The sequence below is a fragment of the Rubritalea tangerina genome (assembly GCF_042683245.1).
Classification (GTDB): domain Bacteria; phylum Verrucomicrobiota; class Verrucomicrobiia; order Verrucomicrobiales; family Akkermansiaceae; genus Rubritalea; species Rubritalea tangerina.
On sequence record NZ_JBHUJB010000015.1, the window covers coordinates 14,690 to 72,360 of the forward strand.

Sequence of the window (57,671 nt, forward strand, 5' to 3'; positions counted from 1 at the left end):
AGGAGTCAGGAGTCAGGAGTCAGGAGTCAGGAGTCAGGAGTCAGGAGTCAGGAGTCAGGAGTCAGGAGTCAGGAGTCAGGAGTCAGGAGTCAGGAGTCAGGAGTCAGGAGTCAGGAGTCAGGAGTCAGGGGTCAGGGGGCAGGAGAAGTTTTCAGTTTTCAGAAATCAGAAATGAGTGGGGTGGGGTGGGGTTATTCGGCTTTGACTTTGGTGACTTTGTTGTTGGTAACGCTGAGGTTGAGGCGGCCGGGTCGAAAGTCTTCGGTGACGACTTGGGGAGCGCCATCGATTTCGACGACGCGTGCTGGGGTTTTGTGTTTTTTGGCGAGGGCGATTGCGTCTTCGGGGCTGAGGCCGATGAGGTCGTAGGCGCTCCATTTTTTGGGTGCGGCGGGCTGACCTTCAATGGCGACTTTGGTGACTTTGTTGTTGGTGACGCTGAGGTTGAGACGGCCGGGACGGATGTCTAGGGTGACGGGCTGCGGTTTGCCATCGGTTTCGACGACACGTGCGGGAGTTTTGTGCTTTTTGGCGAGGGCGATTGCGTCCTCTGGGCTGAGACCGATGAGGTCGTCGGCGCTCCATTTTTTAGGTGCGTTGGGCTGACCTTCAATGGCGACTTTGGTGACTTTGTTGTCGGTGACGCTGAGGTTGAGGCGGCCGGGGCGGATGTCTAGGGTGACGGGCTGCGGTTTGCCATCGATCTCGACGACACGTGCGGGAGTTTTGTGCTTTTTGGCGAGGGCGATTGCGTCTTCTGGGCTGAGGCCGATGAGGTCGTTGGCACTCCATTTTTTGGGTGCGGCGGGCTGGCCTTCAATGGCGACTTTGGTGACTTTGTTGTCGGTGACGCTGAGGTTGAGGCGGCCGGGGCGGATGTCTAGGGTGACGGGCTGCGGTTTGCCATCGATCTCGACGACGCGTGCTGGGGTTTTGTGTTTTTTGGCGAGGGCGATTGCGTCTTCGGGGCTGAGGCCGATGAGGTCGTTGGCGCTCCATTTTTTAGGTGCGGCGGGCTGACCTTCAATGGCGACTTTGGTGACTTTGTTGTTGGTGACGCTGAGGTTGAGGCGGCCGGGACGGATGTCTAGGGTGACGGGCTGCGGTTTGCCATCGATCTCGACGACACGTGCGGGAGTTTTGTGTTTTTTGGCGAGGGCGATTGCGTCTTCGGGGCTGAGGCCGATGAGGTCATCGGCGCTCCATTTTTTAGGTGCGGCCCATATTTCGGTGCTGTCTTTGGTGAGGGTTGGGATGCGGTCTGCGGTGATGGGGGTGTAGCCTTTGTTGTAGTTCCAGGACTGGCCGAGGACGTAGATTTCGCGTTTGAGCTCCGCGAGCTCATTGGGGATTTTTGCGGTTGCTGAGGCGGTGGCCATGACAGAGGGGAAGATGCCCTCGCGGCTGGTGGCCTCGCAGATGACGATGAGTGTCTTGTCTTTCTGGTGGATGCTCAGGACCTTGAGCGCCCAGGCGGGTGTGGGGGTGTCGATGGTGACATTGAGTGGTGCGGTTTTGTCGTCTGCCATGCTAAGGGTGCTGAGTGGGAGGAGGACGCCGAGAGTGAGAAGGAGTGGTTTCATAGGTTTTGTTAGGTAGGGGAACACTAGTCTAATATGTATTAGCATGTGTGATGGGTGATGGCAAAAAAAATGCCCGGCGGATTGCTGATTGAAGATTGAAGATTGAAGATTGAAGATTGAAGATTGAAGATTGAAGATTGGCTGATTGCGGATGGCTGATGGCTGATGGCTGATGGCTGATGGCTGATGGCTGATGGCTGATGGCTGATGGCTGATGGCTGATGGCTGATGGCTGATTGCTGATGGCTGATGGCGGAATGGGTGGAGTTAGAGGGTGTCGAAGGTGATTTCGCCCATGCTTTTGATTTTTTGTTTCGACTGTGGGCGTTCGAGGGTGACTTGGAGGGTGTAGGTGGTTCCTTGTTCGACTTTCGGGACGTCCAGCGTGACGGAGGCTTCCTTGTTAGGGCCGAGTGGGGCATTGGCGTCTTGGGTGACGAGTGGTGCGTCGTTGGCGAGGAGTGTGACCTTTGTGATGGTGGATGGGGTGGTGCCTTTTGTCTGCTTGAGGATCACCTGCCAGGAGCCTGGGGCATCGAGGGTTGCGCTAACATCGGTCTTGGTGGTGACGCTGAGTTTTTTGGCGTGGAGGCGGAATTTGCCGAGCACGTCGCGGGTGGCTTGGTCGACAAGGATGGAGGGATTCCCATTGCCAGCAATAGTGATGGCCTTGATGTTTTTGGCAGCTTCTGCGGTGAGGGATTCACCCTGATAGACTTTTCCATTTTTTGGGTCTGAGCCATCGATGGAGTACTTAGTTGTTAGGTTGTCGAAGGCTGGGGTGATAGTGACCCTGCCTTTGTGGAGGGTGAATCGTGGTGGGGCAACGCGGTAGTAGGTGCCATTGATATCGAAGTACTTGAGGTGCTTGCCGAGGCGGTCTCGGAAGTTTGACCAATCGCGTTTTGATTGTGGTGACCAGGCGACTTCAGCGGTGGAGCAGGCACGTGGCCAGAACTTGTAGGAGGCGTCTTGTGGATCGGGTACGAACTCGGACCAGACACAGGCGTGCACGCCGAGGATGAGCTTGCTTTGTTCTGGGGTAAGCTGGGACTCGAAGAGTGGGTTCCATTCGTAGGCGCGTTTGGAATCGATAGGGCCTGCCCAGCTATTGCCTTTGCGTTCCCCTTGGCCTGGGTAGATCATGTCGAAGTAATTGTGTGGGGAGACAGCCATGATGGTTGGGTGACCAGCTTGGGCGGCTTTGATGCCTGGGTTGATTCCGAGCCAAGCCATGACGACGGTGTCCTTTGAGAGTTGACCACCTTTCATGATTTCGTTCCAACCGACCATGGTGCGGCCGTATTTCTTGAGTAATTTTTCCATGCGCAGCATGAACATGTTTTGGAGCTGGAAGAACTCGGTCATGCCTTGTTTTTCCATGTAGGCGATATGTTCTGGCGAGTGTTCCCAGAGGGTGGTGTGGACTTCATCGCCACCGAGGTGGTAGTACTTGCTAGGGAAGAGAGAGGTGACTTCTTTGACGATCTGCTCGATCATCTCGTAGTTCTTTTCATTGACCACCGAGAGGGCATTTGAGCGATAGGCGGTGGGAATTTCGGCAAGCTCCGCAAGTGGACGCGACTTATTGCCACTTTCTTTGCTCTTGCGCTTGATGGTGGGGTCGATGGTGGGGAGGGTTTCTGGGTAAGCGGTGGTGATGGCGGTGACGTGGCCCGGCATATCGATCTCAGGGATGACTTCGATATGGCGTTCGGTGGCGTAGGCGACGATTTCTTTGATCTCCTCTTGGGTGTAGAAGCCGCCGTATTTTGGTCCTTTGTCGGATCCTTGTTTTGCGCGCCACTTCACGTTTGGCATGGGGGTGCCATTACCGCGCCAGGCACCAATTTCGGTGAGTTTCGGGTAGGCTTTGATTTCGATCCTCCAGCCTTCATCGTCGGTGAGGTGCCAGTGGAATTTATTCATTTTGCGGGCGGCCATGTTATCGAGCAAGGCGAGGACAAAGTCTTTGCCTTGGAAGTGGCGGGCTTCATCGAGCATGAGTCCACGCCAGGGGAAGCGCGGGGCGTCATTGATTTTGGCAGCGGGGATTTCCCAGGCATTGTTGCCAGTGGGATCGATCATCTGGAGGAGGGTCTGCGTGCCGTAGAAGAGACCGGTGGGGGTGCTGGCGGTGATGTTCGCGCCGGCCGTGGTGACTTCAAGGGTGTAGGCCTCGGGGCCGAGGGATGAGTCGGCTGCCAGCACGAGGTTGATAGCGGCTTGGTCCCTGGTGATGCTCGGTTTGAGGCCGGTGAGGGCGGTGATGCCATCGAGCAATTGTTGGGCTTCTTTGGCGGGGCCAGAGATCTTGGTGTTGGCGTTGAGAGCAAGTGCGCCATTGAGTTCGGTAACCTCGGCAGGCAGTGGGATGACGGAGTCAACGGGGGAAGCCATTGCGAGTGGGCTGAGGGTGGCGGCTATCGCCAAGCATAGGGATCGGGATGTTATAGCGTGCATAAATATCAGATTGGTACCCATAAGTGGGGAATCTGATGTGAAATGATCGGGAAATTAGGGAGAAAGGGGGAAGAGATTGAAGATTGAAGATTGAAGATTGAAGATTGCAGTTGGGGGTTATTGGTGGGATTGGCGGAAGTTGCCTGGGGTGGTGCCAGTTTCTTTGGCGAAGAGGTGGTAGAATTTTTGCATATGGGAGATGCCGAGTTGGCGGGCGATGTGTTCGACGGTGAAGTGGGTGTCGAGGAGGAGGGTTTTGGCACGCGCCATGAGGGTTTGGTTGATGTAGGCTTTGACCGAGAGTTTGAGGTTTTCCTGAAATTTTCGTTCGAGGGTGCGGCGTGAGACTCCGGATGCGCGGGCAATGTCCTCGATGCTGGGCATGGTGGTGACCGAGTTTTGGATGATGCGTGTGGCGCGGGTGACGGCGCTGTCGTCGACGGCTTCAATTTTTGTGGATTGGCGTTCGAAGACTTGGATGGCGGGGACGGGTTTGCGCTCAGGGGGGGAGGTATGGTTCATGAGGGCATCGAGGTGGGCGGCCATGTCCCAGCCCATTTGGGTAACATTGGGCGAGATGCTCGAGAGTGTGGGGGCGCAGAGCGAGCAGATGACCTCATCGTTATCGACACCGATGATGGCGATGTCCTTGGGGATGGAGAGGCCATTGGCATTGCAGAGGTTGAGGATTTCGGTGGCACGGCTGTCGTTGGCGACAAAGATGGCGCAGGGGAGTGGAAGGCTTTTGAGGAAGGTGAGTTGGTCTTGGCGGGTTTGCTCTAACTGGTCACCTGGGTGTTCTGGGTCGAGGTGGACCTGGCAAGTGAGTTGCTTTTTAGCGAGAGCTTCTTCAAAGCCTTGTTGGCGGAGGGGGGAGTAGGGGGCGTCAGAGATGCCGATGTAGGCAAAATTTCGGTAGCCTTTGGTGACGAAGTAGTCGGCGGCGACATTACCTACTGAAGCGCCATTGTCGGTGGGGGTGTAGAAGTGGACGCCATCGGCACAACTTTCTGGAGAGTAGTTGTTGATCACGACGGTGCGTTTGGGGTCGAGAGCGTTTGAGTAGCTGGGATTTTTGACGCGTGTGATGACGCCATCGCCGTCCCAATTTTTGAGCCATTCGGGTTCTGGTCGGTTCATACCGCCTTGTTCGAACTTGATGTCCCAGTCGTGGAGTCTGGCGAACTTGGCAATGCCTAAGAGGAGGTTGCGCCCGTATTGGGTGGAGCTTTCAATGAGGATGGCAACGCGTTTGCTAGGCATGGGAGTGATGGTGAGAGTTTAGTCTGGAGATTTCAAATTTTTATACCAGAACTTCCAGAGTAGGCCGCCGGTGACGAGGAGGGTGGCGAGGAGAGGGATGACGAAGTGCCACTGTTTAAAGATGAGGCAGGGCCAGAGGGTGAAGAGGCTGAAATGCCAGAGGCATGCGATGGGGAGGAGAGCGATGTCGCGTTTATTTTCAGCTTTCGCATGGGCGACGGTATGGGAGTCGGCGATTGCGCGGATGGGGCCCCAGAAGCCGAAGGGTCGGGTGTTCTGGTAGAAGGCGACTAGTTCGTCTCGGTTCGTTGGTTGGCTGCAGAGGGTGAAGGTGATGGTGCCGAGAGTGGCGATAATGAAGACGAAGCTGAAGGTGAAGATCTGGTCGGCACCTAACAATGGGATGGAAGTGGTGAGGTTGGCCTTGAGGTTTTGGATGACGGGAAGGAAGGTGGCGAGGGCTGCTAGGAAGCCAGAGATGCAGCCACCGGCGAAGCCCCAACCATTGAATCGCCACCAGAACCACTTGAGGATGTTAGGTGGCAAGGTGCCAACGAAGAGTCCCATAATGATCCAGTTCCAGACGCTATCGATGTTGGTGGCAAAGGTACCTAGCAGTCCACCTACAAAGAGGATGAGGAAGCTGACGATGTGAGCGATGCGGGTGAGTTTTTTTTCTGAGGCATCAGGGTTGATGAAGGGCTGGTAGATATCTTTGACGTAGTAGGCGGCACAGGAATTGACGGTGGTATCGACAGTGGACATGCCAGCGGAGATGAGGGCTGCGAGCATGAGTCCGCTGATGCCGACAGGAAGTACCTTGGTGAGGACGGTGGAGAAGGTTTTTTCTGGGTGGCCGATGTCCATGGCGTAGGGGAGGGCGAGGACGGCAATGCCGGCGAGTAGGAGCCAGCGGAGGGAGGTGAGTGAGATCCACTGTGCGGAGACGAGCGAGGCCTCGCGTTCATTTTTTGCGGCATAGTAGCGCTGGGCGGTCCAGGCATCGAAGGGAGTGGCGGCACCTTGGAGGATGTTGTTGAGGAACCAAAAGCCAACCAGAGGGAGAAGGAGTGGGAGTTGGTCCATGAGTGACTTGGCGGCCTGCACTCCTGAGTAGTCCCGTGGGGTGGATTCGGTAGCACCGTTAGGGTGTGGGTTAAACCAACCGTCGGGAGCGTGTTGGGCGAAGTACTCGGGGGTGCCTGTGTAGAGGGCTTGGGTGGCAACGTAGAGGATGAGAAAGAGGATGAGGAAGGCTTGGAAGAAGTCTGTGTAGATGACGCCGTGGAAGCCGGAGCTGACGGTGTAGAGGGCGATGAGGCCGAAGAAGCAAGCAGCTGCTAGGTTTTGTTGGCCTTCAAAGAAGGGGATAAACCCGGAGAGCACCTCGCCGGCACCACGCCAGAAGAAGGGCATGAAGCCGATGGCGATGGCGAGAGCACCGATGGCGGTAGCGACGCGAGCGGCGCTGCCTGGACGGCCACGGCCGAAGCGCAGGGTCATCCACTCGGCATTGGTAGCGCAGCCAGAGCGCCGCATCCACTTGGCAGCATAGACCATCTGGAAGGAGAGCAGGAGGGCAATGTGGCCATTCCACATAAACCAGATACCTTTCATCCCGAGGAGGTAGAGGATGCCTGAGACGAGGGCGGTGGCTCCGACATCGACGAAGGAAGCCATGCCAGAGATGCCTAACAACCACCAGGGCATGGAACGACCGCCGAGGAAGTATTCGTCAGTGGAGCCACTTGCTTTTTTAGATGCCCACATCCCGACGGCTGTCATGAGCAGCAGGTAGACAATGACGATAGTGAGGTCGATGAGAGGCATTGTTAGGGACAGCGGCGTGTGGAGAGTGGGACTATGCTTTAAGCTTCAAGCATTGCTTGTTTGGGGGAGTGATTAGCTCTTTGATTTGGACGACGCGTGCTTGTTTGCGGGAGATTTCGGCGGCGAAGGCCATGAGGTGGGATTGGAGTGAATTTGTGATCGAGCTTTTGAGATGGTTATGTGGGAGAGTCATTTCGTGGTAGAGGGCATCGATGATGCCGACGTCGCCGCCTTCGTGGTGGAAGCGATAGCCACCGGGTGGTTCATCGATGGGGATGCGGGTGATTTCGTTGGTATGGTGTTTTTTGATAACAATTTCTAGCGATGGGTTATCATCGTGGATGAAGTGAAGTTTGAGTGTTCCAGTGGTACCGTGGATTTCCCAGAAACGTCCAGTCTCGAAGGCGGTCATGGTAAGATTTACGATGACGCCATTTTCGAAGCGGAGGTTGACGGTTTGGTGGTCCATGACGTCGTTATCGCAATGGTAGACCGAGCGTCCCCAGGGGGATTGTTTGAGCCAATCGAGGATTTCTTGGTCTGTGGCGGTGTGGGCGCGTGGGAAGATCTGTGCGAGCCAGGGAAATTTTTTATCGTGGAGGTAGCGCAGGGCGCAATAGGGGGTAGTGATTTCACCAGATGTTAGGCTAGGGCACAGTGCGTTAGGCTGGGGGTCTGGTTGTTCTGGTGGGGTGAAGTGAAGGAGTTCTCCGAAGCTAGAGACGGAGGTGACTGGGGAGTCGACCATCCAAGAGATGAGGTCGAGGTCATGGCAGGTTTTGGCCATGATGATGGGGTTTGACTGGGCTTCTTTTGCCCAATGGCCACGGACGAAGGAATGGGCGAAGTGCCAGGGCTCGACGCCTTCGGTGGCATTCATCGAGATCAGATCGCCAATGGTGCCGGAGCTAAGGAGGTCTTTGACTTGGTTGAAGAGTGGGTTGAAGCGGTAGATGTGGCAGACCATGACTTTGCGACCGAGCTCGCGTGCGCGTTGCTCGAGTTCGAGTACTTCGTTGAGGTCTGGGGCTATCGGTTTTTCGAGGACGATATCGTAGCCCAGCTCTAGAGCTTTTTTACAGGGGGCGAAGTGGTACCTGTCTTGAGTGCCGATGATGACGAGGTCAGCAATTTTTCCTGCGGTGAAGAAGCTTTTTGCATCATCGAAGCTGCGGAATTCGGGTGTGTTAGAGAGTTGCTCAAGGCGCTCTCGGTATTCGGGGACTGGGTCTGCGGCGGCAAGGATTTGGAATTGTTCGGGGCGCTCGGAGATGAGCTGCATGTAGATCCAAGTGCGTTCTCCGCAGCCGATGCCTGCGATTTTGAGTGGTGTCATGGTTGTGGAAAAATGGGTGTGTGGTAGCTGAGTGTGCGTGTGTGGTGGGGGGAGTTTTCAGTTTTCAGTTTTCAGTTTTCAGAAATCAGAAATCAGAAATCAGAAATCAGAAATTAGAAATTAGAAATTAGAAATTAGTGGGGGGACGGGGTAGCCTCTTGGAGCCACTGGGCGCGGGAGGGCGTTGTTTCAGCGGGTGCGTAGGTGCTCAGTGCGAGACTGAGGAGAGAAATCCAATAGTTGATTTTCATAGTTGGGAAAGTGGGTCGGGCGATTGGTAAATCCATCCGCGATGTTTTTCGGTCGCGATATTATTGGCCGTCGGCGAGGAGTTTGATTTCTTCGTGTGGGAGCACTTCTGTGTAGATGCGGAAGTCATCGAGGGCGCCGGAGAAGTGGCTACGTGGGTCCTTCATGCCACGGCTCCAGTTGGCGCCGAGGATGAAGTGGGTGAAGTTATAGGGTTGCTGGATGAAGTCATCGAGTTCCTTGGTGGCAGCGACTTGGCCATCGATGTAGAGGGTGTAGGTATTGTCTTGGTTGACGATGGCCACATGGTTCCATGTGTTAGGCTTGAGTGAACGCTCTGCTTGGAATTTCCAGAGGCCAAAGTCTTTGGCATTTTCGTTGCTCATGTGGAAGTAGGGGCGGCCTTTTTCTGAGACCATGCGGAACTGATAGGCTGCCTTTCCATTTTCTTCTTTCGCGAAGATGACTTGCTGGCCATTTAGCTTGTTAGGTTTGATCCAAAAGGCGATACTGAAGTTGGTTTGTACGCCGGCGTTCTTGCAGTCGACATAGCTCTTGCCATCGAAGAAGAGGGCATTTCCGAGTTTACCTTTTGTTTGGGTAGCTCCGTGGATGGTGCCTTCGTGGGTTTGGGTTCCTTTGACGCTATCGACGAGTTTGTTAGCGACGACTTTGTCCATTGTCCAATGGCGGGTGAGTCCATAGGAATTGATATAGACTGGGTGGGTTGTACCGTCAGGGATGGCATTTTTTGCCTTTGCGGTGTCGGTGATATTGCGCAGGAAGAGCTCAATTTTTGCGCCCCATGGGATGCGTGAGTCGAGGCTCAGATTGACAATGTGAGGTGACTTAGGGGAGAGGGTGGCAGCAGTGACATCGAAGCCGCTGATGGCGTAGTTTTTGATGGTAGCTGCGGTGGCGGGGTCGACGGCTTCATCGAAGACGACTTCGAGGGCTGTGCGGCCGGGCAGGGTGTTTACTTCCTTGACGGTGGGTGGGGTGGTGTCCTCGGATGTTTTGATTTTAGTGCTTACTGGATCCCCATGAGTGAGGCCCGAGTTGTTGAGAGCAGTGATGCTGTAGGTATAGTTGGTAAGCTCGGTGGCTGTGGTATCTGTGTGGTTTGTTTGGGTGGTGGTGGCGAGTGGTTTGCCATTGCGTGTGATGAGGTACTGTTTGATACCTGTTTCTGGATCTTGTGCGGGGCTCCAGTTGAGTGTTACTTTACGTCCTTGGCTGGTGGCGGTGAAATGTGTGGGAGCGGTGGGGGCTGTGAGATCTGGTTTTTTGAGACCGAAACGGGTGACGCTGATTTCTTTGATTCTAGGTGTGCCGACTGACTCGAGGATGGTGAGGCGTACTTTCTCGATGACGGTAGGTTCTAACTTATTAATGAGTTGGTAGCCGAGCGAGACACCATTTTCGCGGACGGGGAACCACTGAGAGCCATCGAAGGCTTCGAGTTTAAACTTCCGGATACGCTCTCCGAAGCGGAGGTCTTCCTTAATGATGATGTGGTCGACTTCCGCGGGTTTTTCGAAGGTGAGGGTGACTTCTTTGCCTTGCTGGTCGTTGATTTGATAGAGTTTGTGGCCAATGGCATTATCCATGTAATCCTTAAATTCGGCGGCACGCTGGAGGACGTCTGGGTGGATGGTTCCATCTTTCTGGACGGGGAAGTTGATGAGGAGGCCAACACCATTTCCAACGCTGTGGTAGAAGACATCCTTGAGGTCATCGAGCGAGCGAGGTGCTCCACCGAACCAGCCCGAGGTGAATGTGGTGTCGACCTCTGCGGGGACCCAGCGTACGCCATCTGGGTTTCCGGTGGTGACGGAGCGTCCAGCTTTGAGGTGGATGCGGTCCCAAACCTCTTGTTCGATGGGATTCCAGATTGGGTAGGGCGAGTGGCCATGTTCGTTACCGACCCAGCGGATTGTGGCATAGGTGCTCTGGAAGACCACAGCATCGGGCTGGTGTTTTTGGAGAAGTGCATGGAGGCGTTTGCCGAGTGCTGGATTTGAGGATCCATCGACCCACCATTCGGCGAGTGGTCCGTATTGGGTAGCGAGCTCGGTGGCTTGGGTCATGTAGTAGTCGTTGTAGACTTTTTGGTCTTTGTAGGCGCCTTTCTCTCCGGCGCCGAAGTGGTCATCTCGGGTGGCGAGGTAGACACCTGGGCGGATGCCGCGTTTGCGCGCTTCCTCGAAGATTTCTTTAACGACATCGCCTTTGCCATTTTTGAATGGAGTGAGAGCGATATTTTTAGTGTTTGCTGAGTCGCCTGGCTTTGTGGCTTTTGTTGGCCACCAGCAGAAGCCATTGACGTGCTTACACACGATAACGATATGCTTTGCTCCCACGCTTTCTGCGGCATCGATGATCTTGACAGGATCAAAGTTAGAGAAGCTCATATTCTCTAAGGGAAACGTTGGGTTCATGTGATAGAAGACCCCGACTTCATCTTCATGCCAGGCGAGCTGACCTTTACTTGGGATGACGAGATTGGTTTCGGGGTCGCGCTCCATCTGTCCGTAGCTGAGTGAACTAAGGGTGAGAGCGAGCGCGGTGGTAGCGAGTTTTTGGAATCGAATCATAGTGGGATGGGTGTGGTGTCATCCATCATCCTAGGGCAAACCGCTAGGATTGGTATATGATATTTCGACACATATTTATGATTTGATGTAGAGTTGTAGTGGGATGGGTAGATTTTTGCTCATTGAGGGTGAGGGAGGTCCATTCTGTGAAGCGTATTTGCGTGATATATCGTTGGAATTTTCTGTTGTTTAGGGGTGATCGTCAGTTGGATAGGGTTATGTATGGAAAAGTAGTGGTATGGGCGCTCTTATTGAATCTGGTGATCATGTTGATGGTGAGAGGTAGCGAGAAGCCGAACATACTTTGGTTGACGTGTGAGGATAGCAATGTGTCGTGGATTGGTTGCTATGGTAACCCGCATGCGGATACGCCCCATATTGATAAGATGGCGTTAGATGGTTTTCGTTACACGCATTGTTTTGCAAACGCGCCTGTCTGTGCCCCATCGAGAAGTACGTGGATAACGGGAATGCATGCGGCTTCATTGGGGACGCTGCCTATGCGGTCGCGCAATGTGATTCCACATGGCAGGATCAAATATTACCCTGACTATCTGAGGTCGCACGGCTACTATTGCTCTAACGTAAAGAAGACTGACTATAACATTGGGGGACGACCTGACGGTGATTGTTGGGACAGCAAGGTCTTGCAATGGAAGACTCTGCGTGAGAGTCAGCCATTTTTTCAGGTGATCAATTTTGGGCAATCACACGAGAGTAGGGCGCAAGGGGAACTGGAGAAGCTCGATCATGATCCCGCAAAAGTTCGCTTGGCTTTGTACCATCCTGAGACGGAGGTAATCAGGAAAAATTATGCCAAATACCATTCAGCTGTGCATGAGATGGATGCGATGGTGGGAAGGGCATTACGCAGTTTAGAAGAGCATGGCTTGAAAGAAAACACGATCGTTGTGTTCAACTCAGATCATGGTGGTGTGATGCCTCGATCGAAGCGTTTCCTTTATGATAGTGGTATTCATTGTCCATTGATCATCATGATACCGGAGAAGTATAAGGATCTATGGCCAGCGGAAAAAACTGGGATGGTAGTGGATCAATTAGTGAGTTTTGTAGACATGCCTGCAACGTGGCTTTCCATTGCTGGTATTGAGCCTCCGGCTAGATTTCAGGGAAGGGTGTTCTTGGGTGAATCTGACAGAGCAGAACGCGACTATCACTTTAGCTATCGAGGCAGAATGGATGAACGGATTGATAATGTACGGGCAGTTCGCACGAAACGTTTCCTCTACATTCGTAACTATATGCCGCATGTTCCTCGGGGCCAGCACCTTGAATATTTATGGAAAATGTGGGCAACGGTGGCGTGGCATGATCAATTCAAGAATGGCAAGACGGATTCAGTGACGGGTCGGTGGTTTTAAGAAAAGAAGGTAAGCGAAGAGCTCTACGATACCTTAGCGGATCCCCATAATATTCATAACTTAGCGGGTGATGAGGATTATAGAGAAGTCATTCAAGAGTTGCGGCAGGCTCTCAGAGATTGGCAGCTGCAAAACTTTGACAGTGGTTTGCTGGGCGAAGCTGAATTATTACATCGCGCTGAGAAGGCTCACACGACTCTCTATGCGTACATCAGAAACCCTGAAACTTACCCATTAGAAGCATACCTCGAAGCCTCTGAACTTGCAAAGGCGCCAAGCTCTGATGACCACTCTCAATTAGTCTCCTTACTGGAGTCTGCTGATTCAGGTATACGCTATTGGGGAGTCCTAGGGTTGACCTCACTCAATAAGCCCAGTGACAAGGAGGTGTTAGAGCCCCTTCTCGACGACGCATCTCATGAAGTGCGTGCATTTGCAGCCAATGCACTCTTGCGCCATGGAGTGTCGGACAAAGCAATCAAGGCTCTGAGGGAAATGTTAGGTGGCGATAGTTATGCGATCCTGAGTGTTCTCAATGTTATTGATTGGACGGGGACTGGGGCAGAATTTCAAGTGCCACTAGAAAAGTTAAGTAGTGACACTGGTTATGTGGGGAGAATGGCGAGGCATATACTTAAGGACTCAAACTAGTGTGGTGTTGGTGGGGCTGGTTGCGTCTTGGTTGTATTCACGCTGAGCTTTTAGGGTGCTGAGCAGACAGGCTAGAGCACAGGTGGTGAGCTGGAAAAATTTCATAGGTGTGGTAGCAATGTTGGCTTAGTTCTTTTTCCAGATGATGTAGGAATAGCCATTAGCGGGGACGCTCACTTCGAGGGACGCGCGTTGGCTTGAGTCCAGCGAGAGTGTTTTGGATGCACCACCATTGGTGCTGTAGGTGGCGGTGCCTTGAAGACCGGAGTAGTAGAGGGGGACTTGGATTGTTTTAGTGATGGCTTTGTCGGTTGGGTTGTAGACTGAGAGGAGGGCGCGCTCTTCGAGTGCGGGGTTGACGTGGAGCATCCAGTCGAGGTCTATCCCATCAGCTCGGCGGCCATGGATGAGGTCTGACTCGAGAATGTCTCGGTGTTTTTTGAACCAAGCGACTGTGTTTGTGACCATGGTTTTGGTGGCCTCAGTATCGTAGAGTCTGGGGCCTCGATAGCAGGCTTGGACACCTAGTCCGAGGTTCGACTTCATCATGATTTCGTAATGGTCGAGGTGTTGGTTCAGTGGCTCGATTGTGGCTGCGGCTCCACCTCCGTGGTACTGGGTGAGGGGGACAAACATCCAACCCATCGAGGGGGGTTTCTTCCAAGTGCCGTCGTAGATGTTTTGGCGGGTGATAATGCGTTGTTGTTCGCGGGGCAGCGACCAATTGACCTCGCGGTAGCCCATGCCACATTTGTTAGCACCTGATAGGTAGTAATAATCTGGGAGATTAAAATAGACTCCACGGCTGCGCAGGAACTTATAGAAGTCGGTCCAGATTCTCCAGTGGACCCAGCGTGAGTCATTGACGCCTTTTTGGAGTGGGGGGCGCGGTGTGGTGTCGACATCACCTGGGTAGGTCCCATCATTTTCGAAGACCATGAAGCCGGTGGTTTTGAATAAGTTGTAGAGCTTTGCGATATATTTTTGGCCCCACGGAGAGGTGATGGCAGGGCATCTACCATGGGCGTTGCGCATTCCTTTTGGGGGGATGATGTCATTGCCCTTGCCGGCGCTGCGTGAAGAATAGAGTGAGTAGGAACCTAGGTGGATATTTTTGCTGAGTGCGTAGTCGTTGATTTTCTTCCAATGGGCGAGGTAGTTGGGGTCGTCATTTTCTGAATTGAACCCGGAACCAAAGGAGAGGATGACCATCTCGAAGCCGGTCTCAGCGGCTTGGTCGATAGCGCGTTTTACGACCTTTTCGTTAGACGACTTACAGTGGAGCATGAGTGGGTTTTCGGTGACCCATGGAGCTATGGTGCGGTACATCTTTCTGAGGGCGAGTCCGCGGCGCTCGCGTTCTTCAGAGTCGTAGACGAGCTGGAACATGCGGAAGGTCTCGAATGTGGTGGTGGGAGCGATGGTTTGGTCAGGGCCAAATGTGGGTTCTACTTTGAGAACGCAGGGGGTTTGTTTGGGGTAATTGACTTGAGTGGAGTAGGACTTATCGGTGAGCCACTTGACGGTGTGGCGGTTCGCATTGCGGTGGCTGAAGCCACCGAAGGCCATATCCGTCTCTGCGTGAAGGACACGTGGTGCGAGGACAGGGACACCGTCACGCAGCTCTACTTGGTTTTCATATTCAACGACCGAGAGGGTCTCGAGGTTGAAGCGGTCTAGGTTGATTGGTGTTTTTGCATTGTTAGTGAGAGTGATCCACTTGCTGAAAGCTGGGATGCCATCGTAGATTTCGTAGTGGACGGAGACTTTGAGTTGGGCGAGTGGGTGAATGGGGCTGGCTTGGGATTTTGGTTTTTTGTAGGGGCCGTAGAATGCCACGTTTTCGACCTTTAGCCTGACGTGTTCACCTGAGGCGTCGTGGTCAGTGGGGCCTCCGTCGCGCGCCATTTTACCGACGCGGAATGCTTTTGGGGCACCAAATGTTTTGGGCGGAGTGAGTGAGGTGATAGAGTGCCACCTACTACTGTTAGAGTTTCGTGCATCGAAGGTGATCTTGGAACCATCGATGCGTGCGCGGAGGTGGACTGGGGCTGTCGTGTCGGGCTTGAAGGTCTGGTTGACATGGGTGTGTTCTGAAGAGCCATCGAAGAGTCCGAGGACGTGGTGTTTATCGTTGTGGCGGATATTAAGTTTGATGGTTTTGCCATTGTCGAAGACGAGGCCAATGCCTGGGCCCCAGCTTGCTGAGGTATCGGTTCCGACGTTTATGCTCGCTTCAACGAGAGCTGTGTCTGGGGGGAGTGGGCGTTCGGCGAATACTGCGGTGTGGGGGAATGTATAGATTTCACCGGCTTTCCCTTCATTTTCGAAGTTCGCGCGTTCGGTGGATTGGGTCGCGTGGATCTTCCAGTCCTTTTTGAGGCTAGTGAAGTCGTCGCTGAAGTGTTGCTTTCTGCCGCTATCGGAAGCGAGAAGCGGGTCACTTGCGCTGAGTGCCTCAGGGGTGAATTGGTAATCGAGTCGGAGAGTTTTACCGGCGGGTGGCCACTTGGCGTCGGGTTCGTGGTGGCGCACTCGCTTCCATTTGAGTCTCTCGGTGGGCTCACCGATTTCGTAGTTCGTTAGCTTTAGACTGTTTGGGAGGGGGCTTAATTCTTGTAGCCATGGTTTGGTGAGGAAGGCTTTATTTTTGAGTGGTTTGGCGCCACCGAGGAAGTAGGTTTCGCCATCGATTGTGAGGGTGCCTTCTGGCTCGACGGTGCGGATAATAGACTCGCCCGTCATAGAGTTTGTGTAATTGATTGTGGAGCCTATTGAAGTGGAGATTGTTCTGCTGAAGAGGCCATTACCGAAAGTGATCGCATTACCATCTTGAGTGGGAGTGACGGATGCTTTGTATGAGGTGGGGGAGAGGAGCCAGTCGTCAGCTAGCTGGTAGTTTGCAGGGAGCTGAGCGAATAATGGGAGGCTCAGGCTGGTGAGCAATAGGATGGTGTGTCGGGTGTGCATTGGGATAGAGTCTGAATGTACAGACTACTACACAGGAGGGAGTGTGCGATCATAATGTGAAATTGCGTCAATCGATAGTGATTTGAGTCAATCACTCTAGTGCGATGTAATACCATCTCTCGACTCGGAATAGACGAATGGAGTGTGGTCGAGTCTTGTGAAGTTTGCGCTACGCGATTTTAGAGTAAATCGGATTATCTTGCAGAATGTCATCGTTGTCATTCAGTTGTCCCGCACGTGCGGGAGGCCTTCACTCCGCCTTGATATTCTGCAAGCTCATTCCGACCATATGTCCATTCCGTTTCGCTCAATGGTATAAGTCCCCAGAGTTGGCTCCACAGCTTTGGGCTTTGTGCTGAAACTTCGGTGAGGTTTTTCGACAGTCTGTGGACTGAATGTCTATTCAGGGCATCCTTTGGCCTTATCGGTGAGGAAATTGCCACGCAAAGCAATTTGTTTGCCAGGGAGGAGGTGTCACGGTTAGTTTAAATTATTATGGCTATTCCCCAGAGCACGATTGCGTTGATATATGATTATGATCAGACCTTGAGTCCGAGTTTTATGCAGGACGATGTGTTATTTCCTGAATTTGGGATTCGGCCTGAATCGTTTTGGGAGAAGTGTAATGCCTTGGTGCGGGAGCAGAAGTGGGATGGGGAGTTGGCCTACCTCAAGTGTTTGTTAGATTACTTAGCGATGGATGGGGTATCGAATGCGCGTTTGAACGAGCTGGGGAAGAACTTGAATTTTTTTCCGGGTTTACCTGAGATGTTTGAGGAGATTGATGGTGCGTGTTTAAGTGAGGCGCATGTGGCAGCGGGGATCAAGATTGAGCATTACATTGTGTCGTCGGGTTTGAAGGCCTTGATGGATGGGTGTGCTTTGGCGAAGTATTTCAGGGAGATCTATGGTTGTGAGTATGGTGAGAATGCCAATGGTGTGATTAGTTTTCCGAAGCGTGTGATTTCTCACACAACGAAGACCCAGTATTTATTTAGGATCAACAAGGGGCTGTTAGGTCATGATGAGGATGTGAATGACCACATGCCAAAGGATGTGAGGCCGATACCATTTGGCAACATGGTATATTTAGGGGACGGCCCGACGGATGTGCCATGTTTTACGGTGATGAAGCGCAATGGTGGGCACTCGATTGCGGTGTATAATCCTGAGGATGAGAGCCGGAAAAGTTTCAAGAAATGCTACCAACTGAGCACGAAATCGGATCGCGTGCGCAACATTGCGCCAGCGGATTATCGTGCGGGGAGTCATTTGCGATTGCTTTTAGAGCAAATGGTGACTGATATTGCGGATCGCATCCTACTGAAGCGTCAGGAGGAGAAGGAGAATGGCGTAGTCGCGGCTCCAGCATTTTAGAAGAAAGAAGAATGAGTGCTAAGAAGAATTTCCACTTTGTGGGGGTATGTGGGACAGCTATGGGATCAGTAGCTGCAGCAATGAAGGAACGTGGGTATCAGATTACTGGTTCAGACCAGAATGTGTATCCACCGATGTCTACTTTTTTGGAAGAAAAGGGTGTTGAGATTCGCAGTGGATTTGCTGCTGAGCACATTCCTGAGGACACGGATGTGATTGTGATTGGGAATGCGATTAGTAGGGGTAATGAGGAGGCTGAGGCCGCTTTGGATCGCAAGTTGCTTTATGTGTCTTTACCTGAGGTTTTGAAGGAGCATTTTCTGAGAGGAAAGCGCAATTTGGTGGTATCTGGGACGCATGGTAAGACCACGACATCTTCGATGCTGGCCTGGCTGTTAGAGTCTGCGGGAAGCAACCCGAGTCACATGATTGGTGGGATACCGACGAATTTGGGTCAGGGGGCACGTTTTACGGACTCTGATTTTGTGGTGTTGGAGGGGGATGAATATGACACGGCATTTTTTGATAAGCGATCGAAGTTTTTGCATTATTTGCCGGAGGTTGTGGTGGTGAACAACATTGAGTTTGACCATGCGGATATCTACAACTCACTTGATGAGATTAAGCTCACATTTAGGAGGTTACTCAACATCGTGCCAAGGAGTGGTATGGCGTTTGTGAACGGAGACGATGCGAACTGTTTGGAAGTTGCTGATGGGTCTCCGGCTCCGGTGCAGACGGTGGGGTTTGCGACAAAGTGTGATGTGGTGATTGAAGATGTTTCTTACGAGGGAGAGGTGAGCCGTTTCACATTGCTGGGTGAGCGCTATGCGATTCCAATGTCTGGTGAGTTCAACGTGCGCAATGCTGCGATGGCCGTATGTTCGGCACTATTTGTAGGATTTAGTGCAGAGGTGATTCGCGATGGTTTGATGGGGTTTGAAGGGATTGCAAGGCGTCAGCAATTACGTGGAGAAGTGAATGGAGTGAAGGTGGTGGATGATTTTGCGCATCATCCGACGGCGATAGATTTAGCGATTGATGCGCTGCGCCAGAAGTACAATCCGAAAGACCTATGGGTGGTATTTGAGCCACGTTCGAACACGACACGGCGCAATATTTTCCAGAAGGAGCTCGCGCAGGCATTATCGCGAGCTGACAAGGCTGTGGTCGCTGGAGTCCCAAATCCAGAGAAGGTCGAGCTTGAGGATAGGCTTTCCCCAGAAGTGTTGATTGATGATGTTAATGCTAGCGGGACACCTGGCTGGTACTATGAATCAGTGGAAGAAATTGTGGACCATGTGAGTGCTCAGGCGCAGGAGGGAGATGTGGTAGCGGTATTGAGCAATGGTGGGTTTGGAGGGATTCACGATAAATTATTAGATGCAATGCGTTAGGGCGAGTGATGCAGAGAGAGATCGAACAATTCATCATGTATTTGGCGGTCGAGCGCGGTCTCTCAGCTGCTTATCAAAGTTCTGTGCGCCAGAGTTTAGAGGCATTCCGGAGGTGGTCGGAAGGGCAGTCATTGAGTCTGCAGGATCATGACACGGACTCGTTAGCTAGGTTTGTTAGCTACCGGAAGAAGGAGGGATTAGGGAATTCTTCCTTAAGGATCTTGGTGGTACACCTAAAGATTTTTTACCGGTATTTGGCGGCGCGCTCGAAGGTGGGTGCGGACATTGCCGAGCCATTGATTGCGCCGAAGGTGGAGAGTTATTTACCGGACACGCTATCGGCCCAGCTGGTGGGTGATTTATTAGAGTCGATTGATACGAGTCAGCGTTTGGGGAAGCGTGATAGGGCGATATTGGAGCTTTTTTATGCGTCTGGCTTACGCTTGTCTGAGATTTGTCAGATTCGGATTGAGCATTATGATATGGAAGAGAATCTTGTGCGTGTGACTGGGAAGGGGAACAAGACGCGAATTGTTCCAGTGGGGGAGTCAGCGCAGAAGGCGATTGAGCTTTACCTGAGCGCGGAGCGACGTGAGTTGGTTCGGCCGAAGACTCGTTCACATCTATTTATCTCGGTTCGGGGTGGGGCTCTCAGTCCTGATAGGATGCGATCCATCGTGAAGCAACGCGCTCAGCGTGCTGGCATTAAGTCGAGTATGTACCCGCATTTGCTACGGCATTGTTTTGCGACACACCTTTTAGAGAATGGTGCGGATCTGCGGGTGATTCAGGAGATGTTAGGGCATGCTGACATTTCCACGACACAGATCTACACCCATGTGGACCAGAAGCGGCTCAAGGGAATCCACCATCAGTTTCACCCCCGGGGGTAGGGGGTCTGATTGCTGAATGCTGAATGCTGAATGCTGAATGCTGAATGCTGAATGCTGTGGGGTGGTTAGGTGAGGTTTTTTGGAAGCTTTGCGACGAGTTTTTTGATATCGTCTGCTTGGTGGCGGTTAGCGACGAGGATGGAGTCACCGGTTTGGACGACGATGAGGTCGTTGACGCCGAGGAGGGCGACTTGGGTATTTTTTGACTCGGTGAAGATAATGTTATTGGAGCTTTCGACTTCTTCGAGTGGGCTATTGGTTTTGTTATTATTTTCTGAGTCGTCGAGGTATTTGGCGACGGAGATCCAGGATCCGACGTCATCCCAATCGAAGGATGCCTCGATATTGAGGACGTGAGCGGCCTTTTCCATGAGGGCGTAGTCGATGGAGATGGGAGTGAGGTTAGGGAAGTCGTCTTCGATTGTTTGTGGGAGGTTGGAAGAATCTTGGAGTGTTTGGATGAAGTCGGCGAGCTCTGGGGTATGGAGTGAGAGTTCGTGTGTTACTGTGGGGATGGACCAGATGAACATCCCAGCATTCCAGGCAAAGTTTCCTTGTTTGAGGAATGTTTCGGCGAGGGCGGGCGCTGGTTTTTCGCGGAAGCAGGTGACTTCGTGTGGGATGTTTTTGAGGCCCGTGGGTGCGAGTGGGCTTGGTCCACCGCGCTCAACGTAGCCGTATGACGGGCAGGCCCAAGTAGGTTTGATACCGATTGTGATGAGGGATTGAGTTTGTTGGGCGGTGGTGATGGCGTCGCTGAGGACTCCGTGGAAGTTTTCGGTATCATTGATCAGCTGGTCGGCAGGGAGTACGACCATGGTGGCTTCTGGGTCGCGAGCTGCGATGAGGCCAACGCCGAGTGCTACGGCAGGGGCGGTGTCGCGCTTTGCTGGTTCGGCGATGATGTTTTCAGGTGGGAGCTCACTGGCAACTTCACGCACTGCATCTATCTGTAGAGCATTGGTTAGGATGAGGATATTTTCCTTAGGGATGAGGCCATCGAGGCGGGCGATTGTTTGGTTTAGCAAGGTGCTGTCTCCTAACAAGTTAAGGAGCTGTTTGGGTTTTGCATCGCGTGAGAGTGGCCAGAAGCGTGTGCCGCTGCCGCCTGCAAGGATCAGTGCGTAGGTTTGTGCCATAGGCAGACGCTGTGATTTTTTTTTCTATTAGAAAATAAGAAAAGCTGAAGATTTTGGCTTTTTTTCGAAGGGGATACAGCGTAGTTTTGGTGCATGGAATACGGACACTGTGAAACCTCCAAGAATTGGGCCGAAAAATCTTCTGCAGCAGCACCAGCATTGTTGGGGGCAGCAGCGGGAATTTTTCTCGGGGATATGATGCACCGCGGAGCGCGTCGTCCTGTGGCGGCCTCACTCTTTTGTTTGGGAGTTGCTGCTGTTGCGCCGTGTGTGGCTGAAGCCATTAAGCAAAAGGTAGCTGGTCCGACTACGCGCCGTGGGAGCCAGAGAACACTCGCCAACATCCGTGATGGTGCAGCGATTCCAGCTGACGACGTGGATGTTTACGGTGAAGAAATTGGCATTTAGCTGAGCCTTGGTGCGAGGGGATAGCACTTGCATTTTTCAGGATACGCGCTGGCAATAGCCTGCGCGTATTTTTGTTTTATTGATCTTATAACAATCTTAACTAGAGTGTGTTGATAGGTAAAGAGGTTGACCGGGAGTGATAGGTGGGTGCATGATGGTGGGTATGAACCCTCGAATGATTTTAGTGATGGCCAGTGGTGTGGCTTTAGTGAGTTGTGGTATTGATGAGCCGGACGCGCAGATAAGTTTTCCGGTAAACCCGTTAGACCCTGTTGGGTTTAGTCGTGAGCGGACGGCTCAGGCGGTGGAGACAGCGGATGGGGCGTACCGGGTGGGTGACTATGTGGAGGTGGCGCAGCCGAACACTCCTTTGTATCCGGGGTATCCGCGCGGGAGGATGGTTGCGAAGCAGCAGTTGCCAGCAGGGACCGTGCTCAACGTGTTAGGTTTAGATGGCAATTATATGCATGTTCAGAATGAGCAAGGTGACGAGGGGTATGTGTCTGTGATGACAGTGGTGCCACAGGGGTTGTTGGCTGCTGATGTGCCTATTGGTGAAGATCTTGTGGATATGTCACGGATCGACTTCAGCGAGGGTGAGTAGCTTGGGTGTGTGTGTTGAGTGTTGAGTGTTGAGTGTTGAGTGTTGAGTGTTGAGTGTTGAGTGTTGAGTGTTGAGTGTTGAGTGTTGAGTGTTGAGGTGTAGACAAAATAGGCGTGTGGGGTGGAGGAATCGGCAAAATTGGGTGAAAACTGGGAAATTCTGCTGGTTTTTCGGAGTTGGGCTTTTATAGACGCCGTTGAGACCAAAGCGTAGCAACATGGCAGACTTTTCAATATTCGGGAACAATCTTTGTGGTGGGAGTGGCATTGAGGAATTAATGGACGACCTCGGGAATGCACTTGCCCACGGTGGGCCCGATACAAAGATGTTAGGTGGTGGTCAGCCTGGGAGCATTCCGGAAATGAATGCGATTTGGCGCAAGCGCATGGAAGAGATCATGGCTGAGCCTGGTGCGATGGAAGCGATGGTTGGGAATTATGATCCACCGAAGGGGAGCCCTAAGTTCATCTCGGCGTTGGCTCACCTTTTCAGTCAAGAGCTGGGTTGGGACGTGACGGAGGAGAATATTGCGATCACGGCTGGTGGGCAGACAGCATTTTTCTTTTTGTTTAACGCATTGGCTGGTCGGACTCGCGACGGTCGGCGCAAGAAGATTTTATTGCCCTTGGTTCCTGAGTACATCGGGTATTCGAATCAATCGGTGGGGGAAGATTTTTTCCGGGCGGTGAAGCCGAAGATTGAGAAGATTGGTGCGCATCAATTCAAGTACCGCGTGGATTTTGACGCCTTAGAGATTGATGACGAAGTGGCGGCGATATGTGTATCGCGTCCGACGAATCCGACTGGCAATGTGCTCACGGACAATGAGATGGCGAAGTTATCAGCCTTGGCTGAGCAACATGGTATTCCATTGATCATTGATAATGCGTATGGAGCTCCATTTCCCAACATCTTTTTTGCGGATGCTAATCCGATCTGGAATGCGAACACGATCTTGACGATGAGTTTGTCAAAGATTGGCTTACCGGGTACTCGTACTGGGATAGTGGTAGCACCTAAGGAGATTGCGGCTGCTGTGGCATCGATGAGTGCGATTGTTGGTTTAGCCAACAGCAATGTTGGGCAGGCGATTATGGAGCCATTGGTTCGGAGTGGTGAAGTGTTGAAGTTAAGCAACGAGGTAGTGAAGCCGTTTTACGTTGAAAAATCTCAGAAGGCTCAGCAATGGGTGCGTGAGAGCTTTGATGATACGTTGCCCTACCGTGTACATCTCTCTGAGGGAGCGTTATTTCTCTGGCTTTGGTTTGAAGATATGCCTGTGAGTTCGAAGGAACTCTACGAGCGGCTGAAGCAGCGTGGTGTTTTGGTTGTGCCAGGAAATTACTTCTTCTTTGGTTTGGAGGACGAGTCCTGGAAGCATCGCAGTGAATGTATTCGCATGACCTTTACGATGGAAGAATCTGTCGTGAAGGATGGGATTGCAATTATTGCTGAAGAGGTAGCGAAGATCTACGCTGAGGGTGCTTGAATGGAGGGTGTGAGAAGTTGGTAGATGGGTGACGTGGCGGAACTCGCACGAACAATCCATTGACTAATCTCTAGCGAGTACCTAGCACTCTCTGCGTGAAAGCCACACATCTGACACTTACTGCTCTCTCCGTCTCCAGTTTATTGATTGCTGGGGAAACCCCAAGTTTGGGTGACGATCGCTCGAAAGAAGTGATCGAGATATCAACAGGGGAGGATTTGTTACCTGAATGGGGTGTGGCTATGGGGGTGCGTTATGCGCATATTCCCTTTGCGGCGAAGGATAAGACGTCGTCTGACATTTTCCCGCTATTCTACTATGAGGGTGAGCGTTTCTTCCTAAGAGGGGACTATGGCGGGATTAAGCTTTGGGAAGGTGAGAAGTATGGCTTCAATGCCTTGGCTCGATATCGTTTTTTCGACATTCCAGAAGAATACGATGAGAATGTCCGGGGTGGAGCCGTGGATATGGGACTGCAGGCATTTTGGAAGTTAGACGAAGAATCCCAGTTACAATTTGATGTGCTGAGTGACCCGCAAGGTAGGTTCCATTCTGTTGCGCGTTGGGCTGGTGATTACCGTCGTGAGAACTGGCGTTTTTTCCCGGAATTAGAATTACGATTCACGGGGTCAGAATTTAACTCTCATTACTATGGTGTCGATCTTTACGACTTGAATGAGGGGATTGAGGCGCGTGCTCGTTTGAAAGCGAGACGCCGAGTGATCAGAAACTTGCATTTGGAAGGGCGAGTTGAAGGGGCGTGGATAGGATCTGAGGCTAAGAATAGGCGTGCGATTGAAGATGATTTTGAGTATGAGTTTTACTTGGGCTTGGGAATTTACGACGAAGAGCCCGGTGAGTCTTCCTCATTGAATGCAAAGCCATATTGGCGCATTGCTCAAGGGTGGGGCACTTCTTCAGACTTCCAGAACATGATTCTCGGTGAGTTAGAGACCGTGGATGGAGCTGATGTGAATATGACGTCGATTTTTTACGGTCATCCACTCGCTGACAGCATTTTTGGTGTGCCGATTGAGATGTATCTGACACCAGGTGTGGCCTATCATTATTCATCAAACGTGCAGGACGCATCATTTGAATGGATATTAGCCTTCAAGGCCTACTACACATTTCCGACTCCCTGGAGATTGCGATTGGGTCTAGCTGAGGGGATTTCGTATGCGGATTCGATCACCTTTTATGAGAAGACCGAACTGGCTGAGAAGGGGTATCGCGAGAGCAAGTTGTTGAACTACTTGGACCTCTCGTTAGATCTCAACATTGGAGATGTGTTTAAGTCGGAGAAGTTGGAGCAACTTTGGTTAGGAACTGCGATTCACCACCGCTCAGGCATTTACGAGAGTTCATCTGCGTTCGGCAGCATTTCTGGTGGTACGAATTTCGCAAATTTATACCTCCAGTGGCACGGAGAATTTTAGTCCGACAAGGTGGTATTATGGATTGAGGGGGGAGCTGCGGTAGCGAAAATGAGTTGGGTGGCTACGAGCGCGTTGGCTTGCTGAGCAGTGAGTTCTTCGGCACCCGTGGCAGAATATGGAAAGTCTACCGAGAGGCAGGGATTCTTCCGAAATTTTTTATCGGTTTTAGAGTGGACGTTGTTCGCGAAATACTGGCGTTCGGTATCGGGAATGAGAGTGCCACTGAGTTTCCGGCCGCCCCATGGGTCGAGGTAGGTGAGTGTGAGAGTGGCGTTCTCTGGATTGATTGAGGCTTCGGTGACGGTGAGGTAGTGGCTTGCGAGGGTGCCCCAGCGGTGGCCGCCGTATTGGTATTGGATGCGTGCGAAGCGATTGATGGTGAGGAGTGGGGGGAAACCATTCTGGAGTGATTGTTGGATTCGACGGTGGAGGCGGTTTGCGAGTTCGGCGTGTGACTCGTCTTTTTGGGTGAAGAGGTGTTCGAGTTGGACTTTTGGGAGTTTTGCTTTTCTGTGAAAGGCATTGATGGCATCGCGCATGTCATCGGCACGTGCGCCATTTTTTTTATCCCATCGTTGTTTGAGATAGGTGTGTGGTGAATACTGGCGGAAGTGGCGTTGGCGGAGGTATTCGAATTGTTTGGCTGGGTCTTTGGGGAGTTTGGCGGTGGTGGCTTTCCATGCTGGGGCGCTCCAGAGGTAGGCATTCATCAATGCGACGGGGCCACAGGAATTTTCAGCGATATTTCTTTGATCGATGATAGTTGTGGCGGGGGCGATTTCGGCGTGGAGGGTGGTGAGTGCCAGAGTGATGAGCATAAAAAATCTCAGCATAGTGTGACTATGCTGAGATGTGGAGAATCTGGCAAGTGGGATTACCACTCGATTGCTGAGGCTGCCCAAGTGAGGCCAGCGCCGAAGACGACGAGCACGATTTTATCACCGCGTTCGAAGCGGCCTGAGCGGTGTGCTTCATCGAGTGCGATGGCTACGGCTGCGGCCGAGGTGTTGCCATATTTGTCGAGGTTGACGAAAACTTTTTCGTTAGGGATGGTGAGGCGGTCCGCGATGGCATCGATGATGCGGAGGTTGGCCTGGTGTGGGATGACGAGTTTAATGTCATCTGGTGTGAGGCCAGCGCGCTCAATGGCTTTTTCGGAAGCATTCTTCATGGCATTGACAGCCAGTTTGAAGACTTCACGGCCGGACATCTGGAGTGAGGCGAGTTTATCGGCAGCGTTGTCTGGTGTGGTTGGGCAAGCAGAGCCACCGCCGGGAATGTTGAGGATGCCAGTTTGGGCGCCATCGGTACCCATTTCAGTGGCGAGGATACGTCCTTCGCCTTCATTTGAGCGTCTGAGTACGGCGGCGCCAGCGCCGTCACCGAAGAGCACACAGGTATTGCGGTCTTCCCAATTTACAAAGGAGGAGAGTTTTTCAGCCCCAATGATGAGGGCATTCTCGTAGGCTCCGTCAGAAATCATGCGCTTGGCAAGTTTCATAGCGTAGAGGAAGCCTGAGCAGGCGGCTGAGATATCAAAAGCGATTGCTTTTTTGGCGCCGAGATTGTGTTGGACGTAGCAAGCGGTGGCGGGAGTAATGGTATCGGGGGAGATGGTTGCTACGATGATGAGCTGGACATCTTCGGCTACGATGTTTGCTTGTTCGAGAGCACGCTCGGCAGCTTTGGTTGCGAGGTGCGAGGTGAATTCATCATCGGCGGCGATGCGACGTTCTTTGATGCCAGTGCGTGAGGTGATCCACTCGTCGGTGGTGTCGACAAATTTTTCGAGGTCGGCATTTGTCATCACCTTTTCGGGCACATAGCTGCCGGTGCCGGCAATCATCACTGGATATTCAGATGCTATTTCGCTCATCGGCAATGGTGATAGACGCGAAGCTATGAGTGGTCAACTCTTATACCCAATCGCACTTAGAAAGAGACAAATGATGGTTTTTTGGGGGTGATACATTGTGCTACGCGATAGAAAATGAGGCTCTTTGTTTATCATTCAGCGTTTTTCTCCAGTCGACACGCGTGTTACCTCGTAGTGAGGTTTCTATGCTAACATGCTGCAGGTGCGAGGGGACCTTTACTGTCTGATAAAGATTCGAGTTTATCAGGGATTGTAGGCCATGACTTTTCTGAAGCTTTATTTAGTGGCAATGGATACTAGTGTTTTCCCGCTCAACAATTTTACCGATGGTGGCAATGCAGAGGCTGTGGTGGTTTTGCAGTATTTCCGTCACGCGTTCTACCTTTTCGGGTGCCACGGAGAGGAGGAGTCCTCCGGAGGTTTGGGCGTCCGCTAGAAGGAATTTTTGGTTGGCATCGACTGCGTCGGAGAACTCCACATGTTCTAACACATTATCTAGATTTTTCTTACTGCCACCGGGGGTGAAGCCGGCTTCGATGAGATCAAAGACTGATGGGTCGATTGCAGGGATGGTGTCAGCTAGTATTTCGGCGGTGAGCTCGGAGGCATCGGCGATTTCGCGCAGGTGCCCGAGGAGGCCAAAGCCGGTGATGTCGGTGCAGGCATTGACGAGGTCTTGTTCGCCGAGCTCAGCGCCGGCGGTATTGAGGGTGATCATGGCCTCGATGGCACGCTGATTGAGCGCGTCTGAGCAGGCGCCTTTTTTGTGGGCTGTGGCGATGATGCCAGTGCCGAGCGGTTTGGTGAGAATGAGAAAGTCACCGAGTTTGGCATGGCTATTGGCGAGATAATGGTCTGGGTGGACGGTGCCGGTGACGGAGAGCCCGTAAATGGGTTCAGGGTTTTTGATGGTATGTCCACCGACGAGGGCGCATTGTGCTTTTTTCACCATGTCGGCGCCACCGCGGAAGATCTCAGCAATTTCTTGGTTGGTGAGTTTATCACTGGGCATACCAGCGATGGCCATGGCGGTGATGGGACGACCGCCCATGGCATAGACATCGGAGAGGGAATTTGCTGCGGCGATTTGGCCGTAGAGGTAGGGGTCATCTGCGATGGGGGTAAAGAAGTCGAGCGTTTGGACGAGGGCGCAGGAGTCGTTTAGTTTATACACGCCAGCGTCATCGGCGGTGGCGGATCCGACGAGGAGGTTTGGGTCAGGGTGTTGGGGAAGCCCACTCAGGACCTGAGTGAGTGACGCAGGGTCGAGTTTGGACGCTCATCCACCACATGCGGCGAGTGAGGTGAGGCGCGTGACTTGATCTTTACTCATTATGAGAAGTATTTAAGCCTGAAAGATGAGAATGGCCAGTGATATTGGTTGCTTTTTTTTTGATCACTGATTGTCTTGGGGCACCTAGAACTACCGTATAAAAAACTCTCCCATATGTCAGAAGCCTCAGTGATTGTATGTAAGCCCACGCAGTGGATTAAGATTCGTGCACTTCTCATTATCCTCATGTTTGGGGTGTTTGCCTATTTATTTTATCAGGATGGAACGACTGGGTACCGGAAGAAGAATGCGCATTACATCTACCATCAGCTTCTGAATGACGAAGCACCGAAGGAGGTTGATAAGTACGATACGAAAGAGGCATGGGCTGCATTTGTTAGGCAAAAGCAGATTGAGCTACCGGGTGAGGAAGATTGTCCTTTGCCTGCAGATTTTGATAGAGATCAGAAGTGGCCAGAGGAGTTAGTGGAGGCCTATGATGAGCTCAAGGGGAGCTCGAAAGCTAAGACCGATGTTTGGATTGCCTATTCAGGCGCTCGGGGTTGGGATAGTGAGCCAGCTGAGCATCTTTTTGATCAAAGTGATTTGAACACTCAGTTTTACATGTTTTACGGGTGTGTTGTGATAGTAGTAGTGGTGACAGCCTTATTCTTGCGCACCTTGACGCGGACGATGGAAGTAACGGGTGAGGCGTACCTTGCGCCAGGCGGTAAAAAGGTGCCATTTTCTGCGATGCGACGGATCGATGCGCGCAAATGGGATACCAAGGGGATGGCTGTGATTGAGTTTGATGAGGGAGGCGTGACGAAAAAGGCTAAGGTGGATGGGATGATTTACGGGCAATTTAAGAAAGAAGATGGCGAGCCAGCTGAGAAATTGTACCAGTATATCCTGGAGCGATTTGAGGGCGAACTGATTGAGTTTGAGCAGGATTCCGAGGATGACGAGACTGATGGGGAATCTGAGGCTGCGGAGGATAACAAAAATTCTGGTGGTGACACAAATTCGTGATTGCCAAGTCCGCGCCTGCTAGCTATTCACAAGCATCAGTTAATTATAATTAACTAACCCAAACAACCATTTACCATGTCTGATTCAATCGAACAAAAAGTAAAAGATATCGTCGTTGAACAACTCAACGTAACACCAGATCAAGTAAAGGCTGAGTCCAAGTTCATCGATGACCTTGGTGCAGATTCACTTGACACAGTTGAGCTTGTCATGGCTTTCGAAGAAGAATTCGGCATCGAGGTGCCTGACGAAGAAGCTGAGAAGCTTACAGCAGTGAGTGATGTTATCGCTTACATCGAGAAAGTTTCCTAATTGCGGTTCGGGGTAACCCCGAAAGCAACGCAAAATTTTAAAGTGGGGCGATTCCATTGGTTGGATCGCCCCCTTTTTATTGCAAAATTGGTAAGCTATCTTACTTTGGCGCAGGCTAAAAGAATAGTAGACTGAGAGAGACGAAGAGATGAACCGCGACATTGACAACATTCAATATGCTATGGAGCAGACGAGGGTATTGCGTGAGCCTGACCGGCGCATTGATACTTTTAGTTCTACGCGTTTTCGATTCACTATAATCAGTGAATTAATGGATAGTGTGGGCAAGGTGCGCGTGCGTCAGGGGGAGGTGGAAGCTCAGAAGCCACAGATTATTAAACCAGCCGCTTACAACAGCGTCGAGTTGGAAGGTTTTGATGAGAAGGCGCGTGAGTTATTGGAGTGGATGAAGGAAAAGGGAGTGGAGCCGGTATTTTTCCAGTACGGTTTTCATTTTCGCCGGACGGAGGTCACTGAGCAAATTTACAGCGACTCTATCGAGATGGTGAAAGAGCGAGTGTTAGAGGAGGCGCACAGGGTCGATGATCCGATGATGGCGGTGGTTGAAGGAGTGGATGACGCTTGGGAAGTGGGATTGTTAAAATTTACCATCGACATGATTGAGAAGTCTCAATCGATCAATCAATTTGATTTTCAACGGCGCGGCTTGTTGTAGAATGGTTGGCATCAGGAGGTTATGAGCTTTTCGACACTCATTCGTTTTTTTGCAGCCATCATGGTATTATCAGCGTTAGCTGTGACGTTGGTGGTGGCGAAGCGCGCCTTTTCGGAGCGTGATGAGAAGGAGGCACCGGCGAGCAAAGTGGAGGCGATGTTGCCAGCGAAGCAGGCGAGTGATGAGGCAATTGCGGCTTTAGTGTCGAAGTTAGAGGTGGAGAATTTGCCGGATGTGACGCCTGGTGAGCGTGCATTTGAGAGCGCGCGTGATTTGCTAGAGAAAGGAGACTTTGTCGCGGCGGAAGAGAAGTTGAAGTACGTCAATACGTATTACCCAACCGCGGTGTCAGCCCCTGAGGCGAGGCGGATTTTGGGGGAGATGAACATGGATCGCTTATTTGACGGGAAGGAATTTGCGCAATTTGTTGAGTATGAGGTGAAGCGTGGGGATTCATTCTTCAAGATTGTCCGCGACCACGAGACGCATTTGGACATGTTGATGTTTCTCAATGACATGACGCGGACCGACAAGTTGCATCCGGGAGACAAGTTTCGATTACTGGCATTGAATTACCGATTGGTGGTTAATATTCCACGCATGACTGTGAGTTTGTGGGATGGGCCTCGATACATCAAAGGGTATGAAATTCGTAAGTCGACTTTGCCGAGCGGGAGTGAGATTCGGAAGACGAAATTGATCGCGAAAGAGGCTGTGTATGGGGAGAAGCGTGTGAGTTTGCCGAGCAGTGATTTCCGCAGAGCTGAGAAGGTATTGGTTTTAAAGAACCCGCAAGTGGAGATTCGACCATACAGAGAGGTGGATGAGGGGGCGGTGGCGGCTCTCTATCTTGATGCATCTGATGTGGAAGAACTCGCCTTGCTGACACGTCCTAGCAATTCTGTAGAAATCAGATATTAGGCGTTGAATCCTTGTTACATTCATTCAAACTCACAAAAATTTATGAGCACTAAGCCGCTGGAATTTGAACAACCGATCGCTGAACTCGAAGCTGAGATTCAGAAGTTAAAGACGAAGTCAGCTTCTCAGAAGATAGATATGAGCGAGCAGATCGCTTCTATGGAAGCGACACTTCAGGAAACAAGGAATGAGATTTACAACAATCTCACTCCATGGCAACGTGTACAGATCGCCAGACATACTAACAGACCATTCATGTTAGACTACGTGTTTCACGCATTTGAAGATTTTTGCGAGTTGCACGGTGACCGTCATATTGGTGACGACCATTCTATGCCGGGTGGTTTTGCTCGGATTGGTGACCAACGCGTCGTGGTGGTAGGGCATCAGAAGGGACGCGACACCAAAGAGAATTTGAAACGAAATTTTGGCAGTGCACATCCTGAGGGGTATCGCAAGGCCTTGCGTCTCATGAAGCTTGCAGAGCGTTTCGGTTTGCCGGTGGTGTGTATGATTGACACTCCAGGAGCATTCCCAGGTATTGGTGCTGAGGAGCGCAACATCGCTGAGGCGATTGCATTCAACTTGCGCGAGATGGCTTTACTTAAAGTTCCAATCATTGCCTGTGTGTTAGGTGAGGGTGGATCTGGTGGCGCGCTAGGAATTGGCGTTGCTGATAGAGTTTTGATGATGGAGAATGCATACTATTCGGTTATTTCTCCTGAGGGTTGTGCGGCGATTTTATGGAAGCATAGAAAGCATGCACCTGAGGCGGCAGAGGCGATGAAGATTGCGGCACCCGACCTTGGTAAGCTCAACCTCATCGACGAGGTGATTGCTGAGCCTAAGGGTGGGGCGCACCACGATCACGCTGAGGCTGCAGAAAACTTCAAGAAAGTTGTGTTAGAGCAACTTAAGCAAGTGCAATCGCTTACGACTGAGGAGATGCTAGACGCTCGTTACGAGAAGTTTCGTCAGTATGGTGAGTGGCAAGGTGCTGAGTAAGCAAGCCGCTGCAGCAAGCAAGATTAGAAAAAGATATGTATAGTCTCACCAATGATGGGTGGGGCTATTTTTTTTGTGGTGGGGCAAAAAGAATGCCGCACCCATGGTGAGGTGCGGCATGTTGGGGTGAGTGGGTGGTGACTACTTGTCTTTGGCGAGGTAGTGCACGGAGTTTGTGATAATGGTTTGGAATTCTGGCTGGCTCCACTCGGCGGTATCGTGGCCGAGGGTAAAGGAAAGTGATTTTGACTTACCGACTGGGTGTTCCCAGAGGATAGCGGCTTCTTTGTTTCCTTGTTTACCATTGAGGAGGATAGTGGTGTTTTTGGAATCCTCGCCAGTGATGAAGTTGTTGTAGAGTTCTGCTTTAGGGGCGGTGGTGTAGCCTTTTTCAACGCCTTTAAAGATTGGGTGGGTAGAATCGATTGGTTTGGCGTCTACTGGCTTACGTGGGCCGTGCGCTGTAGAAGCGATACCAGTCATGTTAGGCCATGATGGGAATTCATCATTTGGGTGTGTTTCTTTCCACTTAGCAATAAATTCTGGTTTGGTTTTTGCTTTTGGGTTGGCGCCTTCTGGTGTGACATCACCGTGTTTATAGGTCGGCCAGAAGCTGTGAAGTGAGCAATGGACTAGGAGGGCAGGGATACCTTTTTCTTTGGTAGTTTGGATGATGTTGAATGGTGCATCCAATTTTTTACTTTTGGCCATGCAGATGTTGTAGACGATGACGTCAGCGCCTTTACCGAAGTCTGGGTTAGAGGCGAGTTTTTCTTCTACTTCATCGTGGCTGCCTGACATGACCTTGAGTGTCCAATTATTTCTCTTAGCAATTTCTTCGAAGATTTTGCGTTGAGGTGTGTATGCGTGGTATCTACCAGGCTCGTGGGTGACGTAGAGGACTTTGATGTTTCCGTCCTTGCTGTCAGAGTTTGAGGTGGTGGTGTCGGCGCTTAAGGAGAGGGAAGTGGCTCCCAATGCGAGGCTACTGAGTAATAGTGTTTTCTTGATCATATAGTGTGTGGTTTGATGGGGGTATAAAAGAATATGTAGAGCTTAGCAAAAACCTTACATAATAAACAGAATGAATGATGATCGACCGAGTCTGTGAGTGAGGTCGGGAGGTTGTCACTTTACTCTCTCAATTGAGCATTGGGAGGCGGTGGGTGTGTGATTTTGGGGTCGCATTTTTTTTGCCTGATAGTGTAGTGTGCGATGTAAGGTTTTGGGGTTATTCTCCATATTCTTATGTCCTCCCATAATCCGAGAACACTATATGAACTAAACCAGCCGTGAAGGTTGGCCTAGAAACAACACAAAAAATCTATGAAAAAATCTGATACACAGTCTGTCTATTCACGCCGAGGCTTCCTCAAGCAAGGGGTTGTAGCGGGAGCAGCCATGGGGATGGCAGGGTTTCCCATGATGAGTTCAGCTCAGGGATCATCGAAGAAGAAGATCAAGGCATTGTATGTCACTGGTGGTGGCTACCATGATTTCAAGTCTCAGAAGAAAATTCTTACTGAGGGAGTGAGCGAGCTGATTGATGTTGATTGGACAATCTGGCATCATGACAAAGCTAATGATCTGAAAGCGGCTCTTTCAGCCAAAGGTTGGGCTGACCCATATGACGTGGTAGTTTATAACATCTGTCACGCAGGCGAGAGTGACGAGGATTATATCAACAGCGTGGTAGATGTGCATAAGAACGGTAAGCCAATGGTTGCTGTGCACTGCACGATGCATTCTTACCACTGGAAAATTGGTGGTGGTAAGAAGTCTAAGGAAGACAAGGAATGGAATAAGCTGCTGGGCGTTGTGTCTTTAAACCACGGACCACAAGGTCCTGCGATCGCAGTGAGGAATGCGGATGATAAGCATGATTCATACAAGCCTGAGTCAGGCGACTGGAAGACACCAAAAGGTGAATTGTACAACATCACCAAAGTGTACGATACAGCCAAGGTGTTAGCTCACGGTAACAATGGTCACGCCGACCAGCCTGTGGTTTGGATCAACAAGTATGGTAAAGCCAATGTCTTTGGTACTACTATTGGTCACCACAACGAGACTGTGCAATCGAAAGAATTCTTGAAGACGATTGCCGACGGTATGGTTTGGGCTGTTGCAGAGACAGCAAAGGCATAAGTTGATAGAATGGAGTCGATGGCTTCGAACTCTAACGATTCATGTGCGCGCAGGCGCTGTAGTGAGTCGGCTGGGAATCGGCCCGACTAGATTCCTTTACATGGAATGGCAGCTGCCGCAGTTCTTAGGACTGCGGCAGTTTTTTGTTTAGAGTGCGCTTTGGCGGGAGGCATCTTTGAGTTGGCCATTGCCTGAGATGCGGTATTGGTAGCTACAGAGTTCTTTGAGTCCCATAGGGCCACGGGCGTGTAATTTATCTGTGCTGATACCAATTTCGGCACCGAAGCCAAATTCTTCGCCGTCAGCGAAGCGAGTAGATACATTATGGAAGACGCAGGCACTATCAATTTCTGATTGGAAGCGCTGAGCGGCTTGGGTGTCGTTGGTGATGATGACTTCGCTGTGCTGAGAGCTATGCTCATTGATGTGTTTGATTGCTTCATCGAGGTCCCCGACGACTTTCACTGAGACGATGAGGTCGAGGTATTCGGTGGTCCAGTCATCCTCAGTGGCTGGAGTGGCGGTCGGGAGAATTTGGCAGGTTGCGGCGTCTCCACGCAGTTCCACTTTGCGGGTGTCTAGTCGTTTAGCGAGCTGTGGGAGGAAGGAGCTAGCAATGTCTTGGTGAACGAGAATTGTCTCGAGGGCATTACAGACGGATGGCTTTTGGGTCTTGCCGTCGTCGATGATTGAGATGGCAAGGTCGAGGTCGGCATCTTTATCGACATAGGCGTGGCAGATTCCGTCGTAGTGTTTGATGACGGGCATGCGTGCGAGGCTGACTACGGTTTCGATCAGGCCTTTACCACCACGGGGGATGATGAGATCGAGGTATTTATCCATGCCTGCGAGTGTCTTGACGCTCTCGCGGTCGGTGAATGGGATGAGCTGAATGGCGCCCTCGGGAAGTCCTGCGGGCTCACCACCAGATTGCAGAGCTTTAGCAATTGCTTTGTTGGAGTGGATGGCCTCTGAGCCACCGCGCAGGATGGTTGCGTTGCCTGATTTAAGGCAGAGGACGGCAGCGTCGGATGTGACATTTGGGCGGCTTTCAAAAATGATGCCGATGACACCGATGGGGACGCGGACCTTGCTGATTGAGATGCCGTTGGGGCGGGATGTGTGTTCGAGTTCCTCGCCAACGGGGTCTGGGAGTTCCGCGACTTGTTCGATGCCGCCAGCGATGGCATCTATGCGTGCGGTATCGAGGCGGAGGCGGTCGAGCATGGCATTGCTGAGGCCTTTCTCTTCGCCGGCAGCGAGGTCGAGCTTGTTGGCTTCAAGGATTTCCGGGGCAGAGGAGCGTAGGCTTTGGCCCATTGCTTTGAGAATTTCGGATTTCTTCTCCGGTGAAAGCTGGGCGAGTGCATGGGCTGCATTGCGGGCAGTTTTGCCCATGGAGTAGATTGCTGCGTGAATTTCCTCTGCGGTCATAGTCAGAGGCCATAGCGGATCTTGATGATTTTGACTAGTCTTGGATCTGACATGTTGCCATCTGGATGGGATGTGGTAGATCTGGGTGTATCGAATGAAACGGTTGATTGTATGGCTGCGTCACGGTGCCTTGGTGATTGAGTGGTTACTGGGGGTATTGTGGTATTTGATGACTTTTTGGATTCCGCGCAAGAAGGCGCATCCTGTGGCAGATGTCTACAATGCGATTCATCACCCGAATGGTGTGTATCTATTTGGACGTGTGATGGCATTGCGGGTGATGTCTGCTCCGAAGCCTGAGGATGGGAAGTGGGTGAATTTTAAGCGGATGGCGAGCAATTGGTTCACCTTGGATTTTCCGAATGCGCGTGTGGAGGTTCGTATGGGCGAGAGGTTGATCACGGTGCGTTCTAACAAAGAGGGGTATTTTGAGTTGCACGACTCATGTTCTGAAGAGATTGATGAGGTGGAAGTGAGCTTGCCTCAGCATGGGTACTCGGCGGTGGTGCCGTTAGTGGGGAGTCAGGACTGTTCACCGATGGTGGTTATCAGCGATGTGGACGACACATTGATGGAGACTGGTTCGATCTCTATGGGGAAGATGTTAGAAACGACATTATTTGGTAATTCCCTGACGCGTGAGTTGGTTCCTGGAGTGTCTGGGATTATTAATGAATTACATGAGGGTGGGAGGCATCCGGTATTTTATGTGACGAGCTCGCCGTGGAATTTAGCTAATTTTTTGAAGCGTGTTTTTCAGAGGGCCCAGTTGCCGACGGGTGGTTTATTTATGACTAACTGGGGCCTGACGCCGGAGCAATGGTTGACTCCGAGTCACGATGTGCACAAGCGGGAGGCGATTGATGAGGTGGCGGGTTGGTACCGTGAGGCACGTTTTGTGTTGTTGGGAGATGATAGCCAGAGGGATCCTGAGATTTATGCGAAGGCTTTACGTGATTATGGGGTGGAGCGTGTGTGTTCTATCTTGATTCGCAGTGTTTCTGGAGAGTTGCGGGCCAATGAAGTGCGCGGGCATTTTGAGCAAATCAATCGGGAATTTGGAGATGTGGCGCATGTGGTTGATGGTGCTGATAGAATGCGTGAAATTTTAGTAGAACAGAAATTAATACAAGAGAGTGATGAGTGATAGAGAATATGATTTTGATATGGCCGTGATTGGCGGTGGAAGTGGTGGGTATGCTGCGGCACGCACTGCGGTGGCTGAGGGTAAGAAAGTGGTGGTGATTGATGGGGCTGAGGAATTAGGTGGCCTTTGCATTTTACGGGGGTGCATGCCGAGTAAGGCACTGATCCAGTCTGCGAACCATCAATTGACATTGCGCGAGGGTGACAAGTTTGGCTTGGAGGTTGGAAATTCTCGTGTGAACACTCGGAAGGTGATTGAGCGTAAGCGTTTTTTGATTGATGACTTTGCTGGTTATCGAAAGGGGCAGCTTGAGGATGGTCGTTTTGAGTTGGTGCGTGGCTACGCAGCATTTGTGGATGCAGAGACATTGGATGTGCGCTTACGTGATGGAGGTGAGCGTCGGCTTAGGGCGCGCACGACAGTCATTGCAACGGGATCATCTATCTTTGTTCCTGAGGTCCCTGGATTGTCTGAGCTTGGTTACCTGACGTCTGATGACATTTTGGACATGGTGGATTTACCCGAATCCGTCATTGTGTTGGGAGGTGGAGCGATTGCCTTAGAAATGGCGCACTACCTCGAGGCAATTGGGAAGGAGGTGACAGTGATTCAGAGGAGTGCGCATTTGCTGACAGGCATGGACCACGACTTAGCTGATGAGTTAGAGGCTGCGTTAACTAGCAGGACGATGCGGATCGAATGTGGGACGCAGTTGGAGCGCGTGGAGAGAAGTGACGGTGGGTTGAAGCGGGTGGTGTATACCAAGGATGGGGCAGAATGTAGCGTCGAGGCGCAGGAGATTTTGGTGGCGCTCGGGCGGAAGCCTGCCACGCAGGGATTGGGGGCTGCAGAGGCAGGTGTGGAGCTCAATGCGCGCGGTGGTGTGGTAGTGGGGCTAGATATGCAGAGTAGTGCTGAAAATATCTTTGCTTGTGGTGATGTGGCCAGCTCATATGAAATCGTGCACATTGCGATTGAGCAGGGTGAAAAGGCGGCAGCCAATGCGATGGCATATATAGATGGAAGTAACGATTTCCAGCAGATGGATTATCGACTCAAATTGTATGGGATATTTACTGAGCCACAGGTGGCAGCAGTGGGGATGTCTGAGATTGAAGCGAAGGAGTTAGGGCGTGATGTGATTGTGGAAACCTATCCATTCAACGACCATGGGAAATCGATGATTGCCGGTGCTGAGCATGGGTTTGTGAAGCTGATAGGTGACGCACAGACTAAGGAAATCCTTGGCGGTTCTGTGGTGGGGCCTGAGGGGTGCGAGTTGATTCACGAGATTGTGGTAGCCATGTCGTTTCGTGCGACAGCTGGACAACTAGCACAAATTCCGCATTACCATCCGACCTTGAGTGAGATCTGGACTTATCCCGCTGAGGATATTGCTGATGCCTAATGTTGCTTCGAGTCTCAAAAGAGAGACTGCTGATGCTTTTATGCCTTCTCTCGACACGGAATAGAGGAATCGAGTGTGGTTGAGTCTTGTGAAGTTTGCGCTTCGCGATTTTAGAGTAAATCGGATTATCTTGTATAATGCCATCGTTGTCATTCAGTTGTGATGACCAGCGTTGGAGCATAGCGCATCACGGTGCGCAGAAATTGGGGAGAGCTGCTGATAATTGATGGCGGCTAGAAAATGAAAAAAGCGCTTCGGGTGAATCGAAGCGCTTTTGTTTTGAGATGGTATTTGTAGTTAGAACTACATGTTAGGAAGTTCGATGAAGCCTTCCAGTTTGCGGATACGGGTCGGGTGGCGCATCTTACGGAGGGCTTTGGCCTCGATCTGACGGATACGTTCACGGGTTACCTGGAACTGGCGACCAACCTCTTCAAGGGTGCGGCTGTAGCCATCCTTGAGGCCGAAGCGTTGTTCGAGGACTTCACGTTCACGCTCGGTGAGGGTGTCGAGGACGTCGACGATTTTCTCTTTGAGCATTGCGAAGCCAGCTTCTTCCATTGGGTTTTCAGCGGCTTTATCTTCGATGAAGTCACCGAAGGATGTGTCATCTGAGTCACCGACGGGAGCCTGGAGTGAGATTGGCTGTTGGGCCATCTTAAGGACTGCGCGCACACGTTCGACGGGAAGGTGAATTTCCTCGGCGATTTCGTCTGGGGTAGGTTCACGGCCGTATTCCTGCACCAGTTGTTTCTGAACGCGCATCAACTTGTTGATGGTTTCGATCATGTGCACTGGGATACGGATGGTACGTGCTTGGTCGGCAATTGAGCGAGTGATGGCCTGGCGGATCCACCAAGTAGCGTAGGTGGAGAATTTGTAGCCACGGCGGTACTCGAACTTTTCGACAGCCTTCATGAGACCCATATTTCCTTCTTGGATGAGGTCGAGGAAGGAAAGTCCACGGTTTGTGTACTTTTTAGCGATTGAGATAACGAGTCGGAGGTTAGCTTCCACCATTTCGGTTTTGGCCTTGTAGGCCATTTTCATCCAATGACGGAGGTCTTTGTTGTTTTGTGCGAAGCCGTCTGTGGTGTGCCACGAGAGTTGTTGTGCTTCACGGATTTTGGTTTCAAATTCCTTATCGTCTGGGTGGGCTTGGAGTTTACGCGTGTATTTCCAGAATTTCTTTTGGTACTCCTCGACTTCTTCGCAGAAGTCTTCGACTACTTTTTGTTTGTAGTAGAAGCGCTGATAGAGTTTCGCGATGACGGTGAGTTGTTTCTCGAGTTCTCCTTCGAGTTTTGCGACGCCGCGTGGGTTCTTGGCGTTGAGTTTACGGAAGATATCGTCGGTTTCTTCGTGGCACTGGCGGAGTTGATCGCAGAGCTTCGGAAGTGTTTTCATGTAGCGTTCACGCGACTCAATTTTCTTATCGAGGATGACGCGGTCGAAGCGTTCTTTACCTTTGATGAGTTTGTCGGCGAGGTCGAGGTAGGACTCGGTGACGAAGCCGAAGCGGTGGAGGTATTTCTGGACGGTGAGTTCAGCATCCTCGATGCGCTTGGAGATTTCTACCTCTTGCTCACGTGTGAGGAGTGGGACTTGGCCCATTTGTTTGAGGTACATGCGAACTGGGTCATCGAGAATGTCGAGTTTCTGTTCTGACTTAGGTTCGTCATCGGCACCACCTTCACGTTTCTTATCGCGATAGCGGTCTACTTCTGAGGCATCGATGATATCGAATTCCATGGAGCGAAGGCGCTCGAGGATGGCTTCGACGTCTGCTTGTTCGACGAGGTCGTTAGGCAGGATTTCATTGATGTCGTCGTAGGTGAGATATTCTTGTTCTTTAGCGAGCTTAATGAGTTCACGCACCTTCTCTTGGATTTCAGGAGTATCGATGCGATTCTTGGGAGTCTTTTTGGCGCGCTTGGCCTTGGCTTCAGCCTCGGCTTCTAGGAGGGCTTGCAGTTTTGACTTTGGTTCATCTGAAGATGATTCGGCCGTTACTGTCTTGGCAGACTTTTTAGCTGCGGTTTTCTTGGCAGCAGTCTTTTTCGCGGCTGTTTTTTTGGCGGCGGTCTTTTTGGCTGCTGTCTTCTTAGCTGCAGATTTTTTGGCGGCAGTTTTCTTAGCTGCTGCCTTCTTTACGGCAGACTTTTTAGCTGCTGTTTTTGTTGCGGTTTTCTTCGCTACTTTTTTTGATGCCATGATTAGCTAGTGGTGAGCTGGATGAGTAACGCGTGCACACGTCACCCGTAGGATTTGTCAACATGCTAGTGCGTGCGACAGACTTGGAATCTCCGTCACTGATAGAGATTCGTCAAGGCATTTCGAGGATTGCCCTACACTTTTACAGGGCAAAATCTTTCTCAAATTTTCGAAGAAATTTGTTAACGTGACTTAGCTGTTTGATCTTAAGCGATGTATGTCGAGCTGGTTACGCTTGGACACGTTCGACGTGGGCGCCGAGTGTGAGCAATTTCTCATCGATATGTTCGTAGCCGCGGTCGATATGATAGAGTCGGTTGATCTCGGTGGAGCCATTGGCTGTGAGAGCGGAGAGGACGAGGGCGGCGGAGGCGCGGAGGTCGGAAGCCATGACGGGAGCGGCGGAGAGTTGTTTGACGCCTTCGATGACAGCAGTGCCATTATCGACTTTGATGCTGGCTCCCATGCGGCTCATTTCGGCGCAATGCATGAAGCGTTGGGGGAAGATGGTATCTTCGATCACTGAGATGCCATCGGTGACCGCGAAGAGCGAGGAGAACTGAGCTTGCATGTCGGTGGGGAAACCAGGGTGGGGGGCGGTGGTGATTTTAGCACCTTTTGGATTCTCGCCAGGTGAGACGGTGACGGAGGTGCCGGCTTCGTTGAACTCGACATTGTGGCCGGCCTCGATGAGTTTCTCGGTGACTGGGATGAGGTGGTCACGGCAGATGCGGTGGAGGGTGATACCTTCTTTACCGGCGGCCATTGCACCGGCGACCATGAATGTGCCGGCTTCGATACGGTCTGGGATGATGGTGTGTTCGACGCCGTGGAGGCGTTCGACGCCTTCGATGGTGATGCGGCGGGTGCCGGCGCCTTCTATTTTAGCGCCCATGCCGATAAGAAAGTTAGCGAGGTCGACAACTTCTGGTTCAGCGGCTGCGGATTCGATGATGGTGGTGCCTTTTGCGAGGACGGCGGCCATCATGAGGTTGTCGGTGCCGAGGACGGTGGGGCCTTGTTTCCCGCGGAGGTCAACTTCTGCACCAACGAGACCGTTAGGGGTGGTCATGTCCATGTTGCCACCTTCCATATCGATCTCTGTGCCGATGGCGCGGAGTCCTTTGAGGTGGAGATCGACTGGGCGGTCACCGATCACGCAGCCGCCGGGGAGTGAGACGCGAGCTTTACCGAGACGGGCGAGGAGTGGGCCCATGACGCAGATGGAGGCGCGCATTTTTCTGACGAGCTCGTAGGGGGCGTCGTGGCTGATATTTTTAGAATTGATGCGCACGGTGCCGCTTGAGCGTTCCACTTGGGCGCCGAGTGCGGAGAGAATCTGGATCATGTAGTTGGTGTCCGAGACATCGGGCACGCGACGGATGATCACATCTTCATCTGTGAGGAGGGCTGCTGCAAGAATGGGGAGGGAGGCATTTTTTGCGCCGGAAATATTAACTGAGCCGCTGAGTGTGTGGCCGCCGTGAACAATGAGTTTATCCATAGTGAAAGTGATTAGGTCGGTGTTAGGTCGCTCTGGATAGCTGTGTGAATTGAGTGATGGGGTGTTTTAAGCTCTGTGCTAGAGTGCTGTGAGGTTGATTAGCTGAGCCATTGGGCGGTGGGGAATCTGTAGATGCCGGAGAGATCTGGATGGGTTTTGATATTGCTGAATCCTGCCTGTTGGAGGAGTGCTTCGACTTGAGTGTGTTGGTGGATACCAATTTCTAGTGCGATGTGTCCACCCTCATTCATGTATGTAGGGGCTTGTTGGAGGAATTGTTTGATAAGGTCGAGGCCGTCTGGGCCGGAAAAGAGGGCGAGGTCGGGGTCGTGTTGGAGCTCAGCAGCGAGTGATGGGCGGTCGACTTCTGGCACGTATGGGAGGTTAGCAACGATGAGATCATACTTTTGCTCGTTGAGTGCGGAGAAGAGTGATGACTCTATCAAGCTGGCATTTTCGACACCGAGTGAGGTGGTGTTTTTGGTAGCGAGTTCGAGTGCATCGGGTGAGACGTCTGCGAGAGTGGCTTGGGATTGTGGGCCGTATTCGAGTGCGAGTGTGAGGCCGATGACTCCGGTGCCGGTCCCCATGTCGAGTAGGGTGGCGGGAGGGGTTGGACGGAGTTGTTTGAGAATGATCTCGCAGAGTTCTTCGGTCTCAGGGCGGGGAATGAGGGCGCGTTTGTCTGAGTAGAAGTCGCGACGGTAGAACTCGACTGTTCCGAGGAGGTGCTGGAGGGGTTCGCGGTTGCCTCGGCGCTTGAGGAGCTCGCGCAGTGGGGCGAGCTCCGCTTCATCGATTGGTTGGTCGAAGCGTGTGTAGAGCTGGATTTTTGAGCAATTTAGCACATGGCAGAGCAAGAGCTGCATGTTGCGGCGTGCGTCATCGACCCCTTTTTTTTCCAGCCACTGGGTGCCGGAATCGAGTGTTTCGAGAATGGTTTTCAACGGCTTTATTGGCGCTGATGGATTATTCCATGCCTGCGTCAGCGAGGCGGTGTTCCATTTCCTTCTTTTGGAGGTTCTCGGTGAATTCTTGGATTTGGCCGTTCATGATTCCCTCAATGTTATGGGATGTGTGACCGATTCGGTGGTCGGTGACACGGGACTGAGGGAAGTTATAGGTACGGATTTTTTCAGAGCGATCGCCTGATCCGATGAGTGACTTGCGCTGTGCGGAGTATTTTTCGGCTTCTTCGCGGACTTTGGCTTCGAAGAGCTTGGTACGGAGGATCTCGAGACCTTTCTCACGGTTTTGGGTCTGTGAGCGACCGTCTTGGCACTTTACCTGGAGGCCAGTGGGAAGGTGGGTAATTTGGACTGCGGAGTCGGTGGTGTTGACGTGCTGTCCGCCTGGACCACCTGAGCGAGTTGCTTGGATGTGGAGGTCTTCAGGTTTGATCTGGACGTCGACTTCGTCGGCTTCGGGCATGACGGCGACTGTGCAGGTAGAGGTGTGGATACGTCCCTGGGTTTCGGTGGCAGGCACGCGTTGGACACGGTGGACGCCTGACTCGTATTTGAGGTAACGGAAAACTTCTTCTCCAGTGACTTTGAGGACGACTTCTTTGAAGCCGCCGACTTCTGAGGGTGAGGATTCGAGGTGCTCGACTTTCCAGCCGCGTTCTTCGGCGTGGCGTTCGTACATGCGCATGATTTCACCCGCGAAGAGGGACGCTTCGTCGCCACCGGCACCGGCACGGATTTCCACGAGTGCATCGCGGTCTTCTGTTTCATCGCGAGGGAGAAGGGCGTATTGGACCTTTTCGGAGAGATCTTCGATGGTGGCTTCAAGTTCTGGGATTTCCATCTCTGCGAGTTCAGCCATTTCAGGGTCGTCTTCTTTAGCGAGCTCTTGGTTTTCGATGAGGTTGGTTTTAGCCGACTCGAGGGTCTCCCACATCTCTAGCAACTCTTTGAGACGACGGTGTTCACGCATGGTTTCTGAAGCCTTCTTTTGGTCAGAAAACAGGTCTGGGTCAGTGATAAGTTTTTCCACTTCGGCGAAGCGTTCGCGTCTTTTCTCAATGAGAGAGGCATAATCCATGGCGGGAGACTCTCTTTAGAATGTGTCAGGTGCAAGTATTTTTCTTACTCAGACAGGGAAATGGATCGACAGTGTGGGGGCTGTCAGAGCGCGCGGGATCTTGGAGGGGGAATCTCTTAGCTCGCCTGCGCGAAATGCTTAGGACGGATGTGCGTTTCTCTTTTCTCAAGAAGTGCCTCCACCCACTGAGAGGCGAGAGACGGAGGCAACCACGCTGGGCGGGATTTTACCTTTTTCCAATCTAGGTAACATTGCTCGCGGTAAACGGTGCCGAGGCGTTTTACAATCCACGTTTCGTATTCAAGCCACCACTCAAGCATCGGTGTCATCGCATCGAGGAGCTCGTCTGGAGCGAGGGCTTGGAGGTCATCGTCCGACCATTCACCGGCGATAAGTTTTTCTTCTGGAAGCCATTTATAGAAGCGGTTCTTTCTACGGATGAAAACAGTTTTGGTCGATTCAGTATAAATCGCAGCACAAGAGCCATAGAGTTCGATTTGAGCTCCATTGCGATTCAGCGTGTAACAGCTGGTGCCTTTAAGCCCCTTGGAAGGAGACTTCACGAAACCGAATGCTTCGAGCTGGTTTCCTTTTGGGTGGAGCACGTCTTTCCCTAGGAAAAACATCTGCTGGTAGAACCCATCAGTGCAGTCTTTAAGGAGGATGCGTAATTTTTTGGTTTCAGGGTCCATCATAAGCCTTCCGTTGCGGGGGTGTGCAGTGGAGGCTACTATGTGCTCAATTTTAACATTTGCAACTAAAATGCATTAGCGTGTTGTTTGCGGTAGTGATAGTGAGGGGGATTGGGTATCGGGGATGAAGAACGTCAGTGGGTAATTTGGAGCAGTTTATTTTTTTGGATATTTCGATTTGTCGAGACCTGTCATGGTGGCTGGATCGAGGATTTTTTTGATTTCTTCCTCGGAGAGGATTTTCTTTTCGCGGATGATTTCGAGGATGCCTTTATCTTGCTCGAGGGCTTCTTTGGCGAGTTCGGTGGCTTTCTCATAACCGACGACAGGGTTGAGGGCAGTGACGATACCGATTGAGCGCTCGATGTGCATGGCGAGGACTTGTTCGTTGATGGTGATGCCGTCGATGCATTTGCTGCGGAAGGTGGAGAGTCCGCTGGTGAGAATTTTTTGGGACTCGAAGACAGAGATGGCGATGAGGGGTTCGAATGCATTGAGCTGGAGGTCGCCATTTTCAGCGGCGAAGGTGACAGCGAGGTCGTTGGCCATCACGCGGAAGCTGATCACGCTCATGAGTTCTGGGATGACTGGGTTGACTTTGCCTGGCATGATAGAGGAGCCGGGTTGTAGGGCTGGGAGGTTGATCTCGTAGAAGCCCGTACGTGGGCCAGAAGCGAGAATGCGTAGGTCGGAAGAGATTTTAGCGAGTTTTACCGAGAGGCTTTTGAGGGCGGAGGAATAGGCTAGGAAGGACTGCATGTCCCAGGTGCCTGCGATCAGGTCGTCGAGCTTGTAGATTTTTTTACCGCTGAGTTCGGCCATATGTTTGACGCATTTTTCGGAGTAGCCCGGGAGGGTGTTGAGGCCGGTGCCAATGGCGGTGGCGCCCATGTTCATGCCGTAGAGATGTTTTTCGGCGGCGACCAGAAGGTCGTGTTCCCATTGCAGTGCGGTGGCGTAGGCGTGAAACTCCTGACCGACAGTCATCGGGACGGCGTCTTGTAATTCGGTGCGGCCCATTTTTAGCACGTCGATGTACTTGTTTCCGAGTGTTCGGAAGGAGGCGATGAGAGCTTCTAGTTCTTTGAGGACTTCGGCGTTGTTGAGGATCATCGCCATCTTGAGTGCTGAGGGGTAGGAGTCGTTGGTAGACTGCGACATGTTGAGGTCATCGTGCGGCTCGACCACGGAGTACTCGCCGATCTTGTGGCCAGATTTGAGCAAGGCGATGTTCGCCATTACTTCATTGGCATTCATGTTGGTTGAGGTGCCGGCGCCGCCTTGGTACATGTCTACTACGAATTGGTCATGGTATTCGCCAGCCATCAGAGCCTTGTAGGCGAGTTCGATCTTGTCGCGCACTTCGGGTTTCATTTTGCCAACATCGGTATTGGCACGGGCTGCAGCGAGTTTGACGATGGCGAAGCCCTTGATGAAGTTCGGGTGCTTGGAGATGAGGTCACCAGAGATGGGGAAGTTTTCCACGGCGCGCATGGTCTGTACTCCGTAGAGGGCGTCGGCAGGGATTTTCTTTTCGCCCAAAAGGTCTTTTTCTATGCGGGGTGGTTCCTTGGCCCAGAGGAAGGAAGTGGAGAGGATGAGGATGGCACTGAGGGTGTTTGTTTTCATGGTTATGGAGTAGTTGTTAGTTGAGTATTTGGTTGATGAGGAGGGCTATTGCGGTAGCTGAGATAGTCACGACGAGGCCGGGGAGCATGAAGCTGTGGTTGAGGAGGTATTTGCCGATATGGGTGGTTTTTGTTTGATCAAAGGAGACGGCGGCGAGGATGGTGCCGTATGTTGGCAAGAAGAAGATTCCGTTGACTGCTGGATAGAGGGCGATGATCAAGGGTGTGGGGATTCCTAAAGCTACAGCAACAGGGACCAGGGTCACAACCGTGGCGGCTTGGCTAAAGAGAAGGACTGAGAGAGCGAAGAGTCCAAGTGCGAAGAGCCATTCTTGGCCCTCAATGAGCTGGGAGATCTCTGAGACGATTACGGTCTCGTTGCCCTCAAAGAAAGATGAACCAAGCCATGAGATTCCTAGAATGGAGAGGACGGCGACAATGCCGCTGCGCATGATAGAGCCGGTGACGGCTTGCTGCGGTTTTGCTTTGAAAGCTAGCATGATGACTGCAGCGATGGCTAACATAATGATCATGATAGCTTCGGCCATGGCGACTTGCTTGGTTACTAATTCGCCGTTCACCACTTCTTGGTACTCGGGGCGTAGTTGGGGGAAGAGGCCGATGATGACCACGAACAAAACGCCTGCGAAAAAGGTAAAGGTTGAGCCACGTGCTTGTTTGAGAGCCTGTCCAGAGAGCACTTCGGCGCCCTCGATATCTTTGAACTTCTCTTCACTGAGAAGTTTTTGATAGGTCGGATCGTCCTTGAGATCGACACCGCGTTTCGAGACGACGAAGGCACCAATCAAGACCGCTAACAAGGTGGAGGGGATGATAATGACCATGACATCTGAAAGCTCGACTTGTCTGCCAGCGAGGGTGCCGACGAGGGCGACGGTGGCGGCGGATATTGGCGAAGCGATTAGGCCAGCGGTGGCGGCGATCACTGAAATAGAGAGGGGGCGCTCGGGGCGGATGCCCGACTTGCGCGAGATTTCCGCAATGACCGGCAAGAGTGCATAGATGACATGCTGGGTGCCTGACATAAAAATTAAGGCGTAGGTCACGAAGGGGGCAACAAAGGTGATGCTTTTGGGGTTCTTGCGCATCACTTTCTCAGCGATATTGACTAAGTAGGTGAGACCTCCCACCGCTTCCATCGAGGATAAGGCGGTGATGACGGCCAGAATCATAAAGAGGACAGTGACCGGTGGTCCTCCCGGGGGGAGGTGAAAGACGAAGGTGAATATGAACAAGCCCAATCCTCCCATGGTTCCCATGCCAATGCCGCCCAATCGGGAGCCAATCAGGATGCAGGTGAGGAGAAGGAGGAGTTCGACCCAAATCATGGGAAACAGTTAGTGAGGGACCGCTGTTAGGAAGTTGACTGGCATGCGTTGGCTTGCTCTCTAGAGATTGTTAGAGCGTGCTGGGGTATGCCCGCCATCAGCTAAGGAGTAGGAGAGTGACGCTTTGGAGTAACTAGTAAGTGAAGAAGTCCTTCTGGATTTCTGCAAGATCGTTGGTTTTGGTTAGAGCGAGCATCAGCAGCACGCGTGCTTTTTGAGCGTTTAGGTCATCAGCAACTACGAACCCGAGGGCTTTGTCATCGACTTCGGCGTCTAAGGTGGTTCGGCCACTGCCGGTGCGGGAAGCGCGCACGATGACGACGCCTTTTTTACGCGCTTCTTTGAGTGCTTCGAGAGCATCTGGATAGATGTTGCCATTACCGACCCCGACGAAGATGAGGCCCTTGGATTTGTTTTCGACAAAGGCATTGATGGCGGTGGCGTCCATATTCGAGTACCCGTAGACGATGTCGACCTTGGGAAGTTTTGTTAGTTCTGAGACATCGAATTCGCTCTCGGTGGTGTGTTTGCGGAGGGTTTTGTGGTAGTAGTAGGGCTTGCCATTGTAGGCGACTCCGATTGGTCCCCAGTTTGGGGCTTTCATGGTGGCGACGTTGGTGGTGTTTGTTTTAGTGAGGTCGCGCACGGCGTAGATGTAGTCGTTTGAAGCGACGAGGACGCCCATGCCTTTGGATTCTGGAGCCGCTGCGGTGATGATCCCATCGAAGAGGTTCTTGGGGCCATCGGCAGAGATGGAAGTGGAGTTTCGCATGGAAGAGACGAGAACGATGGGTTTGTCGCTCTTTACCGTTAGGTTGAGGAAGTAGCCGGTGGCTTCTTTGGTGTCGGTGCCGTGGGTGATGACGATGCCGTCGACATCTTCTTGCTTGAGGAGCTCATTGCAACGTTTCGCGAGGGTGAGCCAGACTTTGTCGTTCATTGCTTGGCTGCCGATGTTGACGACCTGTTCTCCTTTGATGCTGGCGTATTCCTCGGCACCCGGTACTGCGGCGAGGAGGTCTTCGATGGGTAACTGGCCTGCGGTGTATTTGGTGCTGGTGGCGGCATCACTTTTTCCAGCGATTGTCCCGCCAGTGGCTAGAATGACCACATTGGGTTTTTCGGCGAAGAGGGAGGAAGCACTGCAGAAGAGAGCTAACATTATGGAGAGCTTGAAACGTTTCATAAGGGAGTGGGGTTTGGGAGTTATTGGAATTTGAGGGGCATAGAATCTAACAGCCTAACGCGCTCACTACAAGGATGTTTTGCTTTCTGTGCGATCGGTTGCCGTGAGAGGGATTGGTTTTGGTTTACCACGGATTGCACGAATGGGTGGTGGCCATTGGTCGGTGATAGGTTTTTAGGTGAGAAGAGGTAGGGGGGGATTGCTTGAGCGACCTGTGGAGAAGCTGGGTGTCGAGGCTGAGGTGCATGGCTTGGTCTGTTCTTTTTACGAGAAATCCTAGGGGGGCATCCGCATTGCGGATTTAACCTAGGCTGGGATGCTGAGCAGGGTGAATGGGGACTAGGGGGCTTTTTGAACCGTAGGGACCGAGAGGTCTGAAAACAAACAAGCCGCTGAGATGGACTCAGCGGCTTGTTTTGTGAAGTGGTAGGCCTACTAGGACTCGAACCTAGAATGACGGAATCAAAATCCGGAGTGTTACCATTACACCATAGGCCTATCTGTTTGTGTGGTTGCGCCTTTCGCTGTGGTGGGCGGCGGGTGCGGGCGAATGATTACGCTCAGATCCGCATAGATGCAACAAAAAACTGCTACGATATTTTACTTTTTTTGTGTTTTTTGTGGAGTGGTGGTTGGGTGTGGGTGTCTAAGTTTAGGGTAAGCGATTGATGGTGTGTGGTCAACTTGGTGTTTATGGGTGGTGGGCTTGTGTTTTGGGGGCCGGATAGAATTTTGATGAATCTGTTGTGAGTGCTTGGCTAGTGGTGGTTTTTTGGGAGGGATGCGCTGCGATTTCTTTTTGGATTTGCGGTTTTAGGGTAAAAAACAACCCGAGTCGGGCGGTGCCGGCTCGGGTTGGAGGAGAAATGGTGGGGGGCAGTGGGCCGCCTAGAGGCTGCGGCGGTTTTGGACGGCCTTAGCGAGGTGTTCGAGGACATCCTCGGTGGACTGCCAGCCGATGCACTGGTCGGTGATGGATTGGCCGTAGACGAGCTTTGTTGGGTCGTCGCCGAGTTTTTGGGCGCCTTCGACGAGGTTGGACTCGATCATGACAGAAGCGACGGCTTTAGAGCCATTGCTAATTTGTTGGCAGAGATCGTCGATGACGGCTGGTTGGTTACGGAAGTCCTTGCGGGAGTTGCCGTGTGAGGCATCGACCATGAGTTGTTCTGGGAGGCCGGCGTCGGTGAGGCGTTTGGCGCAGGCATCGACGTGTTCTTTCTCGTAGTTGGGGCCTTCTGATGACCCGCGAAGGATGATGTGTCCGGCTTGGTTGCCTGTGGTGGTCACGATAGCGGAGACGCCTTGTTTGGTGACGGAGAGGAAGTGGTGAGAGCCTTGTGCTGCCTTGATGGCATCGAGGGCGATTTGGATGGTGCCGCGGGTGCCATTTTTGAAGCCGATTGGCATGGAGAGTCCGGAGGCGAGTTCGCGGTGGACTTGAGATTCTGTGGTGCGCGCACCGATGGCGCCCCAGGCGATGAGGTCGGCGACGTACTGTGGTGAGATGGCGTCGAGGAACTCGGTAGCTGCGGGCATGCCCATGGTGTTGAGTTCGAGGAGGAGTTCGCGTGCGATGCGGAGGCCACGGTTGATATCGAATGAGCCATCGAGGTGTGGGTCATTGATGAGGCCTTTCCAGCCGACGGTGGTGCGTGGTTTCTCAAAGTAGACACGCATGATGATGCAGAGGTCTTGTTTGTAGCGTTCGGCGAGTGCTTTGAGGCGTTCAGCGTACTCGATAGCGGCGCTGGTGTCGTGGATGGAGCAGGGTCCAACAACGACGAGGAGACGGTCATCATTACCTAAGAGGATGTCTTCGGCTTCTTGTCTGGCCTTAGTGACTGTGTTAGCTGCCTCCTCCGTGATGGGGAGGTAGTAGGAGAGCACTGCTGGCGAGATCAATGGGGAGATGGCCTTGATGCGTAGGTCTTCAGTTTGAGATGGTTTCACGAAGGAGGACTGTGCGTTGATTAGACGAAGATTCAAGCCTTAGTTACGCGAAAGAATCGATGGGTAAAGCTTGGGCGTGAGGTCGGGTGTGCGGTGGTGGATGTGTGGGCTTGACCATTGGGTTTTGGGGTGTAGTGCTGGGGTGAATGGCACTCTTTGAAGAACTTGATGTTTGGATCGATGGTTCAGAACGTTCTGGTCCTGCTCACATGGCCGTGGACGAGCTTTTGCATACCCATGGTTGGGAGCGGCCACTTCTGCGCTTCTACCAATGGAGTGGCGAGGAGGTGAGTTTGGGGTATTTTGAGCGATTGAGTGATGCACAGGCGGCATTTCCCGGCGAGGCCTTGCGCTATGTACGGCGTTGGACGGGCGGTGGTGTGGTAGATCACCGATGTGATGTCACTTACACCATCTGTATTCCAAAGGGGCATGTGGTGGAGCAGATGCGTGGCGATGGCAGTTATGCTGCGATTCACGCGGTTTTAGCCGAGGCTTTGCTGGAACTTGGTGTGGCGTGTGCGCTGACGGATGGGTCACTCGAGACGCGCGAGCGAGCGTGTTTTGGCAATCCAGTGCGGCAAGACATTGTGGATGCCGGGGGGAGGAAGTTGGCAGGGGCTGGGCAGAAGCGCAGCCGGTATGGCATTTTACATCAAGGGAGCGTTCAGGGGGTGAAGGATGTGGCTGGCTGGAGGCAGCTTTTTGCAGCGGCTCTCGCTGATAGAGTTCACAAAAAAGACATCGCCATCGAGAAGATGGGCGATGTCTCAAAGTTAGTTGCCGAGCGCTATGGTGCGGCGGCCTGGACCGAGAAGCGGCCTTAAAACGAAGACCCCTATTCGCTAGGGGTGCTTTCTGTTGGTTGGGCTGGAGCTTCTGTGGGTGCAGGGGGTTTAGAAAGGACGTCTTGGTAATGGCGGATGTAGAAGCCAAGAGCGATCGCTAGAAGGGCGAGCAGGAAGAAGAGAAGGCCGTTCATGCCACCGCTTTTAGCGGCTTTTTTCTGGGTGGACGGGCGGTAGTCGTCTTGTTCTTCCTCGTCGTCATCCCAGTCGTCATCGTCTTCCGGCTCTTCGAGGAAGGCTTCGCTTGCTTCTTCTTTTTCGGGTTCTGGAGCTGGCTTCGATTTTGGTAGGAGCCCTTGTTGTTGGGGGGTGAAGTCTTCTTGGTCTAACTCGGCGAGCTCTTCTTCAGTGAGAGTGAATTCGAGGCTCACATCGTCACCAATTCTGACAGTCAATTGGTCGGTGAGGTCGATGATGCGGAAGCGTGTATCATCGATTTTGATGCCATTGGTGGAGTCGAGGTCTTCGAGGATGAAGCCACCAGAGATGCGTTTCATGACGCAATGGTTAGTGGATGCGGACCCAGCTTCGATGAGGATGTCGTTGTCGCTGCCTCGGCCAATTCGAGTTTCAGCGCGATCTAACTTGAGGCGATACGGCTGAGGGGATTTACCTGGTTCGGTGATAATAATTCTTGGCATGTGATAGCTAGGTGTTCGTTGTTAGGGTAATGACCATAATGTTCCATGAATTGCTGACAACTAAAATCATTCGTTGAAAAATGGCAAAAATGTGGATGGTATAGCGATCATGAGAGACACTACGCAAAGGCTACTGAGAGGTTTCAGCATTCTTATGATTTTTTGTATTTCTCTAGTGGAAGCTAAGGAAATGCGTGTGGGGGCCTACAATATCAAGCACGGCAGGGGGATGGATGGGAAGTTAGATTTGGATAGGCAGGTCAAGGTGATTGAGGGCATGAAGGTTGAGTTGTTAGCTTTACAGGAAGTGGACAAGCATTGTCAGCGCAGTGGCAATGTGGATCAGGCGGCTTACTTTGCGAAAGCGCTGGGTATGCACCATGTGTTTGGCAAGGCTATCCCGCTGGGCAAAGGGGAGTATGGTCAGGCGGTGCTCTCAAAGTATCCGATCGTTTCTAGCAAGGTGCATCGCTTACCGAGTGTGGGGGAAGCGCGGATTATTTTAGAAGTGGTTGTGGAGCATCCGAAATTTGGCCAACTCTCATTTTGTAGTGTGCATTACAGTTTTCGTTCTGAAGAGGAACGATTCCCTCAGGTGATGGCCTTTGAGAAGGTGGTGCGTGGGTATAGGCATCCGGTTATTTTAACAGGGGATTTCAACGCGCGGCCGGAGACGAAGACGATGGCGCACTACAGGAAGGAATGGCAGGTGGTGGAGAAGCGCGGGGATCGTTTGACGAGTCCTGCGGACAAGCCGCGCAGTGAGATTGATTATTGTGTGTTACGGAACTTTGGCGAGGTAGAGGCGGTAACGGAAGTGGTGGCGGAAGCGATGGCCTCTGACCACCGGCCTTTGGTCACCGAGATCCGAAAGGATGCGGGGAGTAAAGAGTGAGGTGTCTCACTGAGGGGGGATCGCTCTGACTCCACATCGCCCAGGTGGGCTTAGGTGAGGGCGGTGGTTTGAATGGTGTAGGGGGAGGACTCTGGTGTGGGATTGGTGGTGGGGATAAAGTTGAGTTCGTGGGTGAGGCAATCGATTCTGTCTTCTGGTTCGTGGGAGATATAAATGAGTTGGGCTGCATTGTGTGCCACGAGTTTTTCGATGAGGTTGATGACGAGGGCTCGGTTCATGGGGTCAAGCCCTTGGCAGGGTTCATCGAGGATGAGGAGGTGTGGGCGTTTTACGAGGGCGCGCGCGATGAGCAGGATGCGTTGCTGGCCGAAGGAGAGTTGGTGGAAGTTGGTATTTTTGTGTTCAGTGAGGCCGAGGTAGTCGAGCCATTCGAGGGTGATTGAGCGATGTTCTGAGGTGGTTGGGCGGTAGACTCCTATGGTATCGAAGAAGCCGGAGAGGATGACTGTTTCGGCGGTGATGGTGATGCGGTGTTGTTGGTGGAGGGTGGTGGACATGAGTCCCATGTGCTGCTTGATGTCCCAGATTGATTCACCAATCCCACGTTTTTTGCCGAATAGATAGATTTCGTTAGAGTAACATTGTGGGTGGTCACCGGAGATGAGGTTGACGAGGGTGGATTTGCCGCAGCCATTGGGACCGCTAACTTTCCAATGTTGCTTGGGGTGGATAGTCCAGTTGAGTTGGTCGAGGATGACTTTGTTGTGGTAGGCGACGCGGATCGAGCGGAGGTCGGCAATTGGTGTGGCAGGATCGGCTTGGTAGGGTGTGTGGTTAGATGGTGGAGGTGGGAGTGTTTTGTGGAGTGTGCTTGGGGTATAGAGTTGTTGGAATTCTAGGGAGTTCTGGATCTGTGATTGGATACCGCTGAGGATGATTTTAGACTGATGGAGGCAGGCGATATGGGTGATGTAGTCGCCCATTTCTGAGAGTCGATTGGTGACGAGGATGATTTGGGTGTCGTGGGCGATCTGTGTGAGGAGGGAGTCGAGGTGTTGGCTGAATGCGTGGTCTAGTCCGTCGAAGGGTTCATCGAGAATGAGGATATCAGGGGATTGGACGAGGGCTCTGGCGAGCATGAGGCGTCTGCGTTCTCCGGTGGAGAGGAGGCGGAAGCCGGTATCGATGAAAGAAGCTAGCTGGAGGGTATCGATCAATGAAGCGGGGACATCGTGGGACGGGCTGAGTTCGGAGATGAGTTCACGGGTGGTTCTACCGTGATCTATTTTGTTGAGCCATTCGCTATCATCTTCGTAGATTTCGCGTTCGAGGAGTGCTTGTTCGTCCTCAAAGGAGACGAGGGAGGCGCGTTCTGAGTATTGGTTTTTCAAGCAACGCGCGAAGGATGATTTACCTGAGCCATTGCCACCGATGATTGCCCAGTGATGGTTGGGGGCGATTTCGAAGTTATCGAAGGTATGTGGTGTGGTGGGGTTCTGCATGGGTGATGGGTGGTGCATGGACGGCAATGTAGGGTTGCTGTGGGTGGGATAATACATATGCTGGTGGAGATTTGAACCACCACGAAATTAAAAATTTTCTAGCCGTCGCTGAGACTTTGCACTTTGGCCGGGCAAGTGAGTTATGTCATTTGAGTCCCTCGGCATTGACGCGAAGCATTCAGCGCTTGGAGTCTGAGCTTGGTCAGGCATTGTTCTTGCGCGACAACCGTCAGGTGCAGCTTACTCTCGCTGGTGAGAAGTTTTATCAATATGCGCAGAAGGCGGTGCGAGATTGGGAGGATATCTGTGAAGATTTAGGTGAGGATGGCGAGGTCGAGGGTGTGGTGTCTCTGTATGCGTCAGTGACGGCGGTCTACAGTATTCTTCCCGACCTTTTAGAGGCGTATCGGGCCTTGTACCCTAAGGTAAGGCTGAACTTGCGGACGGGGGCTGCAGAGGAATCTATTGATAAGTTGTTAGCTGGAGATATTGATATGGCTGTGGCGGCGTTGCCTGACCGGCAATCTGATAGGATTGATTTCCTTCCATTGCTGACGACGCATTTGGTATTTGTGGGACCCAGAGCGGGAGGTCGGGAATATGCGTTTAGTGACATGCATGAACTGGGGCGCTTACCCTTTGTATTAGCTCGCAGTGGTGTGTCTCGTTCGAGGGTGGATCAATTTTTAAGGGGCGTGGGTGCGCATGCGGTTCGGATTACGGAAGTTTCTGGTAATGAGGGGATATTGGCGATGGTGCGCTTGGGGTGTGGAGTGGGAGTTGTGCCAGAGTTAGTGTTAGAGCGCAGCCCATTTCGCGACGACTTAGTAGTGCTGGATGGGGCGCCTCAGTTAGAGCCCTATGTTGTTGGTTTATGCACGACGCGCAAGAATCTGGCGCGTGCGAGTGTGGCGGCGATGTGGCAGTTAGCCCAAGAGAGGGCTCAATAGAAAATCTGCGAGGGATGATTTTTCCTAGCATTTGTGCCTTGCAATCAAGATTTTAGTTGCAAGACTGCGCCGGTGACAGAGGCAAAACCCCATGGCTACGCATTATTTGACTTGGATCAAACTATTGTTCCATGGGACACGCAGCTACTTTTTTGTAACTTCATATTGAAGCGGGAGCGTGTGAGGGTGTTGTACTTGGGGATTTTTGCGCCGATTGCAATATTTGCAAAATTGCTAGGTCCAGAGACGATGAAGCGGGTCTTCTTAAATTATCTAGCAGGCATGGACGCACAAGTGTTAGATAAGTATGCACGTGAGTTTGTGGATCAATTGATCCCAGAGGGATTGTACGCGGAAGTGGTTGAGAGGGTGGAGAAGCACAAAGCTGATGGGGTATTGACGGTATTGAATTCTGCGAGCCCGGAGATTTGGGTGAAGTACATTGCTGAGAAATTGGGCTTTGACCATTATTATGGGACACAAGTGGCAGTGGGCACGAAGGTGAAACTTTTCCCTGATATTATAGGGGTGAATAATAAGGGGGAGGCTAAGATTGGGCGGATGGCTTCGCTTTTTCCGGATGATTGGCAGGAGGGTGATATTTTACCCAACAGCCATGGGTATTCAGACAGCCATGCTGATTTACCAATGTTGATGTTATGTGAGCGCAACACGATGGTTCACCCGACTGAGAAGTTAGAAGTGAAAGGCCAGCAGTTGGGCTGGCAGCTCATGAAGCCGAAGAGGCCGACGCAGACGAAGTTACAGTTTGGATTAGCTTGTGCACGTCAGGCGCTGGGCATCTATTGATAGAGCGAAAGGCTAGAAGTATTGCGATTGTGACAGCATGAAGATGGTTTGTGACAATTCTTACACACAAAATAATTTCCGAAATCCTAAATAAACCCTAAACACAAGCAGCGAAACGAAACAGCGATGGTTCAACGCCTAGCTAATTCGCCTAACGACATTAAAACTATGAATAACAAGGTAGTAACAACAATGATCGGCGCAGCAGCACTTTCAGGTGCGGCATACGCAGGTCCAGCTCCAGTTGTAGCAGAAGAGAAGTCCTGCGGTAGCTGGTGTGACACACTCGAGACCATCGGTACTGTATACAGCAGCAAAGAGAACCCATACATCCAGAAGGTAAAGTTCTTCGGTCGCGCACAGGTTCAGTACGCATACGTTGATGCAAGCGACGTCAATGGCAAGGATTACCACGCAGATTTCGATGAGGTTCGTCGTCTTCGTTTCGGTGGTGAAGTTAAGTTCCTCAACGGCTTCAAGTTGAAAGCAAATGCTAACTTTGAAGACGATGACAAGCCAAGTGGTGGTGAGCGTAAGTTCGGCTACCAGAGCTTCGACCAGGCAAAGCTTTCTTACACGTTCAAGGATTTCCTTGGTCTTGAGAAGTCCAGTGTAACTTATGGTCGTCACAAGGTGGCTCTCGGTATGGAGCAACACACATCTTCTAAGAAGATCAAGACAGTTGAGCGTTCCGGTCTTGCTAACAAGCTTACAGACGGTCGTGGTACTGGTGTGACATTTGGTGCTGAGCGCGGTGCTTGGGAAGGTACACTTGGTTTCTTCTCAACTGACAACTCAGGTGAGCTTCTCACTGGTTGGGACGAGGGTGTAGCATTCTACGCATCTACTGGCTACGGCTTCAGCTGTGGTGACCTTCTTCTTGACTTCATGTACAACGATCAGGACACAAAGACAGCTGATTCAGTACTTTACGATCAGGTTGAGAACTACGAGTGGGCGCTTTCTGCAGCATACATGTTTGATGCAGCTGGTTGGGACTTCGGTTTGAACGCAGTGTACGGTGACAACGGCAAGCAGTCCAAGGCATCACGTGAAGGTTCATTCTACGGTTTCATCGGTCTTGCTACCTACAAGTTCTGGGAAGACAAGCTTGAGCTTGTTGGACGTTACGCATGGCAGGGCGCTTCTAAAGATGAAGGTATCCGTGTTAACAGCCGTTACCTCCGTCG

The 57,671-nt window shown here is 52.0% G+C and carries 46 protein-coding genes and 1 tRNA gene (1 of these 47 cut by a window edge); 22 read left to right on the forward strand and 25 right to left on the reverse strand.

Annotation, left to right across the window (positions count from 1 at the left end):
* Nucleotides 1-191 precede the first annotated feature (191 nt).
* The 6 genes from ACFSW8_RS03175 to ACFSW8_RS03200 form a co-directional block, all read right to left on the reverse strand.
* Nucleotides 192-1,583: a hypothetical protein gene (locus ACFSW8_RS03175; protein WP_377090107.1), complete on the reverse strand. Its 1,392-nt coding sequence runs from the start codon at nt 1,581-1,583 to the stop codon at nt 192-194.
* A gap of 267 nt (nt 1,584-1,850) precedes the next feature.
* Nucleotides 1,851-4,046: a beta-N-acetylhexosaminidase gene (locus ACFSW8_RS03180; protein WP_377090108.1), complete on the reverse strand. Its 2,196-nt coding sequence runs from the start codon at nt 4,044-4,046 to the stop codon at nt 1,851-1,853.
* A 117-nt stretch (nt 4,047-4,163) separates the two neighbouring features.
* Complete coding sequence (locus ACFSW8_RS03185; protein ID WP_377090109.1) at nt 4,164-5,309, reverse strand: XylR family transcriptional regulator; 1,146 nt, start codon at nt 5,307-5,309, stop codon at nt 4,164-4,166.
* An 18-nt stretch (nt 5,310-5,327) separates the two neighbouring features.
* On the reverse strand, nt 5,328-7,139 hold the full coding sequence (locus ACFSW8_RS03190) for a sodium:solute symporter family transporter (protein ID WP_377090110.1): 1,812 nt from the start codon (nt 7,137-7,139) through the stop codon (nt 5,328-5,330).
* A gap of 31 nt (nt 7,140-7,170) precedes the next feature.
* Nucleotides 7,171-8,475, reverse strand: coding sequence for a Gfo/Idh/MocA family protein (locus ACFSW8_RS03195; protein WP_377090111.1), 1,305 nt, complete (start codon nt 8,473-8,475; stop codon nt 7,171-7,173).
* Between the two features lie 311 nt (nt 8,476-8,786).
* The gene (locus tag ACFSW8_RS03200) at nt 8,787-11,321 is read right to left on the reverse strand and encodes a LamG-like jellyroll fold domain-containing protein (RefSeq protein WP_377090113.1); all 2,535 of its coding nucleotides are present in this window, start codon (nt 11,319-11,321) and stop codon (nt 8,787-8,789) included.
* Nucleotides 11,322-11,539: 218 nt separating this feature from the next.
* Between ACFSW8_RS03200 and ACFSW8_RS03205 the strand changes: the two genes are divergently transcribed.
* Both ACFSW8_RS03205 and ACFSW8_RS03210 read left to right on the forward strand, forming a co-directional pair.
* On the forward strand, nt 11,540-12,703 hold the full coding sequence (locus ACFSW8_RS03205; RefSeq protein ID WP_377177421.1) for a sulfatase family protein: 1,164 nt from the start codon (nt 11,540-11,542) through the stop codon (nt 12,701-12,703).
* A 99-nt stretch (nt 12,704-12,802) separates the two neighbouring features.
* Entirely contained in the window at nt 12,803-13,354 is a 552-nt protein-coding gene (locus ACFSW8_RS03210; RefSeq protein WP_377090115.1) for a HEAT repeat domain-containing protein, read from the forward strand.
* A 126-nt stretch (nt 13,355-13,480) separates the two neighbouring features.
* Here the strand turns inward: ACFSW8_RS03210 and ACFSW8_RS03215 are convergent, their stop codons facing one another.
* Entirely contained in the window at nt 13,481-16,324 is a 2,844-nt protein-coding gene (locus ACFSW8_RS03215) for a hypothetical protein (protein ID WP_377090116.1), read from the reverse strand.
* Between the two features lie 495 nt (nt 16,325-16,819).
* Between ACFSW8_RS03215 and ACFSW8_RS03220 the strand changes: the two genes are divergently transcribed.
* The 3 genes from ACFSW8_RS03220 to ACFSW8_RS03230 are packed head-to-tail and all read left to right on the forward strand — an operon-like array spanning nt 16,820 to nt 19,991.
* A complete protein-coding gene (locus ACFSW8_RS03220; protein ID WP_377090120.1) occupies nt 16,820-17,701 on the forward strand; it encodes an HAD family hydrolase in 882 nt (293 codons plus the stop codon).
* Nucleotides 17,702-17,712: 11 nt separating this feature from the next.
* Complete coding sequence (gene mpl, locus ACFSW8_RS03225; RefSeq protein ID WP_377090121.1) at nt 17,713-19,098, forward strand: UDP-N-acetylmuramate:L-alanyl-gamma-D-glutamyl-meso-diaminopimelate ligase; 1,386 nt, start codon at nt 17,713-17,715, stop codon at nt 19,096-19,098.
* Between the two features lie 8 nt (nt 19,099-19,106).
* A complete protein-coding gene (locus ACFSW8_RS03230; RefSeq protein WP_377177423.1) occupies nt 19,107-19,991 on the forward strand; it encodes a tyrosine recombinase in 885 nt (294 codons plus the stop codon).
* 65 nt (nt 19,992-20,056) lie between these two features.
* On the opposite strand, the gene ACFSW8_RS03235 is transcribed toward ACFSW8_RS03230, so the two are convergent.
* Nucleotides 20,057-21,130, reverse strand: coding sequence for a mannose-1-phosphate guanylyltransferase (locus ACFSW8_RS03235; RefSeq protein ID WP_377090123.1), 1,074 nt, complete (start codon nt 21,128-21,130; stop codon nt 20,057-20,059).
* 93 nt (nt 21,131-21,223) lie between these two features.
* On the opposite strand from ACFSW8_RS03235, the gene ACFSW8_RS03240 reads away from it, so the two are divergent.
* The 4 genes from ACFSW8_RS03240 (at nt 21,224) to ACFSW8_RS03255 (ending at nt 25,070) form a co-directional block, all read left to right on the forward strand.
* Nucleotides 21,224-21,538, forward strand: a complete 315-nt coding sequence (locus ACFSW8_RS03240; protein ID WP_377090124.1) for a hypothetical protein — start codon at nt 21,224-21,226, stop codon at nt 21,536-21,538.
* 163 nt (nt 21,539-21,701) lie between these two features.
* Entirely contained in the window at nt 21,702-22,142 is a 441-nt protein-coding gene (locus ACFSW8_RS03245) for an SH3 domain-containing protein (protein ID WP_377090125.1), read from the forward strand.
* A 217-nt stretch (nt 22,143-22,359) separates the two neighbouring features.
* Nucleotides 22,360-23,631: a valine--pyruvate transaminase gene (locus tag ACFSW8_RS03250; RefSeq protein ID WP_377090127.1), complete on the forward strand. Its 1,272-nt coding sequence runs from the start codon at nt 22,360-22,362 to the stop codon at nt 23,629-23,631.
* A 95-nt stretch (nt 23,632-23,726) separates the two neighbouring features.
* Nucleotides 23,727-25,070 carry a MipA/OmpV family protein gene (locus ACFSW8_RS03255; RefSeq protein ID WP_377090129.1) on the forward strand — a complete coding sequence of 448 codons (1,344 nt, stop codon included), beginning with the start codon at nt 23,727-23,729 and terminating at the stop codon, nt 25,068-25,070.
* On the opposite strand, the gene ACFSW8_RS03260 is transcribed toward ACFSW8_RS03255, so the two are convergent.
* From ACFSW8_RS03260 to selD, 3 genes are all read right to left on the reverse strand, one after another.
* On the reverse strand, nt 25,067-25,903 hold the full coding sequence (locus tag ACFSW8_RS03260; RefSeq protein WP_377090130.1) for a hypothetical protein: 837 nt from the start codon (nt 25,901-25,903) through the stop codon (nt 25,067-25,069). The genes ACFSW8_RS03255 and ACFSW8_RS03260 overlap by 4 nt on opposite strands.
* A 41-nt stretch (nt 25,904-25,944) precedes the next feature.
* A complete protein-coding gene (locus tag ACFSW8_RS03265) occupies nt 25,945-26,937 on the reverse strand; it encodes a beta-ketoacyl-ACP synthase III (protein WP_377091549.1) in 993 nt (330 codons plus the stop codon).
* Nucleotides 26,938-27,226: 289 nt separating this feature from the next.
* On the reverse strand, nt 27,227-28,282 hold the full coding sequence (selD, locus tag ACFSW8_RS03270; RefSeq protein WP_417750591.1) for a selenide, water dikinase SelD: 1,056 nt from the start codon (nt 28,280-28,282) through the stop codon (nt 27,227-27,229).
* A gap of 111 nt (nt 28,283-28,393) precedes the next feature.
* Between selD and ACFSW8_RS03275 the strand changes: the two genes are divergently transcribed.
* From ACFSW8_RS03275 to ACFSW8_RS03295, 5 genes are all read left to right on the forward strand, one after another.
* On the forward strand, nt 28,394-29,251 hold the full coding sequence (locus tag ACFSW8_RS03275; RefSeq protein WP_377090131.1) for a hypothetical protein: 858 nt from the start codon (nt 28,394-28,396) through the stop codon (nt 29,249-29,251).
* 75 nt (nt 29,252-29,326) lie between these two features.
* A complete protein-coding gene (gene acpP / locus ACFSW8_RS03280; RefSeq protein WP_377090132.1) occupies nt 29,327-29,563 on the forward strand; it encodes an acyl carrier protein in 237 nt (78 codons plus the stop codon).
* Nucleotides 29,564-29,711: 148 nt separating this feature from the next.
* Nucleotides 29,712-30,239: a hypothetical protein gene (locus ACFSW8_RS03285; protein ID WP_377090133.1), complete on the forward strand. Its 528-nt coding sequence runs from the start codon at nt 29,712-29,714 to the stop codon at nt 30,237-30,239.
* Nucleotides 30,240-30,260: 21 nt separating this feature from the next.
* Nucleotides 30,261-31,160, forward strand: a complete 900-nt coding sequence (locus ACFSW8_RS03290; protein ID WP_377090134.1) for a LysM peptidoglycan-binding domain-containing protein — start codon at nt 30,261-30,263, stop codon at nt 31,158-31,160.
* A gap of 42 nt (nt 31,161-31,202) precedes the next feature.
* Nucleotides 31,203-32,165, forward strand: a complete 963-nt coding sequence (locus ACFSW8_RS03295; protein ID WP_377091550.1) for an acetyl-CoA carboxylase carboxyltransferase subunit alpha — start codon at nt 31,203-31,205, stop codon at nt 32,163-32,165.
* Between the two features lie 141 nt (nt 32,166-32,306).
* On the opposite strand, the gene ACFSW8_RS03300 is transcribed toward ACFSW8_RS03295, so the two are convergent.
* Entirely contained in the window at nt 32,307-33,179 is an 873-nt protein-coding gene (locus ACFSW8_RS03300; RefSeq protein ID WP_377090136.1) for a ThuA domain-containing protein, read from the reverse strand.
* A 312-nt stretch (nt 33,180-33,491) separates the two neighbouring features.
* On the opposite strand from ACFSW8_RS03300, the gene ACFSW8_RS03305 reads away from it, so the two are divergent.
* On the forward strand, nt 33,492-34,313 hold the full coding sequence (locus tag ACFSW8_RS03305; protein WP_377090137.1) for a ThuA domain-containing protein: 822 nt from the start codon (nt 33,492-33,494) through the stop codon (nt 34,311-34,313).
* 147 nt (nt 34,314-34,460) lie between these two features.
* Here ACFSW8_RS03305 and ACFSW8_RS03310 read toward each other — a convergent pair whose 3' ends face one another.
* Nucleotides 34,461-35,747: a glutamate-5-semialdehyde dehydrogenase gene (locus ACFSW8_RS03310; protein ID WP_377090140.1), complete on the reverse strand. Its 1,287-nt coding sequence runs from the start codon at nt 35,745-35,747 to the stop codon at nt 34,461-34,463.
* A 94-nt stretch (nt 35,748-35,841) separates the two neighbouring features.
* Here ACFSW8_RS03310 and ACFSW8_RS03315 point away from each other — a divergent pair, with 94 nt between their 5' ends.
* A complete protein-coding gene (locus ACFSW8_RS03315; RefSeq protein WP_377090141.1) occupies nt 35,842-36,894 on the forward strand; it encodes a phosphatase domain-containing protein in 1,053 nt (350 codons plus the stop codon).
* On the forward strand, nt 36,887-38,302 hold the full coding sequence (locus tag ACFSW8_RS03320; protein ID WP_377091551.1) for a dihydrolipoyl dehydrogenase family protein: 1,416 nt from the start codon (nt 36,887-36,889) through the stop codon (nt 38,300-38,302). Before ACFSW8_RS03315 ends, ACFSW8_RS03320 begins: the two co-directional genes overlap by 8 nt.
* Nucleotides 38,303-38,605: 303 nt before the next feature.
* Here the strand turns inward: ACFSW8_RS03320 and rpoD are convergent, their stop codons facing one another.
* The 10 genes from rpoD to ACFSW8_RS03370 form a co-directional block, all read right to left on the reverse strand.
* The gene (rpoD, locus tag ACFSW8_RS03325; protein WP_377090143.1) at nt 38,606-40,516 is read right to left on the reverse strand and encodes an RNA polymerase sigma factor RpoD; all 1,911 of its coding nucleotides are present in this window, start codon (nt 40,514-40,516) and stop codon (nt 38,606-38,608) included.
* 229 nt (nt 40,517-40,745) lie between these two features.
* Nucleotides 40,746-42,020 (reverse strand): UDP-N-acetylglucosamine 1-carboxyvinyltransferase, encoded by a 1,275-nt coding sequence (murA, locus tag ACFSW8_RS03330; RefSeq protein WP_377090144.1) that lies wholly within the window; start codon nt 42,018-42,020, stop codon nt 40,746-40,748.
* Between the two features lie 98 nt (nt 42,021-42,118).
* Nucleotides 42,119-42,967 (reverse strand): peptide chain release factor N(5)-glutamine methyltransferase, encoded by an 849-nt coding sequence (gene prmC, locus ACFSW8_RS03335; RefSeq protein ID WP_377090145.1) that lies wholly within the window; start codon nt 42,965-42,967, stop codon nt 42,119-42,121.
* Between the two features lie 22 nt (nt 42,968-42,989).
* A complete protein-coding gene (gene prfA, locus ACFSW8_RS03340) occupies nt 42,990-44,066 on the reverse strand; it encodes a peptide chain release factor 1 (protein WP_377090146.1) in 1,077 nt (358 codons plus the stop codon).
* A gap of 116 nt (nt 44,067-44,182) precedes the next feature.
* Nucleotides 44,183-44,761, reverse strand: coding sequence for a hypothetical protein (locus ACFSW8_RS03345; RefSeq protein ID WP_377090148.1), 579 nt, complete (start codon nt 44,759-44,761; stop codon nt 44,183-44,185).
* 153 nt (nt 44,762-44,914) lie between these two features.
* On the reverse strand, nt 44,915-46,387 hold the full coding sequence (locus ACFSW8_RS03350; RefSeq protein ID WP_377090149.1) for an aspartate ammonia-lyase: 1,473 nt from the start codon (nt 46,385-46,387) through the stop codon (nt 44,915-44,917).
* A gap of 16 nt (nt 46,388-46,403) precedes the next feature.
* Nucleotides 46,404-47,735 (reverse strand): anaerobic C4-dicarboxylate transporter family protein, encoded by a 1,332-nt coding sequence (locus ACFSW8_RS03355; protein WP_377090150.1) that lies wholly within the window; start codon nt 47,733-47,735, stop codon nt 46,404-46,406.
* A 133-nt stretch (nt 47,736-47,868) separates the two neighbouring features.
* Entirely contained in the window at nt 47,869-48,921 is a 1,053-nt protein-coding gene (locus ACFSW8_RS03360) for a type II asparaginase (protein WP_377090151.1), read from the reverse strand.
* A 424-nt stretch (nt 48,922-49,345) separates the two neighbouring features.
* Nucleotides 49,346-49,419, reverse strand: a tRNA-Gln gene (locus ACFSW8_RS03365).
* Between the two features lie 390 nt (nt 49,420-49,809).
* A complete protein-coding gene (locus tag ACFSW8_RS03370) occupies nt 49,810-50,874 on the reverse strand; it encodes a 3-deoxy-7-phosphoheptulonate synthase (protein ID WP_377177426.1) in 1,065 nt (354 codons plus the stop codon).
* Between the two features lie 146 nt (nt 50,875-51,020).
* Here ACFSW8_RS03370 and ACFSW8_RS03375 point away from each other — a divergent pair, with 146 nt between their 5' ends.
* On the forward strand, nt 51,021-51,701 hold the full coding sequence (locus ACFSW8_RS03375; RefSeq protein WP_377090156.1) for a lipoyl protein ligase domain-containing protein: 681 nt from the start codon (nt 51,021-51,023) through the stop codon (nt 51,699-51,701).
* Between the two features lie 11 nt (nt 51,702-51,712).
* Here the strand turns inward: ACFSW8_RS03375 and ACFSW8_RS03380 are convergent, their stop codons facing one another.
* Nucleotides 51,713-52,363 carry an FHA domain-containing protein gene (locus ACFSW8_RS03380; protein ID WP_377177428.1) on the reverse strand — a complete coding sequence of 217 codons (651 nt, stop codon included), beginning with the start codon at nt 52,361-52,363 and terminating at the stop codon, nt 51,713-51,715.
* Nucleotides 52,364-52,517: 154 nt separating this feature from the next.
* Here ACFSW8_RS03380 and ACFSW8_RS03385 point away from each other — a divergent pair, with 154 nt between their 5' ends.
* Nucleotides 52,518-53,258: an endonuclease/exonuclease/phosphatase family protein gene (locus ACFSW8_RS03385; RefSeq protein ID WP_377177430.1), complete on the forward strand. Its 741-nt coding sequence runs from the start codon at nt 52,518-52,520 to the stop codon at nt 53,256-53,258.
* A gap of 50 nt (nt 53,259-53,308) precedes the next feature.
* On the opposite strand, the gene modF is transcribed toward ACFSW8_RS03385, so the two are convergent.
* A complete protein-coding gene (modF, locus tag ACFSW8_RS03390) occupies nt 53,309-54,721 on the reverse strand; it encodes a molybdate ABC transporter ATP-binding protein ModF (protein WP_377177432.1) in 1,413 nt (470 codons plus the stop codon).
* A gap of 71 nt (nt 54,722-54,792) precedes the next feature.
* Between modF and ilvY the strand changes: the two genes are divergently transcribed.
* The 3 genes from ilvY to ACFSW8_RS03405 form a co-directional block, all read left to right on the forward strand.
* Nucleotides 54,793-55,671 (forward strand): HTH-type transcriptional activator IlvY, encoded by an 879-nt coding sequence (gene ilvY, locus ACFSW8_RS03395; RefSeq protein ID WP_377090159.1) that lies wholly within the window; start codon nt 54,793-54,795, stop codon nt 55,669-55,671.
* A 72-nt stretch (nt 55,672-55,743) separates the two neighbouring features.
* Nucleotides 55,744-56,481: an HAD family hydrolase gene (locus ACFSW8_RS03400; protein WP_377177434.1), complete on the forward strand. Its 738-nt coding sequence runs from the start codon at nt 55,744-55,746 to the stop codon at nt 56,479-56,481.
* Between the two features lie 168 nt (nt 56,482-56,649).
* Nucleotides 56,650-57,671, forward strand: partial view of a porin gene (locus ACFSW8_RS03405; RefSeq protein ID WP_377177436.1) — the 5' portion only. The gene runs 199 nt beyond the window's last position; the window shows 1,022 of its 1,221 coding nt (coding positions 1-1,022); it begins with the start codon at nt 56,650-56,652; the stop codon falls past the right edge of the window.

Coding starts and splice junctions, on each gene's coding strand:
- acpP (WP_377090132.1), top strand. CDS start 29,327: ATGTCTGATTCAATCGAACAAAAAGTAAAAGATATCGTCGTTGAACAA.
- ACFSW8_RS03200 (WP_377090113.1), bottom strand. CDS start 11,321: ATGATTCGATTCCAAAAACTCGCTACCACCGCGCTCGCTCTCACCCTT.
- ACFSW8_RS03350 (WP_377090149.1), bottom strand. CDS start 46,387: ATGAAAACAAACACCCTCAGTGCCATCCTCATCCTCTCCACTTCCTTC.
- ACFSW8_RS03375 (WP_377090156.1), top strand. CDS start 51,021: ATGGCACTCTTTGAAGAACTTGATGTTTGGATCGATGGTTCAGAACGT.
- ACFSW8_RS03275 (WP_377090131.1), top strand. CDS start 28,394: ATGTCAGAAGCCTCAGTGATTGTATGTAAGCCCACGCAGTGGATTAAG.
- ACFSW8_RS03205 (WP_377177421.1), top strand. CDS start 11,540: ATGTATGGAAAAGTAGTGGTATGGGCGCTCTTATTGAATCTGGTGATC.
- ACFSW8_RS03185 (WP_377090109.1), bottom strand. CDS start 5,309: ATGCCTAGCAAACGCGTTGCCATCCTCATTGAAAGCTCCACCCAATAC.
- ACFSW8_RS03345 (WP_377090148.1), bottom strand. CDS start 44,761: ATGATGGACCCTGAAACCAAAAAATTACGCATCCTCCTTAAAGACTGC.
- ACFSW8_RS03355 (WP_377090150.1), bottom strand. CDS start 47,735: ATGATTTGGGTCGAACTCCTCCTTCTCCTCACCTGCATCCTGATTGGC.
- ACFSW8_RS03190 (WP_377090110.1), bottom strand. CDS start 7,139: ATGCCTCTCATCGACCTCACTATCGTCATTGTCTACCTGCTGCTCATG.
- ACFSW8_RS03315 (WP_377090141.1), top strand. CDS start 35,842: ATGAAACGGTTGATTGTATGGCTGCGTCACGGTGCCTTGGTGATTGAG.
- ACFSW8_RS03245 (WP_377090125.1), top strand. CDS start 21,702: ATGAACCCTCGAATGATTTTAGTGATGGCCAGTGGTGTGGCTTTAGTG.
- ACFSW8_RS03175 (WP_377090107.1), bottom strand. CDS start 1,583: ATGAAACCACTCCTTCTCACTCTCGGCGTCCTCCTCCCACTCAGCACC.
- ACFSW8_RS03320 (WP_377091551.1), top strand. CDS start 36,887: ATGAGTGATAGAGAATATGATTTTGATATGGCCGTGATTGGCGGTGGA.
- ACFSW8_RS03195 (WP_377090111.1), bottom strand. CDS start 8,475: ATGACACCACTCAAAATCGCAGGCATCGGCTGCGGAGAACGCACTTGG.
- mpl (WP_377090121.1), top strand. CDS start 17,713: ATGAGTGCTAAGAAGAATTTCCACTTTGTGGGGGTATGTGGGACAGCT.
- ACFSW8_RS03285 (WP_377090133.1), top strand. CDS start 29,712: ATGAACCGCGACATTGACAACATTCAATATGCTATGGAGCAGACGAGG.
- prfA (WP_377090146.1), bottom strand. CDS start 44,066: ATGGATTATGCCTCTCTCATTGAGAAAAGACGCGAACGCTTCGCCGAA.
- ACFSW8_RS03230 (WP_377177423.1), top strand. CDS start 19,107: ATGCAGAGAGAGATCGAACAATTCATCATGTATTTGGCGGTCGAGCGC.
- ACFSW8_RS03220 (WP_377090120.1), top strand. CDS start 16,820: ATGGCTATTCCCCAGAGCACGATTGCGTTGATATATGATTATGATCAG.
- ACFSW8_RS03300 (WP_377090136.1), bottom strand. CDS start 33,179: ATGATCAAGAAAACACTATTACTCAGTAGCCTCGCATTGGGAGCCACT.
- ACFSW8_RS03380 (WP_377177428.1), bottom strand. CDS start 52,363: ATGCCAAGAATTATTATCACCGAACCAGGTAAATCCCCTCAGCCGTAT.
- murA (WP_377090144.1), bottom strand. CDS start 42,020: ATGGATAAACTCATTGTTCACGGCGGCCACACACTCAGCGGCTCAGTT.
- ACFSW8_RS03250 (WP_377090127.1), top strand. CDS start 22,360: ATGGCAGACTTTTCAATATTCGGGAACAATCTTTGTGGTGGGAGTGGC.
- ACFSW8_RS03360 (WP_377090151.1), bottom strand. CDS start 48,921: ATGAAACGTTTCAAGCTCTCCATAATGTTAGCTCTCTTCTGCAGTGCT.
- ACFSW8_RS03235 (WP_377090123.1), bottom strand. CDS start 21,130: ATGGCACAAACCTACGCACTGATCCTTGCAGGCGGCAGCGGCACACGC.
- ACFSW8_RS03260 (WP_377090130.1), bottom strand. CDS start 25,903: ATGCTGAGATTTTTTATGCTCATCACTCTGGCACTCACCACCCTCCAC.
- ACFSW8_RS03305 (WP_377090137.1), top strand. CDS start 33,492: ATGAAAAAATCTGATACACAGTCTGTCTATTCACGCCGAGGCTTCCTC.
- ACFSW8_RS03215 (WP_377090116.1), bottom strand. CDS start 16,324: ATGCACACCCGACACACCATCCTATTGCTCACCAGCCTGAGCCTCCCA.
- ACFSW8_RS03180 (WP_377090108.1), bottom strand. CDS start 4,046: ATGCACGCTATAACATCCCGATCCCTATGCTTGGCGATAGCCGCCACC.
- ACFSW8_RS03290 (WP_377090134.1), top strand. CDS start 30,261: ATGAGCTTTTCGACACTCATTCGTTTTTTTGCAGCCATCATGGTATTA.
- ACFSW8_RS03310 (WP_377090140.1), bottom strand. CDS start 35,747: ATGACCGCAGAGGAAATTCACGCAGCAATCTACTCCATGGGCAAAACT.
- rpoD (WP_377090143.1), bottom strand. CDS start 40,516: ATGGCATCAAAAAAAGTAGCGAAGAAAACCGCAACAAAAACAGCAGCT.
- ACFSW8_RS03385 (WP_377177430.1), top strand. CDS start 52,518: ATGATTTTTTGTATTTCTCTAGTGGAAGCTAAGGAAATGCGTGTGGGG.
- modF (WP_377177432.1), bottom strand. CDS start 54,721: ATGCAGAACCCCACCACACCACATACCTTCGATAACTTCGAAATCGCC.
- ACFSW8_RS03295 (WP_377091550.1), top strand. CDS start 31,203: ATGAGCACTAAGCCGCTGGAATTTGAACAACCGATCGCTGAACTCGAA.
- ACFSW8_RS03240 (WP_377090124.1), top strand. CDS start 21,224: ATGGAATACGGACACTGTGAAACCTCCAAGAATTGGGCCGAAAAATCT.